Consider the following 48,102-nt stretch of genomic DNA (forward strand, 5'->3'; position numbering starts at 1 on the left):
CCGACGACCAGGCGGTGCGACTGCTCGACCTGGGCGCCGCGCGGGCCGCGGACCGCCGGCTGCGCACGTTCGCGTCGTCGCTCGCGGACGACCGGCGCGCGGAGCTGGCCGAGCTGCGCGGCCTCCTGGACGCGGAGTCGGTCCGGTACCTGAACCTGCACCGGGGCCACGACATGCCGGGCATGCCGACCGACGCCGAGCTGATCGGGCTGGCGGCGGCCGCCGACTTCGACGCGACGTTCGTCGACCTTGTGCGGGCGCACCTGACGGAGTCCGCGACGGTCGCGAGGTCGGCGATGCGTTCGATCGCGCACCCGGCGACGAAGAACCTGGCCACGCGGATGGCGTCGACGCGGGCGGCGGCGCTGGACCGCATCGGAGGCTGAGCTGACCGTCGTCGACCCGGGCCGCGGGTATAAGAGGCCGTGCCCTCGTCCTCGCCGCGCCGCGTCACGCTGGAGGAGGTGGCCAGGATGGCCGGGGTGTCCCGGGCGACGGCGTCGCGGGTGGTGAACGGCGTGGCGAGCGTCGACGAGTCCATCCGGGCGGCCGTGCTGCGTGCCATCGATGACAGCGGCTACGTGCCGAACCTGGCGGCGCGCTCGTTGGTGACCCGCCGCGCGGACGCCGTCGCGCTCGTGCTGCCCGAGGAGCGCCGGATGCTGGGCGACCCGTTCTTCGGGCGCGTGGTGAGCGGCGTGATGACGGTGACCGAGCCGGCCGGGGTGCACCTCGTGCTGGCCGCGGACACCCGTTCGCAGGTGGAGTCGGACGTACGTCGCGGCCGGCTCGACGGCGTGATCCTCATCCACACGGACCCGCTGGATCCCCTCCCCCGGCTGTTGGTCGAGGGTCACTTCCCGGTCGTGCTGTCCAGCCGGCCGATCCAGCCGCTACCGATCACCTACGTGGACGTGAACCAGACGGAGGGGGCCGCCCTGGCCGCCCGCCACCTGCTGTCCCTGGGCTGCCGACACGTGGCGACGATCGCCGGTCCGCAGCACACCTCGGCCGGTCAGGACCGGCTGGCCGGCTTCCGCGACGCCCTCCCCCACGCCGAGCCGATCTGGGTCGAGGGCGACTTCACCCGCGAGAGCGGCACGGCGGGGATGGCCGCGCTGCTGTCACGGCATCCGACACTGGACGGCGTGTTCGCGGCGTCGGACCTCATGGCACAGGGCGCGCTGGCCGTGCTGCGCGCCGCGGGCCGCGTCGTCCCGGACGACGTGGCGATGGTCGGCTTCGACGACAGCTCGGCGGCGCTGGCCTGCGAACCCCCGCTGACGACCGTGCGCCAGCCGGTGGAGGACATGGCCGCGGAGATGGCGCGCCTGCTGCTGCGCCAGATAGACACCCCGGACACCCCGGTGAAGAAGGTCATCTTCGAACCGAAGCTGATCCACCGCCAGTCCGCCTGACTTCGGCCCGACCGGCCGTGGCGGCCACCGTCACCTGCCGGACGTCCACCCGTTCAGAGCACCAGCCGGTTGCGCCGAGTTGCTCGCCGCGCGGCGGGTGGAGCACGGCCTCGGCGTGGTCTCCGAGACCTACCGGACCGGGCGCGCCGGCCTGTGCATCCGCTTCGGTGTCTACGCCGCCGGCGTCGCCTCGACCGAGGACCCCAAGTACGTCGTGCTCCCACAGCGCGCCCGTCGGGGGGTACACGCCACGGGCACGACGCGCTACGCTGGGTAGCGACCATTCACCCGTTGCCGCAGGAGCAACCATGGCCGAGCACGCCATCCGCGACGAGGGGCTCGTCGTGCACCGCAGGCGCGCCGGGCCCGGTATCGCGGTGGTCACCGCCGTCGGCGAGGTCGACCTGCTCACCGCCTCGCGCCTGCGCCAGGCGCTGGCCCGCACGCGCGAGCGGACGACCGTCGTCGACCTCACCGGGGTCACGTTCCTGGCCGCGGCCGGGCTGTCCGTGCTGGTGGACGCCAACGACGCGGCCCGCGCGGACGGGCGCCGGTTCGGGGTGGTCGCCGCGAACGGCACGGCACGCCGGACGCTGGAGGTCAGCGGGGTCGCGGAGGTCGTGCCGGCATACTCGACGCTGGCGGACGCCGTCCCGGATTAGCGCACGCGATCGCGGGTAGACCCGGAGTCCGAAGGACCGAGGGGACGGCGCCGTGACCTTTGTGGACACTCTGCTCGACCGGCTGGTACTGCCCGGCAACTCCCGCATCGGCTACCGCGTGCGCAGCAGGCGCGCGGACTGGCCGGCGGACCCGCCGCCCGACGCGCTGAAGGACGCGGACGCGCTGGTCACCGGCGCCGGTTCGGGCCTCGGCACGGCGACCGCCGCGGGGCTGGCCCGGCTCGGCGCCCGGGTGCACCTGCTCGGCCGGCACCTCGACCGCCTGGAGCAGGCCCGGGCGCAGATCGTCGGAGCGGTGCCCGACGCCGTCACCGAGGTCGAGCAGTGCGACCTGTCGGTGCTCGCGCGCGTGCACGAGTTCGCCGAGGACTTCCGCGCCCGCGTGCCGGCCCTGCGGGTGCTGGTGCACAACGCGGGCACGCTCGCGCACGAGCGCGTCGAGACCGAGGAGGGCAACGAGCTCGACCTCGCCACGCACGTGCTCGGACCGTTCCTGCTGACCGGGCTGCTGCGGGCGAACCTGGCCGCGGCGGCGCCGAGCCGGGTCATCTTCGTGACGTCGAGTGGGATGTACGGGCAGCGGCTGCGCAGCGAGGACCCGCAGTACCTGCGGGGCGACTACCGCGGGATCACCGCGTACGCGCGCACCAAGCGGATGCAGGTCGTGCTCGCCGAGGAGTTGGCGCCGCGCCTCGCGGACGACGGGATCACCGTGCACTCGGTGCACCCGGGCTGGGCCGAGACGCCCGGCCTCGCCCACTGGCTGCCTCGGTTCCGGACGATCACCCGACCGCTGCTGCGGACCGTCGAGGAGGGCGCGGACACGACCGTGTGGGTCGCCGCCGCCCCGGAGCCCGCCGGCCGGCCGGGCCGGCTCTGGCACGACCGCGCGCCGCGGCCGACACACCTGCTGCCGCATACGCGGGAGACGCCGGAGCAGCGGGCCGAGTTGTGGCGCACCTGTGAGCGGCTGACCGGCCTGACCGTGCACGGTTGAGGGCCGGCCGGGGAACCTCTCGCCCGTTCGCGCGTCTCATAGGCATAAATCAGGTGTGGTGGCGGCCATACAGGGGTATATCCCTTGTACACAGAGGAGTTGGCCATGACTGTTCACGCACGACGACTCGCCAGGCTCTGCCGCGAGCGGTTGGCGGCGCATGAGACGCTGCCCGCCCTCAAGCAGCAGCCTCAACAGCAGCAGCAGGCCGTCACGGACTCGCGTCAGCGCAAGGGCGCCGTGCAGCCGGCACGTTGAGCCGGCTCCTCCGAGTACGACCTGAGCACGTTCTAAAGAAGCTGGGACGACTTGCTCACCGCATCGCAAGACGACAAGGTGGGTAACTCGAATGAAGATCACGCTCGTCTCCGAACATGCCAACCCGCTCGCCGCGCTGGGGAGCGTCGAAGCGGGAGGCCAGAACCTACACGTCGCCGAGCTGTCGAAGGCTTTGGCTAGTCAGCGCCACGAGGTCACCGTCTACACCCGGCGGGACGACCGGTCCGTACCCGATGAGCTGAAGACCGAACACGGCTACCGCGTCGTGCACGTGCCCGCCGGGCCCGCGCGTCCCGTGCCGAAGGACGAGCTGACGCGGGACATGGGCGAGTTCACCCGGTTCCTGCGGACGCGCTGGGAGCTCGACCGGCCGGACGTGGTGCACGCGCACTACTGGAGGTCCGGCCTGGCCTCGGTGTCCGCGGCGCGGGTCGTCGGGGTGCCGGTGGTGCAGACGTTCCACGGGCTCGGCACCGTGAAGAAGCGGTACCTGGGTGATGAGGACACGAGCCCGCCGCAGCGGATCGGCACGGAGAAGGTGCTGTGCCGCGAGGTCGGGCGGATCGCCGCGACGTCGTCGGACGAGGTGTCCGAACTGGCGCGCATGGGCGTGCCGCGCGCGCGGATCTCGGTCGTGCCGAGCGGCGTGGACGTGGACGCGTTCGTGCCCGAGGGCGAGGCCATGCCTCGGAGCAAGTACGCGCACCGGCTCGTGGCGGTCGGCAGACTGGTGCCGCGCAAGGGTTTCGCCACGGCCATCGCCGCGCTGCGCGCGTTACCGGACACGGAGCTGGTGATCGCCGGCGGGCCGGACAAGCGCCGGCTGGGCCGCGACGAGCACGCCCGGTTCCTGCGCTCGTTCGCGGAGTCGATGGGTGTCGCGAAGCAGCTCCGACTGGTCGGTTCGGTTTCTCGCGACGAGCTGCCGGCGCTGCTGCGCTCGGCCGACGCGGTCGTGTGCACGCCTTGGTACGAGTCGTTCGGCATCGTGCCGTTGGAGGCCATGGCTTGCGGGGTGCCTGTCGTCGCGTCCGCCGTGGGTGGGCTGACAGACACCGTCGTGGACGGGGTCACCGGGCGGCTGGTGCCGCCTCGCAAGCCTCGGGCCCTTGCCGCGACGTTGCATCACCTCTTGGCGCATCAGACCTTGCTGGAGCAGTTCGGCGCGGCTGGGCGGGATCGGGCCTGGGCGCGGTACTCCTGGCAGCGGGTCGCCGATGAGACCTTGCGGGTCTATTCGCGGGCTGGGGCTCGCGCCGACGGCCTTGTCGCTGGTGCTCGGTGACTTCTGGGCCTGCTTGAAATCGGTTGATGCGTCCTGCTCGGCTTCGGTTGAGGTGTCCTGCCCGGGAGCTTGGTTGAAGAGCTGCGGCTGGGGTGGTTGGCGTGCAGCTTAAGGCCGCTCAGCTCATTGTAAAGTCCCCGCGCCTCATCCAGCGCTGATCTTGTTTCGTCGGCGGGGACTTGACAACGAGCCTCCCTGAGCGGCCTTGGGCACGCCCTTTAGGGGCAGGCCTGGCGGCCTGCCCGAATTGTGCACACCAACCACCCCAGCCGCTGCGGAGAGTCGCATTCTTGCCCGATCGACACGGATCGGGGTTGTGATGGCGCTTTCCTAGTCCAGTAGACGGATTACTGCCTTCTCGATCGCCGCTCTCAGTTCGTCGTCGGCCAGGGTTGTTGTGTCTGTCTCGAGTTTCGAGAGGGCGTTGCCGATCGTGTCGCCTTGTTCCCACGCCGTCAGGACTCTTGGGTCCACATAGGACCGTCTCGCTACCGCCGGGGTGTTGCCAAGCTGCTCGGCCACCTCGGTCATCACCGCCTTCTCCGCTCGCTTGCGTGCCCGCTCGGAGCTCGGGCGGTCCACGCCGGCCAGCGCCACCGCCGCCAGGACCGTCGCGTGCCACGTGCGGAGGTCCTTCGCCGTGAAGTCGGGGCCGACCAGCTCCCGCAGCCGGTCGTTGACGTCCTCGGCGCGCACCTCGCAGCGCTCCGCACCCTCGCGGTAGGTCAGCAGGCGCTCGTCGTCCTTGTGACCGCGGCGTAGTGCGCTCACCAGCGCGGCCAGCGCGCCGTCGCGGATGCGGACCCGGCGCTCGATGCCGCCCTTCGCGGGGTAGTGGAACAGGATCACGCCACCACGAACCGTCACGTCGCCGCGCAGCAGTGTCGCCACTCCCCTGGTTCCGTTGTCCTGCGCGTACTCCTCGCCGCCGGTGCGGAAGACGCCTCGGTCCAGCATCCGCAGCGCGCCGGCCAGCACCCGGCGCCTGCCCAGGCCGGACGTGGCCAGGTCGGCGTCGACCGCCGCGCGCAGGTCCGGCAGGCGGCGCGCCAGGTCGACCACCCGACGATGCTTCTCCTCGTCCCGGCCGCGCCGCCACTCCGCGTGGTACAGGTACTGCCGCCGGCCGGCGCCGTCGGTGCCGACCGCCTGGATGTGGCCGTTGGGATGCGGGCAGATCCACACGTCGCGCCACGCCGGCGGGATCACCAGGCCGCGGATCCGGTCCAGCGTCTCCGCGTCGCGCACCGCCTCGCCCGCCGCGTCCAGGTACCGGAAGCCCCGACCCGAGCGCCGGCGGCCGAGGCCCTTGCCCCAGACGTCGCTGCGTCTCATTCGCACCATCCCCGTGTACCCCGGCACCGGGCGGGGTACCCCGGTGGAATGGCCGTGGAGAAGCAACAGGACCTCATCGACGCGATCGTCGCCGACCACCGGGACGTGGCGGCGCTGCTCGACGAGCTCGAGGCGAGCGGCGACGCGCGCAACCGCAGGAGCCTGGTCGAGCGCGTGATCACGGAGTTGGTGCGGCACGCGGTCGTCGAGGAGCAGTATCTCTACCCGGCGGCCCGTCGGGCCCTGCCCGACGGCGACGAAATGGCCGACCATCAGCTGGCCGGGCACGCGGCCGCCGAGCAGGTGATGAAGAAGCTGTCCCGGACCGACCCGACGACCCCGGCGTTCGACGACCTGGTCGGCTCCCTCGCGGCGAGCGTGCGCCACCACATCCAGGACGCCGAGAGCGACCTGCTCCCGAGACTGCGGTCGGCCTGCGAGGGCGTCGAACTGCGCGAGCTGGGCCTGAAGTACGAGCAGGGCAAGAAGCTCGCCCCGACCCGCCCGCACCCGGCCGTCCCCGACCACCCGCCGGCCAACAAGGTTCTCGGCCCGGGAGTGGCGCTCGTCGACCGCATCCGGGACGCCCTCACCGGCCGCGGTCGCTAGCGCCGTCCAGCAGCGAGCGCAGCGCGTTCTCCAGCGCCAGCAACGCCGCCGCGTGGGCGCTCCAGTCCTTCGGCGGGTCCATGTCCGGCGACGGGGCCAGGCGGGCCAGCGCCGCCCTCCGGTCTCGCGCCCGGGACAGCGCGTCGTACAACGCCTCGCGGTCGATCTCCCGCTCGGCGAGCGGGATCTGGTAGGCCGCGACCCCGCGGGCCAGTTCCGCCAGCAGGTCGGCGAAGGTCTCGTCGAAGACGCGGCCCGTGCGAGGCGCCGTGCTGTCCGGATCGCCCGACGTCACCAGGGTCTCCGCGATCTGCTGGACCTGATCGACGACGTCGGTCAGCTTTCCCAGCGCGGTGTCGTCGTCGGACGGGCTGGGCGAGCGCGACCACCACCGGCGCGGGTTGAACCGGATGCTCTCCCAGCCCTCGCCGGACGCCTCCTCCGCGTGCCGCACCACGGCCCCCAGCGCCCGCGCCCCGCGCCGCCACCGCCGGGCGTCCGCGACCGACCACTCGCCGCGCAGCTCGCCGGCCATCGTGTCCAGCAGCTCCTCGATCTCCCCGCTCACCCCGGCGACCGCGCGGCCGACCTGCCGCAGGTGCACCGGCGGCAGGAGTAGCAGGTTCACCGCCACCCCGACCAGGGCGCCGAACAACGCCTCGCCGGCCCGAAAGAGCAGGAACCCGGCGTCGCCCGCGGTGCCGTAGGTGATCATCAGCAACGCGACCACGCCGACCCAGATCCCGTCGCGACCCAGCCGGTGCCAGCGGCCGACCACCATGCCGACGAACACCGCCACCGCGAGCGCGGCCAACTCCCACGGCACCACGACCGCCACCGCGAACGCCACCAGCACGCCCAGCACGACCGTGGTCACCTGCTTGGCCGCGTCGAAGAACGAGCGGTAGACCGTCCTGGACATCATGAACACCGCCGCATACGGCGCGATGAACGACTGCGGCTCGTGCAGCTGGCGGGCGAAGAACCAGGCCACGACCGCCGCTACGGCCATCTTCGCCGCCTGGACCAGCCCCTCGCGGTCCCGGCCGGAGAAGCGCAGGCCGGGCAGGCGCAGCCGGTCCACGAGGGTGCGCGGAGCCATCACCGCGGCGGCACGACGTTGAGGATCTCGGCGCAGTTGATCAGCTCGGCCCGACCGGGCCGGTCGGGCAGGAACACGCCCACCCACAGGTGCCCGCTGCCCGGGTCCTCGACGACCGGGCCGACCACGTCGGCGAGCCGGAACCGCCGCCGGCCGTCCGGCTGCGTCCGGTCGACGTAGACGACCATCGAACCGCGGGATGGCGGCCGCGTCGTGCGCCTCCGGTCATGCGCCACGGCGATCACCGTTCCTTGCCAGCGGGGAGGGATGGCGAGGGAGTACCCCGCCGAGCAGCGGGTAAGCCTGCGTTGAGCCGAACGGAGCAGATCTCACTCGCCGACGGGCAAGGTCTCCCTTGTCTCCACCCGGTGCAGCGGGGTCACCGCGGTCGACCGGTCACAGTGGACGAACGCGTCGTAGCGGCGGCGCAGCACCGTGGGCACGTAGGTGCCCGGCCGGTCGCCGTCGTAGACCAGGCCTATCGCGCGGTGGTCGCGGACCTCGCCGGTCCAGGCCGGGCCGCCGCCGCGCGGGAAGACGACCAGGCCGTCGGTGTCGGGCAGGATCTCGTGCCACCGTGCCTCGACGCTGCCCGGCGCCGCCGGCGGCACCCGCAGCCGGCGGACCGGCCCGTCCCACCGCTGCGCGGCGAGCACGCTGCCCTCGTAGGTGCCGAAGCCGACGAGCACGGTGTCCTCGCCGTGTCTCTCGCGGACCAGCCGGCCCAGGTTCGTCATGCCCGCCGCGGCCATGTCGGTCGCGGCGGCGTCGCCGACGTGCGCGTTGTGCGCCCACACCACGGCCTTCGCGCCCGGGCCGTACGCTCCCGCCAGCCGGTCGAGCGTGTCCGCCAGGTGCTGCTCGCGAACGTTCCACGAGCGATGGTCGCCGCGCAGCAGCTCCCGGTGGTACCGCTCGGCGTTCGCCGGCACCTCGGTGTTCAGCCAGGCCACGAAGGCCGGGTCGAGGCCGGGCAGCGACGCCAGCTCGGTACGCGGCCGCCGCCGCGCGAGCAGGCGTCCCACCTCGGCCGAGCAGCCATCCGGCAGGGCGGCCGCCTGGTCCTGGCCGTACGGTTCGAAGCAGCGGTACGCGGCGATCGCGTCGGCCACCCGGTCCGGCGAGTGCTCGCGCAGGTGGTCGAGCGCGGCGCGCAGCGAGTCCCACAGGCTGTACACGTCCAGGCCGTGGAAGCCGACCGGCCGGGGCCGGCGGGCGTTGAACTCCCGCAGCCATCCGGCGAAGTCGACGACCTCCTCGTTGGCCCACAGCCAGCGCGGCCAGCGGCGCATCTCCCAGAGCACCGCGGCCGGGTCCTTGGGGATGCCCGGCGCGCCCGCGACACAGCAGTGCAGCCGGTGGCAGTCCGGCCAGTCGCCCTCGACGCCGACGAAGTCGAACCCCCGCTCCGCGACGAGCCGCTTGGTCAGCTCCGCGCGCCAGCGGTAGAACTCCGACGTGCCGTGCGTGGCCTCGCCGACCAGCACGAACCTGGCCCGGCCGATCCGGTCGAGCAGCGGGTCGAGGTTGCCCGGTCCGTACAGCGGCGTCACGTCGCGCGGGTCCATACACCTGGGGGTTCCCCGGACGGCGGCGGGCAATCGTCCAATCGGACCAGGCACACTGGCGGGGTGCGAACCGACGAGTGGACCAGCACGCTGTCCCATCTGGAGTGTGCCCGCCACGGCACCCGGTACGAGGCGGACGAGCCACACAACCTCTGCGAATGCGGCTCCCCGCTGCTCGCCCGCTACGACCTCGACCGTGCCGCCCGCGCTGTGTCCACTTCGGACATCACCGGCCGGCCGGGGGACTTGTGGCGCTACCGGGAGCTGCTGCCCGTGCGGGACCGGGCGAACGCGGTGACCTTCGGCGAAGGCATGACCCCGATCCTGCCGCTGCCCGGCTACGGCGCCGGCGTCGGCGTGCCGAACCTCGCCGCCAAGGACGAGGGCATGCTGCCCACCGGGAGCTTCAAGGCCCGCGGCGCGGCGGTCGGCGTCTCCCGGGCCCGCGAGCTCGGCATCGAGCGGATCGCCATGCCCACCAACGGAAACGCGGGTGCCGCGTGGGCGACGTACGCCGCCCGGGCCGGCATGGGCGCGCTCGTGGTGATGCCGACCGACGCGCCGCCGGTCACCCGCCTGGAGTGCGCGCTTGCCGGCGCCCGGCTGTACCTCGTGGACGGTCTGATCGGCGACGCCGGCGCGCTCGCCGCGCAGGCGGTCGCGGATGGCTGGTTCGACACCGCCACGCTCAAGGAGCCCTACCGCATCGAGGGCAAGAAGACGATGGGCGTGGAGATCGTCGAGCAGCTCGGCTGGCGGGCACCGGACGTGATCGTCTACCCGACCGGCGGCGGCGTCGGGCTGATCGGCATCCGCAAGGCACTCGACGAGCTCTTCGCGCTGGGCTGGCTCACCGGTGCGCCGCCGCGGCTGGTGGCCGTGCAGTCGACCGGCTGCGCGCCGATCGTGCGGGCCTACGAGCAGGGTGCGGACACCGCCGAGCCCTGGGCGGACGCGCGGACCGTGGCGTTCGGCATCAACGTGGCGAGCGCGCTCGGCGACTTCCTCGTGCTCGACGCGGTCCGGGAGACCGGCGGCACCGCGATCGCCGTGGACGACGCGGACATCCTCGCCGCGCAGGCCGCGTGCGCGGCGGCCGAAGGCCTGTTCATGTGCCCCGAGGGCGCGGCGACCCTGGCCGCCGTGGCCCGGCTGCGCGAGAGCGGCTGGCTCGACGGCGACGAGGAGGTGGTCGTGCTCAACACCGGCAGCGGTCTGAAGTACCCACACACCGTGCCCGTCGAGGAACCGCCGGCGCTCGCCCGCGACGCGGTCCTCGACCTGGGTGCAATATGAGCCCATGGACCCATTGCGGGACCCGGACCCGGCCGCACCGCTCGACGCGGTCGCCAAGGCCGCGCCGGGCTACCTGAGCTCGCTGGCCGACCGGCCCGTCGACGACCCGGCCGCACGCGGGCTGCTCGACGAGCTGGGCGGGCCACTGCCGGAGGAGGGGCTCGGCGCGGTCGAGTCCGTCGAGGAGCTGCTGCGCATCGGCACCGCGGCCGCCACCCACTCGTCCGGTCCGAGGTTCTTCCACTTCGTCACCGGCGGCTCGACCCCGGCGGCGCTGGCCGGCGACTGGGCGACCGCGCTGCTGGACCAGAACGCGGTGCTGTGGACGTCCTCGCCGCTCGCGACCACGGCCGAGACCGTGGTGCTCGGCTGGCTGAAGGACTTGTTCGGGCTGCCCGCCGGGTGGGGCGGGGTGCTCACGCCGAGCGCCACGTTCGCGAACCTCACCGGCCTCGCGTGCGCCCGGCACTGGTGGGCCGCCCGGCAGGGCCGGGACGTGGCCGCCGACGGGCTCGCCGGGCTGCCCGCGATGCCGGTACTCGGTGGCGGCTACGTGCACCCCAGCGCGCGCAAGGCGTTGCAGCTGCTCGGTTGCGGGCGGGACACGGTCCGGGTGCACGGCGAGGGCCGTGCCGACGTCGCGGCGATCGAAGCCGCGCTGCGCGAGCTGGCCGCGCCGGCCGTGCTGATCGCCACCGCGGGCGAGGTCAACGCCGGCGACTACGACCCGATCGACGAGCTGGCCGACCTGGCGCAGCGGTACGGCTGCTGGCTGCACGTCGACGGCGCGTTCGGCCTGTTCGCCGCGCTGTCGCCGCGGACGGCGCACCTGCTGCGCGGCGTCGAGCGGGCCCACTCGGTCGCCGCCGACGGGCACAAGTGGCTCAACGTGCCCTACGAGAGCGGGTTCGCGTTCCTGCGCGACCGGGAGACGCTCGGCGAGACGTTCGGCTCGTGGAACGCGCCGTACCTGGTCGGCGGCGAGCTCGACTACAGCCGGCTCGGCCCGGAGTCCTCCCGCCGGGCGCGGGCGCTGCCGATCTGGGCGACGCTGCGCGCGTACGGCCGGTCGGGCTACCGCGCGATGGTGGAGCGCCAGCTCGACCTGGCCGCCCACCTCGGCCGGCTCGTCGACCAGGCCCCCGACCTGGAGCTGCTCGCGCCGGTCCGGCTGTGCGTGGTCTGCTTCCGGTACGCGCCGCCCGGCGTGGCGCCCGAGTCGCTGGACGCGCTGAACTCGGCCATCGGCGAGGCCCTGCTCGCGGACGGCCGGGTGTACGCCGGCACCACGGTCTACCGCGGTCACACCGCGCTGCGGCCGGCGATCGTCAACTGGCGCACCACGGAGTCCGACGTCGAGCTGGTCGCCACGGTGGTGCGCGAGCTGGGTGTCCGATTCGTTCAAGACGCCGGGTGAGCGCCGGTCCTACCGTGACCGCATGACACCGAAATTCGACCTCATCGGCCTCGTGGTGGCGGACATGGCCGCCTCGCTGGCCTTCTACCGCCGGCTCGGCTTCGACATCCCGGCCGAGGCGGACGGCGAGCCGCACGTGGAGGCGCCGCTGCCCGGCGGCCTGCGGTTCGCGTGGGACACCGTCGAGACCGTCCGCTCCTTCGACCCGGAGTGGACCAAGCCCGCCGGCGGACCCGCGGTGGGCCTGGCCTTCGCCTGCGCCTCACCGTCCGATGTGGACAAGACGCACGCCGGGCTGGTCGCGGCCGGCTACCACAGCCACAAGGACCCGTGGGACGCCTTCTGGGGCCAGCGGTACGCGACGGTCGAGGACCCGGACGGCAACGCGGTCGACCTGTTCGCCGCGCTCGGCTGAGGCACTCACGCCGTGACAGCCGCCGCGGCCGGATGCGATGATCCCCGGAGAGGTCCGACGACTACCTCCAGGGGGTCCGGGTGGGCGACGAGCTGCGCGTCGGCATCATGGGCATCGGCAACATCAGCGGCCAGTACCTCGCCACGCTCCCCGCGCTCGACGGCGTGCGAGTGACCGCGGTCGCCGACCTCGACGCGAGCCGGGCGGCCGCGGTGGCGGGCGACGGCATCCGCGCCAGCACGCCGGCCGAGCTGTACCGCGCCGACGACGTCGACCTGGTGCTCAACCTGACCGTCCCGCAGGCGCACGCGGGCGTGGCCATCGAGGCGATCGCGGCCGGCAAGCACGTGTACAACGAGAAGCCGCTCGCCCTGACCACCGCCGAGGGGCGCGCGATCCTCGACGCGGCGGCGGGCGCGGGCGTGCGGGTCGGCTGCGCGCCGGACACCGTCCTCGGCACCGGCACCCAGACCGCGCGCCACCACCTCGACGCCGGCGCCGTCGGCACCCCGGTGGCGGCGACGGCGTTCATGGTCTCGCCCGGGCCCGAGCGCTGGCACCCCACGCCGGAGTTCTTCTACCGCGCGGGCGGCGGGCCACTGCTGGACATGGGTCCCTACTACCTGACCGCGCTGGTCACCCTGCTCGGGCCGGTGCGCCGGGTCGCCGGCATGGCCGCCACGCCCCGCGCGAACCGCACGGTCGGCAGCGGTCCGTCGCGGGGCACGGAGTTCCCCGTCGAGGTGCCCACGCACGTCACCGGCACGCTGGAGCACGCGAGCGGCGCCGTGTCCACGCTGCTGATGAGCTTCGACGTGTGGGCGGCCGAGCTGCCGCGCATCGAGGTCTACGGCACCGACGGTTCGCTGTCCGTGCCGGACCCCAACGGTTTCGGCGGCGCGGTCCGGCTGTTCCATCGGGACAGTCCTGAGTGGACAGAACAGCCGGCCGCGGCGGGGTACGTCGCCACCGGCCGCGGCTGCGGCATCGCCGATCTCGCGGACGCGATTACGACCGGCACCGAGCACCGAGCCGGCGGCGAGCTGGCCCTGCACGTGCTGGACGTGCTGGAGTCGCTGCTGCGCGCCGCCCGAACCGGCCGCACCGAGCCGGTGGCGACCGACTGCGCCCGCCCGTCGCCGGTGCGGCTTATCGAGGAGTGACCTCGGCCATCTCCGACCAGCCCTCGCCCTCGGTGGAGACGCTGACGATCGACGGCTTCGTCGCGACGGCGTCCGGCATCCAGCCCATGGCCTTCTTGAAGTGGTCGGATGTCACGTGCGCCTCGCCCGTGCCGTCGCGGAACGCCTCCACGAGCACGAAGACGTTCGAGTCGTCGACGCTGCGCGACCACTCGAAGAAGATGTTGCCCGGCTCGGCGCGGGTGGCCTGGGTGAACTCGTCGACGAGCGACAGCCACTCGTCCGCCCGCTCCGGCCGGATCGTCCACTTGACACAGATGAAGATCATGTCGCCGCCCTCCTCGAACTCCGGGATACGGCACTCACCCTGGCGAAACCGGCGGCGTCGCGCCAGTCCCCGGGCCTCGTTTTGGCCCGGAGCAGCAAACCTCGGCGGCGCCGATCACCGGTCCGGCCTGACCCACGCCTCCAGCTCGCGCTCGATGATGATCCGCCAGCAGCGCGCCGCCGCGTCACTGTCGTACCGCTCCAGCAGCAGGACGCCGACACTCGGCATCCGCTCGCACACCGTCTCCACCACCGCTCCCCCGCCCAACGTGTCGCACAACGGGTCGTCGTTACGGAGAGTCGTTGCCGGCGGGTCGAAGGTTGCCGTTCCGTGAAATCCGTGACCTGCTCGCGACAATCACTACACCTGTCGCGTCGGCCGGCCTGACCAGCCAGATCTTGCCCAGATGACATGTCCAGGAGAAATTCCCGACCGACGGACTCCTGGCGATGACTTTGGACACGGATCGTGGTCGAAGCTCAGGAAGTCCTACCGGCGACACCCACAGTAACGGTCGGTGATCATCCGGCCGCCGCGCGCGACTCGACCGGGTCGACCGCGCATCGGCACCCGCGGCGCCGGGCCCCGACAAGTTCGACAAGACTCTCGCCACCCTCGCGGCCTGCCCGTCGCGGGCTGGACCCTCGCGACGACGTGGCTTGTCATCGCCGGGAACCATCGAGCCTTCCAGGACAACTCCGTTCTGACGATCGTCTCCTGGCTGGGCGGACTCGTCTCGCGCTGAGCCGGCGCCGGGCTAGTCGCGGGCGGTGATCTGCTGGACGGCCCAGCTGTTGCCGTCCGGGTCGGCGAAGAACGCGAAGCCCTGGTTGTTCAGGTCGTCGCCCTCCTCGGCGGGGCGGAAGCCGCCCGGGCCGGCGACCTGCACCTCGCCGATCTCGACGCCACGGCCGACCAGCTCCGCACGCGCCGCGCGGAGGTCACGCACCACCAGCTGCAGGCCCTTCAGCGAGCCCGGCTCCATCTCCGCCACGCCCTTGCCGATCACGATCGAGCAGCCCGAGCCCGGCGGGGTCAGCTGCACGATCCGCATCTGCGGGCCGAAGTCGCTGTCGTGGTCCACCGCGAAGCCCATCCGCTCCGTGTAGAACTCCTTGGCACGGTCGACATCCGTCACCGGAACGACCACCACCTCGAGCGTCCACTTCATGTCCACCCCTCCATAACCAATGAGTTCTATAACTGTCCGGTTGTCTACATGTTGACCCGAGCCGGTGTCAAGGAGCTAGAATTCAAGGCACATTGAATTAGGAGGTGCGCGGTGCGAGCACTCGTGGGCAGCATCATCTTCTTGGTCGTCGCGCCGGGCACCGTGGTCGGCGCGATCCCCTGGCTGCTGACCGGCTGGGACCGCGCCGACCCGATGCCCGCGTGGGCGCCGGTGCCGGTGGAGGTGCTCGGCTCGGTCCTGCTGGCCGCGGGTGTCGCCGTGCTGCTGCACGCCTTCGGCCAGTTCGTCGCCGAGGGACTCGGCACGCCGTTCCCCGCCGCTCCCCCGCGCCATCTGGTCGTCGGCGGGCTCTACCGGTTCGTGCGCAACCCGATGTACGTCGCGGTCGTGGCCGCGGCGCTCGGCGAGGCGCTGCTGCTCGGCCGGGCGGACCTGCTGGTCTATGCCGTGATCGTGTGGGCGGTGACCGCGGCGTTCGTGCGTTTCCGGGAGGAGCCGGTGCTCAGCCGCCGGTTCGGCGCGGAGTACACGACCTACCGCCGCGCGGTCCGCGCGTGGTGGCCCCGGCTGCGCCCGTGGCGCGGCGCGGAGCCCGGCGCAGAGCCCGGCGAGCGCCTGGTCGGGCGGCCGGGTGAGTTCGGCTGAGCACCGGAAAAACTGAGTAGCCTCGACGGTATGAACCAGCTGACCACCGAGCGGCTCGTCGTGCGCGAGTGGGAGCTCGCCGACGCCGACGCCGCGCTGGCGATCTACGGCGCGGAGTCGGTCACCCGGTGGCTCACACCGGCGATGGGCCAGGTCGACGACGAGGCCGCGATGCGGTCCGTGCTGCAGGCGTGGATCGAGGACCAGCCGAACATGTTGCCGCCGCGCGGGCGGTGGGCGATCCAGCGCAAGGACGACGGCGCGGTCATCGGCGGGCTGGGCATCCGCCTGCTGCCGCCGTACGAAGAAGACCTCGAGCTGAGCTGGCAGCTGCGACCGGAGGCGTGGGGCCACGGCTTCGCCGCCGAGGCCGGCCACGCGCTGATCGAGTGGGCGTTCACGCAGGAGATCGACGAGCTGTTCGCGGTCGCCCGCCCGACCAACACCCGCGCGATCGGCACCGCGAAGCGGCTCGGCATGGCCTGGGTCGGCGAGACGGACAAGTACTACAACCTGCGCCTGCAGGTGTTCCGCATCCGCCCGAGCGACCTCGTCGACCCAGATGACTAGCTGACCCGCCTCCCCGGAATTCAAAGTGTTGGTTGCGTTCCAGCCAACGACACCGACGTGCGGCTGGTAGTGGCCAAGTGCCGTCACGTTCCCCTGAGGCTACGTTCATCGGCGCCAGACCTCGCAAAGATCCACGAGCCTAGCCACCCGGCGTGACTACCTCTACGCCGCCGGGCAGCAGCGTGAAGCGGGCCGGCTCGAGGCGGCGCAGGTCACCGTCCACGTTGAACTCCGTGGCGGCCGGCACGTCGACGTCGATCTCGCGTCCGCGGTGGTGCGGCACGTCCTCCTGCTGGGTGAGCATGGCGCGCCGCATGTGGTAGCCGTGCCGGACGAGCGCGAGCCGCGACCCGGCCGGCACGACGGCCACGTCGAGGCGGTCGTCGTCGTGGCGGGTGCCGCCGATGTTCGAGCCGCCGCCGAACGCCCCGCTCACGGCGACGACCAGCTGCCACGCGTCGCCGTCGAACACCGTCTCGCCGTCGCAGCGGACGCGGCACGGCGTGTGCGGCGCGGTGAGCCCGGCCCGCAGCGCGCCGAACACGTAGGCGAACCGGCCGAGGCGTGCCTTGTGCGGCTTGGCGAGCCGGCTCGCGACCGCCGACAGCCCGGCCGCGGCGGCGTTGACGTACGGGCGCCCGGCGACCAGTCCGATCTCCCGATGCTGGGTCGGAGCGTCGGGGTCGACGGCGAGCGCGCACGCGTCGGCGAGGTCCTTGGGCAGCCCGAGCGCGGTGGCGAAGTCGTTCGCGGTGCCGGTGGCGAGCACGGCGAGCGGCACGCCCGCCCGGTGCGCCGCCTGGGCGGCGACCCCGAGCGAGCCGTCTCCGCCGGCGACCACGAGTCGCTCGACGTCGGGCAGTGGCTGGTCGAGGTCGTCGAGGCCGAGCACCTGGGCGTCGGCACCACGATCGGTGAGCAGGGTCAGGATCCGGTCGCCGTCGGTGCGGCCGCTGCCGGAGAGCCGGTTGGTGACGAGCGCGATGCGCATTCGGGCATTCTGCCCGCACCGGTTTTGTCGGTGCCCGGTGCCATGGTGAAGACATGGATCTCCCCGACTCGACCGCGGTGGTGACGGGTTCCGGGGTCGGCAGCGGCCTGGCGATCGCCGAACGCCTCCTCGCCGCGGGCGCACGCGTCGCGCTGACCGACCTGGCCGAGACGCCCGGCACCACCGAACTGCTGCGCGCCGCGGCCGGCCGGGCGGTGTTCGTCCCCGCCGACCTCACCCGCGACGCCGACGTCGCACGGGTGGTCGACGTCGCGGTCGGCACGTTCGGCGGGCTCTCGGTGCTCGTCAACAACGCCGGCGGGGGCGGCCACCTCCCGCCGCACTTCCCGGACGCCTCGGCCGACTTGTGGACGCGCACGCTCGACCTGAACCTGCGCGCTCCCCTGCTCGCGATCCAGTTGGCGCTGCAGCACTTACGCGCGGCGGGCGGCGTGGTGGTCAACATCGGCTCGACGGCCGGGGCCGGCATCAGGCCGTACGCCAGTCCCGAGTACGGCGCGGCGAAGGCCGGGCTGATCCGCGCGACCACCTGCCTCGCCGGGCTGGCCGGCGTGCGGGTCACCTGCGTGGCGCCCGACTGGCTCGGCACCGAGCGCGCGCTCGCCGAGCTCGCCGCCCTGCCGGCGACCGAGCGGGCGGCCGTGGCGCAGCCGATCCCGCTGGCCCGCCTCTGCGACGAGGTCGTGGCGCTGATCGAGGACGACACCTCCGCGGGCCGGGTCGTGGTCCTGTCCCGTTGAGGCATGCTGGTCCGACGACTTTCCTGGAGGCTCATGGCGGTGCGACCCAACGACTGGGCCGGCGGCGACGGCGCGCACTGGGCCGCGCACGACCTCCGGTACGACGCCGTGCTCGGACGGCTCACCCGGCATCTGCTCGCCGCCGCGTCGCCGCGGGACGGGGAGCGCGTGCTCGACGTGGGCTGCGGGTGCGGCAACACGACCCGGCTCGCCGGGCTAGCCGCGGCCGAGGTGCTCGGTGTGGACCTGTCCGAGGCCATGCTCGCGCGGGCGCGGCAGCGCACCGAGGAGGCCGGCCTCACCAACGTCCGCTACGTCCGGACAGACGCGCAGCGCACGCGGTTCGAGCCCGCCGACCTCGTCATGAGCCAGCTCGGCGTCATGTTCTTCGACGACCCGCCCGCAGCGTTCGCGAACCTGCGACGGGCCGGGCGGCGGCTCGCGTTCCTGTGCTGGCAGCGGCTCGAGCTCAACGAGAACCGGCACGTCCTGCGCACCGCGCTGAGCCCGCACGTCGACGTCCCACCCCCGCGCACCAGCGGCGGTGCCCTGTCGCTGGCCGACCCGGCGCACGTCCGCGAACTCCTGGGCGGCGCGGGCTTCCGGGACGTCGAGCTGACCGACCTACGCGAGCCTCTCCTGCTCGGCCGGGACGCCGACGACGCCGTCGAGTTCGAGCTCGGCGACCCGACGGTCGGCGAGTGGCTGGCCGCCGCCGGCCCGGACGCCGCGCGGCGGGCGACCGAGGCGCTGCGCGAGGCCTACGCCGCCCGGCAGACTCCCGAGGGCGTCCTGCTCGGCTCGGCCGCGTGGCTCGTCACGGCGCGCTGAGCAGCCGGCCGTTAGGAACTCGCGAAGGTGGGTACTCGTTAGAGGACATGACGGAAGGACGGGCCCATGCCTATGCTGAAGAAGCTCACCGCGCTGGCCGGGACCGCCGCGGCGGCGCGTGCGTACGTGCGCAAGAACCCGGACAAGGTGAACCGGGCGGCCACGAAGGCCGGCGAGTTCATCGACAAGCGCACCAAGGGCAAGTACCACGGCAAGATCGACACTGCCGTGCACAAGGTGCGCAACGCCACCAAGCCCGGGCACCGCTGAGTCGGCTCGAGGGACCCCGCTCGGAACGTCCGGGCGGGGTCCTCGCTGTGCCCCTACTAGGAGTTCGGGCTGACGTTCACGCGCACGTCGATGGCGGCGTCCGGGTCGAGGATCGAGTGCTCGAGCACCGTCGCCCGGTACAGCCGCAACCGCGCGTCGCCGCTGACCCGGTCGGCGTCCCACGGGTCCATGCCGGCCCGCACCGACGCGCGCGAGAACACGGCCAACCCGCGGTCGATCGCGGCCGGGTCGCGCACCTGCGACGCGGTCGCGGTCATGTAGACGGCCTGCCCGGTGTTCGGCGCGACGGTCGAGTCGAAGACGACCAGGCTGATCCGCGGCCGCGCGTCGATGTTCTGCGAGTGCCGCGCGTCGGGCGCGGAAACCCAGTAGAGCTCGCGGTACTCGTCGTGCGCGAACCACACCGGAGACGCCCACGGCACCCCGTCCGCGTCGGCTGTGGCGAGCACGACGTAGGAGACGGCGTCGAGGACGCCGCGCGCGATGTCGTCGTTCGTCATGGCCGGTCAGCCTAGGACAACGTCTGGTGTCTGGGCCACGAACAGCCCTAGACTGCCTCGCCCCCAACCGGGAGAGTCCCGCCGGGAGAGGAGATCCCTGTGATCCGGAAGGTCGCCACCGCCGCGTTAGTCGCGGCGCTCGCGTCGGCCGTGCTGTCCGCGAGCGCCACGAGCGCCGCCGCGGACCGGCCCGACGACACCACCGACGGCCCCTGCAGCTACACCGAGACGCCCGACGAGCCGGCCGCGCGGCCGGTGCCCCTGCCGCGCGATCCACAGCACACGCCCGACCGTGGCAAGGTGCGCGTCGACATCAAGTCCAGTCAGGGCCAGCTGCCCCTGAAGCTCGACCGCGCGCTCGCGCCCTGCACGGTGCAGAGCTTCGTCCACCTCGCGCGGCACGACTTCTACGACCGCACGACGTGCCACCGGCTGACCACGTACCCGACGCTCGAGGTGCTGCAGTGCGGCGACCCGAGCGGCACCGGCGAGGGTGGGCCGGGCTACCGGTACAAGGACGAACTGCCGGTCGGCCTTGAGCCGGCGCCGAACGACCCCAGCGGAGAGCGCAAGGTCTACCCGCGCGGCACGGTCGCCATGGCCAACGCGGGCCCGGACACCAACGGCAGCCAGTTCTTCCTCGTCTACGGCGCCGCCTACCTGCGGCCGAACTACACGATCTTCGGCACCATCGGCGACCGCGGGCTGCGCACCCTGGACCGGGTGGCGGCGGGCGGTGTCGCGCCGACCCCGGAGGACCCGGCCCCGGTCGACGGCGCCCCGGCCATCCCCGCCGACCTGATCAAGGTGAAGGTCAAGCACCATTAGCGGAACGCGTCCGCGTGCTCGTTGGCCCACTGGGCGAACGAGCGCGCGGGCGCACCGGTGAGCTTCTCGACGGTGTCGGTCACCGGCTCGGGCTCGTCGACGATCCGCGCCCAGTGTGCGAGCCCACCCTCGATGAACTCCGGCGTCCAGCCCTGGTCCCGCAGCCGGACCCGGGCGTCCTGTTCGGACAGCTCCACCCACCGCACGTCCCGGCCGACCGCCTCGCCGATCAGCCGCACCTGCTCGACCTGCGTCACCACCGACGGGCCGGTGAGCTCGTAGCTCGCGCCGGCGTGACCGTCCTCGGTGAGCGCCCGCGCGGCGACCGCGGCGATGTCCGCCTCGTGGATCAGCGACCGCGATGCCCCGCCGTACACCCAGTGCACGGTCCCGCTGGCCCGGATCTCCTCGGCCCAGCCCAGCGTGTTGGTCGCGAAGCCGCCCGCGCGCAGGAATGTCCACTCCGGACCAGTCCGGCGGATCAGCCACTCCAGCGTCGCGTGGAACAGGCCGGCCGGCGGCTCGCCGTCGGGGTCGGACTCCGGCACGCCCAGCGCGGAGAGGAACACGACCCGGCGCGCGTGCCGGGCGATCGCGTCGACCACGAGTTCGGCACCCTCCGGCGAGGCGGTCGGCCAGACCAGGAACACCGCGTCGGCGCCGGCGAACGCGGCGTCGTGCGCGGACGCGTCGCGCGGGTCGAGCAGGTCGGCCCGGACGGCCGCGACGCCGTCCGGCAGGTCCGCCCCGGCGGGGTCTCGGGTCACCGCCCGCACGTCGAGATCGGCCCGGCCGGCCAGCAGCCGTACCAGCTCACTACCCACGTTGCCGGTCGCCCCGGTCACCACGACAGTCCGCGAAGTCATGCCAGCAACGCTAGAACCTCCAGCTAACCCGAGGTCAACGCAGCAGATCCCCAGGTCAGCAGCCTGCGTCCACATTGTGGGAAGTCGACCGGATTCACTCGCTCGGCGGAAGATATTCACGCAGCATCCGGTTGGATGGCGGTTGGGGGCCTGATCGGGCCGCCCCGTCACTGAAGCGCCGGGGAGTTTGCCATGTCCACCACCGAAACGCGGCGGCCACGATCCCGCCGCAACACCGTCTTCGGCCTCGCCGTGCTCGCCGGGCTGGTGCTCGGCGCGTTACTAGGCTTCATCGCCAAGCAGGCCGAGGTCTCCTGGCTCGCCACCACGCTGGCCCGGATCGGCGAGATCTTCGTCAGCCTCGTGCAGTTCACCGTCATCCCGCTGGTGTTCACCGCGATCGTCGTCGGCATCACCAGCCTGCGCCGGCTCGGCGGCCCGCGTACGGCCGCGCAGCTCGGCGGCAGGACGCTCATGTGGTTCGGGATCACTTCGCTGATCGCGGTGCTCATCGGCCTCGCCATCGGCGGGCTCGGCAACCTCGGCGCCGGCGTCTCGGTGCAGCCGTCCGAAGACGCGGTGGCCGACATCGCCGGGCGCACGGAGGGCGACTGGTGGGCGTTCATCCAGTCGATCGTGCCCACCAACGTGTTCACCGCGTTCGCCGAGGCACAGGTGCTCCAGGTCGTGTTCATCGCGCTGCTCGTCGGCGGCGCCGCCTACGTGCTCGGCGAGCGCGCCGAACCGTTCGTGAACTTCAACCGGGCCGCGTTCGACATCATCCAGAAGGTGCTCGGCTGGATCATCTGGCTCGCCCCGCTCGGCGTGCTCGGCCTGCTGGGCAACGCGTTCGCCACCTACGGCAACGAGTTCTTCACGCCGCTGCTCTCGCTGATCATCGCGGTCTACCTGGGTTGCGCGCTGGTGCTGTTCGGCGTCTACCCGCTCCTGCTGCGCTTCGTCGGCAAGATCAACCCACTGGCGTTCTACCGCAAGTCCTGGACCGCGCTGCAGTTCGCGTTCGTGTCGCAGTCCTCGGGCGCGACGCTGCCGCTGTCCCGCCAGGCCGCGGTGAACCTCGGCGTGCCGCGCGGCTACGCGAGCTTCGCCGTGCCGCTGGGCACGACGACCAAGATGGACGGTTGCGCCGCGCTGTTCCCGAGCATCACGACCATCTTCATCGCCAACATGTTCGGCCTCTCGCTGGGCTTCGGCGACTACCTGCTGATCGTGCTGGTGGCCGTGTTCGGCTCGCTCGCGACCGCGGGCACCACCGGCTGGTTCACGATGCTGACGCTGACGCTGGCCGCGGTGAACCTGCCGGCCGAGGTCATCGCCACGGGTGTCGCGATCGTGTTCGCCATCAACCCGATCCTGGACATGATGCGCACCGCCACCAACGTCGCCGGCCAGATCGCCGTGCCGATCCTGGTCGCCCGCGGCGCCGGCATCCTCGACGACGAGGCGCTGCGGTCCTCGGCCGACGTGCCGCTGCTCGACGACGACCGGGCCGACGACGAGCCCGTGCGGGAGGACAAGGAGGACAAGGTCCCGGCGAACGCGTGAGCATGGTTCCAGCGCGGCGGGGTACCCCCTGGTTAGAGCCTACGAAGGGAGTGTGCGATGCCGCAGGCGTGGAGCAACAAGCGCGAACGTCAGTACGAACACATCAAGGACAGTGCCGAGGACCGTGGCGCGAGCACCCGTCGGGCCAAGGAGATCGCGTCGCGGACCGTGAACAAGAACCGGGCCCAGTCCGGTGAGTCGCGGACGGCGAGCAAGACGTCGACCAACGACGTGTCGCCGCAGCACCGGGGTGGGAAGCGGTCCGGGAACCGGATGGGGCCGAACGGCCCGACCCGCGACCAGCTCTACAACGAGGCCCGCAAGAAGAACATTCGCGGCCGGTCGCAGATGACGAAGAAGGAGCTGCAGAAGGCCTTGGGCCACTGAGTCCACTCAGGACACACGAACGCCGGTGCCGCTGGTCGGCACCGGCGTTCGCGTGTTCGGCATCAGGACGCTCGTTCGAGCACCGCGAAGTTCAGTTGTCCCTCGTCGTCCTGCTGCACGTCGAGCACCTTGTCGGCCAGATAGTCGGCCGCCTGCTCCTCCAGGAACACGTTCGCCCCGGTCTCCGCCTTGACCACCTGGTCGCCCTCGGACGGCGCGGCCGCCACGGTGAGCGCCAGTGCTGCCTCCGAGTCCGACTCGGTTCGCATCGCGAACCGCAGCCCTCCCTGGTCTTCGACTCCACCCTGTGCGGCCAGCGCCGTGATCGCCTCGGCTGCCGCTTCCGTAACCGCCAACATGTTGGCTCCTTCCTTCGACGGCGTGCGGCTTCCACGGTAGGGGCCGCGCCGGGCGCTTGCCGGGCAACCCCGGACGCCGGTGGCGCGCGTCACGGTAATGTCGCCGGTCACGGGGACGTTTTCGAAGTCGAGATCCTGGGTAGAGGAGCAGCATGAGCGTGGGAGATGGGGACGGAAACCCCGACGAGATCGAGCTGCGCCTGGGCGCCGAGCTCACCAACCTGCCCATCATCCGGTCGCTGACGTCGAGCATCGCCATGCGCGCTGACTTCGACCTGGACGCGATCGCCGACCTGAAGCTGGCCGTCGACGAGGCCTGCTCGACCCTCATCACCCGCGCCGCGCCGGACGCCACGTTGCGCTGCGCGTTCGCGGTGAGCAAGGACGAGATCCGCTTCGTGGTGAGCGTCCGCTCCACCAGCGACGCGAAGCCCAGCAGCGACTCGTTCGGCTGGCGGGTGCTGACCACGCTCGCCGACAACACGAACTGCTGGGTGGAGCGGAACGGCGGGCAGCACCTGGTCCACATCGAACTGGCGAAGCGCCGAGCGGACGGTACGGCGTGACGAAGACACAGAGTTCGCAGGCGAAGGGCCGGGAGAACCCGGACACCGGCTACGAACATCTGGCGCCGCTCTTCGAGGAGATGGCGGCGCTCGACGAGGCCGCCCCGGCTCGGGCGGACCTGCGCAACAAGCTGGTGACGGGTCACCTGCCGCTGGCCGAGCACATCGCGGCGCGCTTCTCCAACCGCGGGGTGCCGCGCGAGGACCTGGTGCAGGTCGCGACGCTGGGTCTGATCAACGCCGTCGACCGCTTCCAGCCGGATCGCGGCACGGACTTCCTGTCGTTCGCGGTGCCGACCGTGATGGGCGAGGTGCGCCGGCATTTCCGCGACGCCAGCTGGTCGATGCACGTGCCGCGGCGGCTCAAGGAGCTGAACCTGGCGATCAACGCGGCCAGCGCGGAGCTGTCGCAACGGCTCGGCCGCGCCCCGACGCCGTCCGAGCTCGCCAAGCACCTGGACCTGAGCCAGGAGCAGGTGTACGAGGGCCTCGAGGCGGGCAACGCCTACCACTCGATGTCCCTCGACGAGGCCCTCTCCCCGGACTCGGACTCGGACTCCCTGGGCGAAACCCTTGGCGAGACGGACACGGCGCTGACCGGCGTGGAGGACTACGAGTCACTGCGGCCGTTGATCGAGCGCCTGCCGGAGCGGGAGCGGACCATTTTGACGTTGCGGTTCTTCCGGCACATGACGCAGACGCAGATCGCGGACCGAATCGGCATCTCGCAGATGCACGTGTCGCGCCTCCTGGCACGAACGCTGGAACAACTGAGAGAGGGCATGCTGGGCGAGGACGAGGACTAGCACGGCCTCCCTGACCAGGTGTCGAGGTAGCGGCTCAGCCGGGTCGCCGCGGTGAGCATCGCCAGTCCTTGCGCGGTGAGCTTGTGCTGCCAGTCGTCCAGGGCGTGGTTCAGTGCGTCGGTGCCGCCCGCCGTCCGGATCTGCTCGACGACGGTGGCGATGTGCTCGAGCGGATATCCGCCGCGCCGGAGCAGGTGGGCCAGTTCGGCGTCGCGGATGTCGCTCGCGCGGTAGACGCGGTACCCGGTGGCCGGATCCCGGGTGGGGACGACGATGCCGGCGCTCTCCCAGTTGCGCAACGTCGCCGCGGTGACGCCGAGGTGGCGCGCGAGCTCGCCGATGGTCCGGAGGTCGCTCGCGCGGTCCGCGGGTGCCTCGGCGGTCAGGTGGTTCACCGCTTTCCGCACCAGGTCAAGCGTTACGCGGTCGCGGAGCACCTGGCCGTGGCCGCGATCGATGGCCGTCAGCGCGTCGGCGAGCGCGTCCCGGTGCAGAGCCGTCATGATCCGGCCGGCGGCCGAGTACCCGTAGGCCGCGACGAGCGCGAGGTAGGCACGCAACGCCGCCGCGTGCGTCTCGGTGTAGATCCGGTAGCCGCTGCGCGTGCGCTCGGCGGGCGGGAGAAAGCCGTCCCGCTCGTAGTTGCGCACCGCCTGAGGCGAGATACCGTGCTCGCGTGCGAGGTCGGCCGACCGGAGGGTTGTCACCGGTTTGAGACTTTACCCATCATTTCCCGGTCAACGCTGACAAAAGTCTCAATCGAGTTTTCAACGATACGCTTGAGGCTCATGGACATCCGAGACTTCCTCACCCCGTCATGCGCGCTGCTGGGACTCGGCGAGCCGACACACCGCGAGCCGGTGTTCTCGCGACTCCGCAACGAGCTGTTCGCCCAGCTGGTCGACCACGGGTTCCGGTCGATCGCCCTGGAGACCGACCGCGTGGCAGCGCTCGTCGTGAACGACTTCGTCCAGCAGGGCACCGGAAACCTCGACGCGGCGATGAACGAAGGCTTCACCCACGACCTCAGCGCGCTGGAACCCAACCGGCAGCTCGTCAGCTGGATGCGTGAGTACAACGAGACCCGTCCGCCGTCGGAGAGGCTGGCGTTCCACGGCTGCGACGCGCCGACCGAGAACACCAACGCGCCCAGCCCGCGCGGCTACCTCGAACACGTCCGCGACTACCTACAGCTGGACGGCGACATCGAAATCGACATCGCGAGCATCACCGGCGACGACGAACGATGGAGCCGCACGGAAGCGATCCTGGACCCGGCCCAGTCCCCCGGCGCCACGCCCGAGGCCGAGCGGCTGCGCGTGATCGCCGACGACCTGGTCGCCGCGCTCTACGCCCGGGCGCCGGAGCTGATCGCGGCGACGTCACGTGCCCGGTGGCTCAGGGCCCGGACGCACCTCACCGCCGGAATCGGGCTACTCCGCTACCACAACCAGGCGGCGGAACCCCTCGATCGGAGCGCACGGATCAGCCGCCTGCTCGCCTCCCGGGACGTGCTCATGGCCCAGAACCTGTTCGAGATCCGCGAAATCGAAGCACGACGAGGCCCGACTCTGGTGTTCGCACACAACGTCCACCTGCGACACAAGTCGACCGGCCCTCAGGACTGGTACGGCGCGGGCGCCATCGTCGGCTCTCTCGCGGACGACTACGTCTTCGTCGCCGGCAGCCTCGGCCGAAGCGAGATCCACCAGATCCCGGAGCCAGAACCGGACTCCTACGAAGGCGTCCTGCAAGGCCGGTTCCCCAACTGGGGCCTGACGAGGGCTGTCGAGGTCACCGCCACACGAACACGCACCAACCCGTTCCACGGCTACTTCCCACTAGACCAAGAACTTCTCGACGCAGCGGAGGGAGTCCTCCACGCCAACGGCTAGCCACGGAGGCTGTGGACAGAACCCCGTGACTGCCCGGAACCGTCAGCCCCTCTGTCTGGACTGGAAAGCGGGGCCGGAGGCGCGCGGACGGCGCGCCTCCGCCCGCCGCGTCACGGAGTCGTCGGCGTGTGGGCGCGTTCCGCCGCTTCCCGAGCCGCCGCGCTCTCCTCCGCCGCGCGTTCCTCCGCGGCGAGGGCCGATGCGACCGGGCCACCCGAGTCGCGGCTCTGCTTGTCCACCAGGTTGGCGCGCAGGGCGGTCAGCAGGTCCGCCGCACCGAGCTGTTGCGCCACGGTCGCCGGCTGGACCAGCTCGTTGCCCTCGATCTTGGCCTGCACCAACGCCTGCAGCGCCTCGCGGTAGTGGTCCTTGTAGCGGCTCGGCGTGAACTTCTCGCTCAGGGCGTCGATCAGCTGCGTCGCCTCGCGCAGCTCCGACGGCGAGATCGTCACGTCCTGGTGCTGGAACGGGAAGTCCGGCGTGCGGATCTCGTCCGGCCACAGCATCGTCTCGAGAACGATCACCTGCTGCCGGATCCGCAGCACGCCCAGCGACTCCCGCCCGCGCAACGCGACCTTCACGACCGCCACGCGGCCGGACCGCTGCAGCGCCTCGGTGAACAGCACGTACGACTTCGTCCCCGCCGGCTCCGGCTCCAGGTGGTAGCTGCGCGCGAAGTAGATCGGGTCGATCTCCTCCAGCGGCGCGAACGCCTGCACGTCGATCGCCCGCGAGGTCGGCAGCGGCAGCTTCGCGAAGTCCTCGTCGGTGAGCACGACGGTCTCGCCGCCCGGCATGACGTAGCCGCGCGCCATCTCGTCGCCGTCCACGGTCTTGCCGTCGACCTCGCAGACCTTTCGATGTCGCACCCGGCCCCCGTCGATCACGTGCACCTGGTGCAGACCCGTGGCGTGTTCCTCGGTGGCGCCGTAGGCCCGCACCGGGATCGCGGCCGCGCCGATCCTGATCGTGCCGTTCCAGACGCTGCGCATGCGGTCCTCCCCCGCTCGACGACACATGCAGGCTATCGCCGACGGAGGCCAGGTCACAGCGCCAAACGGGTGCATTATTCGAACATACGTTCACCCTCGGCGAGGGCGTCCGCGGCGTGCCCGGAAGCCCGCGCGGCGGCCCGCAGAATCTCGGCCAGCGCGGCCCGGTCGGCCACCGGCGCGGCGTCGAGCTGGCCGGCGAGCCGGTCGAGGGCGGCGGCGATGTGCCGCTGGCCGGACACGAGCCGACCGACGACCTCGGCCAGGTCATCCGGCGGCGAGGAGTCGGCGGCGAGCTCGGCGGCACAGGACTCGAGGTGCGAGGTCAGCACCGTGGCCGGGAGTACCAGCTCGCGATCCGCCACCTCGGCACCGCCCTCCGGCTCGGGGACGGGATCATGCTGCCACCCGCCGAACCCGAACCATAGGGCGACACACCGGCTCATTCGGCCTTGCGCTTGTACACACCGACCATCGACGGCAGCCGGACGTAGTTGGCGCGGTCTGCCTCGGCCTTGGTGACCTCGGCGAGGAAGCGGTCGGCCTTGCGCTTGGTGGTGATGCCGAGCCGGAGCGCGGCGGGCAGTGCGCTGGAGTACGACCGCTGGCAGAAGCCGCCGGTGTCCGCGATGGGCGCGAGCATGCCGCCGACGTCGGTACCGTCCGGCGAGCCGATGCCGGCGTCGACGAAGTGCTGCGGCAGGTGCAGCCCGCAGCGCGGGTCGCCGCCGGACTGCTCGAAGACACCGTCCATGACCCGGCCGAACTCGTCCCAGAGGGGCAGCCGGGGCCAGGTGTCCATGCCGGCGGTGTCGTAGTCCTGCACGACGAGCACGCCGCCGGGCGCGACCCACTCCCACAGCCGGCGCAGCAGCGACACGGGGTCAGCCAGGTGCATGAGCACGAGCCGCACGTAGACGACATCGAACTCGGGCAGGTCGAGCTCGTGCACGTTCCCCTCGACGAACTCGACCGGCGTGTCGACCGTGGCGCGCAGGACCTCGAGCGCCTCCCGCCCGATCGCCCCGTCGATGTCGACCCCGGTGATCGCCCCGGTGGGGCCGACCCGCTCGGCGAGCAGGCGCATCACCTCACCGGGCCCGCAGCCGACGTCGAGGCAGCGCTGACCAGCGCCGACGTCGACCTGGTCGAGCAGTCGCAGGGTGGCCGCCTCCCAGATACCGGCCTGCAGCCGCAGCCGCCGGTACTCCTCGGAGGTGCGAGACAGGACGTAGGCAGGGCTCCCAGTCACGACCTTCGAACATAGCCCGACGGTCGCCGGTGCGGTACCACCGTCAGCGCACAGCCTCGCGGTGTAGTTGGAAGTCCTCGATGCCGAGGTCCTTCCGCGCCGTGTTCACCAGCTCCTGGTACAGGGCCCGCATCCGCTCCTCGTCCGCGTCGGTGGCCGTTCCGTTGGTACCTCAGGCGCCGCAGGTCCCCATGCCATGGGCTCGAGTGTTCGATGCGGGGGTCGGTCAGGGAACCTCTGCGGGGTCGGCATACGCGTGCATGCGAACGACGACGCCGTCGACCACGCTGAAGACGTCCACCACCGTCGCCGAGTGCGGGGTGCCGTCGGTCAGCTCGCCCGCCACGTGGTGCAGCACGACGATGTCCGCGCCGCTGCGATACGCCGTCGGGGACGACTCCAGGCGCGACCACGCCGCGCGGGAGGCGCGCAGGTACTCCGCCACGGCCGCCGGGCCGCGGTGCAGGCCGCCCCGCGGGAACTCCGCCGGCTCGAGCCACTCGACGTCCGGGTGCAGCGGGGCGACGGCCGCCTCGATGTCGCCGCGGGCGAACGCCGCGTAGGAGTCCAGCACCAGCCGCACGTCCGGGTCCTCGGAAATTCGGTCCACAGCACTCTCCCCGCACTGCCAAGATCCGGGCATGGACATCTTCATGGAGACCGACCGCCTCGTGCTACGCCGGTTCACCAGAAGCGATCCCGAGCTCCTCGTCGAGCTCGACAGCGACCCCGAGGTCATGCGCCACCTCACCGGCGGCAGGACCACCCCGCGCATCCGCGTCGAGACCGCCGTGCTGCCCGCCATGATCCGCGACTACACCCGCTACCCGGGCTTCGGGGCGTTCGCCACGCACACCAAGGCCGACGGCGAGTTCATCGGCTGGTGCATGCTGCTGCCCGAGTTCGACGGCTCGAAGGACGAGGCCGAGCTCGGCTACCGGCTGCGGAAACCGGCCTGGGGCAAGGGATACGCCGTCGAGGGCTCGCGCGCACTGATCGACTACGGGTTCACCGACCGCGGCCTGCGGCGGATCTTCGCCGAGACCATGGCGGTCAACGGCCAGTCGCGGCGGGTCATGGAGAAGGTCGGCATGCGCTACGAATACACCTACTTCCCGCCGTTCGCGCCGATCGAGGGCTCCGAGCACGGCGAGGTGCGGTACGTGCTCGACCACGCGGAGTGGTTGACCGCAAGTCAGCGCAAGAACTTGCACGAACAGTCGTAGAGTTGCGGCCATGGCGCAACGAAGGCTGTCCGAGGTAGCTCAGAAGGTCGGGGTCAGCGAGGCGACCGTGAGCCGGGTGCTCAACGGCAAGCCCGGCGTCTCCGAGGCGACCCGCCAGGCCGTGCTCACCGCCCTGGACGTGCTCGGCTACGAACGCCCGACACAGCTGCGCGGCGAGCGCGCCCGGCTCGTCGGCCTGGTGCTGCCCGAGCTGCAGAACCCGATCTTCCCCGCGCTCGCCGACGTGGTCGGCAGCGCGCTGGCCCAGCAGGGCTTCACCCCGGTGCTCTGCACGTGCACCGGCGGCGTCTCCGAGCCGGACTACGTCGAGCTGCTGCTCGCCCAGCAGGTCTCCGGCGTCGTGTTCGCCGGCGGCAGCCACGCGGAGGCCGACGCGCCACACGAGCACCACTACGAGCTCGTCCGGCGCAAGCTCCCGGTCGTGCTGGTCAACGCCTCGATCGACCTCGAGTACCCGGTGGTGTCCTGCGACGACGCGGTCGCCGTCGAGCAGGCGTTCGGCCACCTCGTCGCGCTCGGCCACACGCGGATCGGCATCGTGCTCGGGCCGCGCGACCACATTCCGTCCCAGCGCAAGCTGACGGCGTTCCGCGCGTGCGCCGAGCGCATCGAGCTGCCCGTCGACGAGCACAACGTCGGCCACACGATGTTCTCCGTCGAGGGCGGCCAGGCCGTCGGCACGCGGCTCGTGCAGAACGGCGTGACCGGCCTGATCTGCGCGAGCGACCCGCTCGCGCTCGGCGTGGTGCGCGCGGTCCGCCGCATGGGCCTGCGCACGCCCGAGGACGTCTCGGTCATCGGCTACGACGACTCGGCGCTCATGACCTGCACCGATCCGCCGCTGACCACGGTGCGCCAGCCGATCGAGGCGATGGGCCGGGCGGCGGTGGAGCTGCTCGTCCACCAGATCGCCGGCAACGAGGTCTCGATGGAGGAGCTGCTCTTCGAGCCGGAGCTGGTGGTCCGCGCCTCCGCCGCCCCGGCCCCGACTCGGCGGCACAGCCTGACCTGACGGCCCGACCGCGAGAACGCCCCGGCGGCTGCCGCCGGGGCGTTCTCGCGTGTCCGAAACGCCCGTTGACAACCCGGCCGCAGCTCCATGCCAGTCCGGAGTCGTCATTTTTCAGAACTCTGTCGGCGTATTGCTGCTGATCGTCGAAAGTCTTATGGTGTGGGTCACAGATTTTCATCCGGTCCCCCACGCAAGGGTTAATCGACGATGAGCACACCCATCCAGCGCAGAACCCTGGCCCTGGTGCTGGCGGCCGGCCTCGGCCTGGCCGTCACGGCCTGCGGCGACTCCGACGACGCGGGCGGGGAGGGCGGCAAGGTGGCCATCACGGTCAACGGCCAGCCCCCGAAGACCCAGCCCTTCGAACGCAAGATCTTCGACGAGGACGTCGCCGCCTTCGAGAAGGCCCACCCCGACATCGACATCCAGCCCCGCGAGGGCTTCATGGACCCGAAGACGTTCGCCTCCAAGCTCGCCGGCGGCCAGCTCGAGGACGTCTTCTACGTCTACCTGACCGACCCCGCGAACCTCATCGCCCGCCGGCAGGCCGCGGACCTCACCGACCACCTCGAGGACGTCCCGTTCGTCGAGGACCTCCAGCCGCAGCTCAAGGAGATCTTCACCGGCGACGACGGCCGCGTCTACGGCCTGCCGACCGCCAACTACTCGATGGGCCTGCTCTACAACCGCGAGCTGTTCACCAAGGCCGGCCTCGACCCCGACCAGCCACCGACCACCTGGGAAGAGGTGCGCGAGGCCGCCAGGAAGATCACCGCGCTCGGCAAGAACACCGTCGGCTTCGCCGAGTACAGCAAGAACAACCAGGGCGGCTGGCACTTCACCACCTGGATGTACTCGATGGGCGGGGACATCGCGAAGAAGGACGGCGACTCCTGGGTCGCCGACTTCAACAACGACAAGGGCCGCGCGATCGCCGAGGCGCTGCACGCGATGCGCTGGGCGGACAACACCATGGGGCAGAAGCAGCTGCTGGTGATCGAGGACGTGCAGCGGATGATGGGCGCCGGCCAGCTGGGCATGTACCTCGCCGCGCCGGACAACATCCCCGTGCTGGTCAACCAGTTCAAGGGCGACTACGCCGACTACGGCCTCGCCCCGCTGCCGGAAGGCAACGGCACGCTGATCGGCGGCGAGGGCTACATGGTCAACCCGCGCGCCACGCCCGAGAAGATCGAGGCCGGCCTGCGGTGGATCCAGTGGAAGTACCTCAACCCGGACCGGATGGACTCGAACCTCGAGCGCTACGCCGACAACGACCAGCCGATCGGCCTGCCCGCCTCTCCCGCGGCCGACATCTGGACCGGCGCGGTGCGCGACCAGCAGGAGTCGCTGAAGGAGAAGTACGCGACAGTCCCGGTCGAGAACTACCAGTCCTTCGTGGACGGTCTGGCCGACCTCGACCAGAAGATCGAGCCACCCAACGCCCAGCAGGTCTACGCCGCGCTGGACAACGTGATGCAGGGCGTGCTGACGGACCGGGACGCCGACATCGACAAGCTGCTCGCCGACGCCGAGGACAAGGTCAACTCGGCCCTCGCACAGGTCGAGTAGCGAATGTCGACCACCACGATCCGCGTGCGTGCGCCGTCCGAAGTGGACGACGCACGCACCGGGCCGGCCACCGGCCGGCTCCGCCGCCGGATCGCCGACAACCTCACCGCGTACGGGTTCCTCTGCGCGGCACTGGTGTGTTTCGCACTGTTCTCCTGGTACCCGATCATCCGCGGCATCCTGCTGAGCTTCCAGCAGGTCAACTTCGTCACCGCCCCGGAATGGGTCGGCTGGCAGAACTTCGCCACCCTGTTCGCGGACCCGCTGTTCGGCGTGGCCTGGCGCAACACGTTGCTGTTCACCGGGCTCGCGCTGGTCGTCGGCTTCGCGATCCCGTTCGCCGTGGCGATCGTGCTCAACGAGCTGCGGCACGCCAAGGCGTACTTCCGGATGGTCGTCTACCTGCCGGTCATGCTGCCGCCGGTGGTCGTCGCGATCCTCTGGAAGTGGTTCTACGACCCGGGTCCGGGCCTGTTCAACAGCATGCTGCGGGCGGTCGGCCTGCCTGACCTCGCCTGGCTCGACTCCACCGACACCTCGATGCTGTCGCTGGTGCTCGTCGCCACCTGGGCGGCCATGGGCTCGGCCACGCTGATCTACCTGGCCGCGCTGGCGACGATCCCCGGCGAGCTGTACGAGGCGGCCGAGCTGGACGGCGCGAACCTCTGGCAGCGGCTGCGGCACGTGACGATCCCGCAGACCCGATTCGTCCTACTCGTCATGCTGCTGATGCAGATCGTCGCCACCATGCAGGTGTTCACCGAGCCGTACGTGATGACCGGCGGCGGGCCGGAGGACTCGACGGTCACCGTGCTCCTGCTGCTGTACCGCTACGCGTTCACCTACAACGACTTCGGCACGGCCAGCGCGATGAGCCTGCTGCTGTTCGTCTTCCTCGGCGGCTTCTCGGCGCTCTACCTGAAGCTCACCAAGAGCGGGGGCTGACCCACGTGCCCGAGGCGACGGTTCACGAGAACGCGACCAATCGTAAGAAGCGCGGGGAGGCGGAAAGGACGCTGCTTTCGCCGTGGACTCTCGAGCGGCCGCACGGCAAGCTCGGCTACTGGCTGGTGTTCGCGGGAGTGTTCGCCCTGTTCACGCTCGCGTTCGTGGTGCCGCTGGTGTGGATGCTGCTCGGCGCCATGAAGACCGCGCCCGAGCTCGCCCGCACCCCGCCGACGATCCTGCCCGAGCGGTTCAACGTGGACTCCTACGTCGAGGCGTGGACCTTCATGGACCTCGCCGGTTACTTCACCAACACGGTCGTCGTGGCCGCGGGCGCCTGGCTGCTGCAGCTCGCGGTCATCGTGCCGGCCGCCTACGCGTTGTCGAAGCTGCGGCCGGTGCTCGGCAACTGGGTCCTCGGACTGATGTTGGCCACGCTCATGCTGCCGGCCTCCGCGCTGCTCGTGCCCACGTACCTGACGATCACCGACGTGCCGCTCGTCGGGGTCAACCTGATCAACGAGCCCGCCGCGATCTGGCTGCCGGCCGCGGCGAACGCGTTCAACCTCTACCTGCTGAAGCGGTTCTTCGACCAGATCCCCACCGAGCTGCTGGACGCCGCACGCATCGACGGCGCGGGCAGTGTCACGACGCTCGTGCGGATCGTGCTGCCGCTGTCCCGGCCGATCCTCGCGGTGGTGTCGATCTTCGCGATCGTGGCCGCCTGGAAGGACTTCATCTGGCCGCTGCTGGTCCTGCAGGACCCCGGCGTCCAGACGCTTTCCGTGGCGCTGCAGCGGTTCGAGCCGGACACCCCGATCAACCTGATGCTCGCCGGGCTCGTGCTCGCGAGCGTCCCGATGGTGGTGGCCTTCCTGATCTTCCAACGTCAGATCCTCGCCGGCCTGACCGCCGGCAGTCTCAAGGGGTGATTCGGTGACCGACTCGACGACCGACTCGACGACTCGGCAGAGCTGGTGGCGCGGCGCGGCGATCTACCAGGTGTACGTCCGCAGCTTCGCGGACGGCGACGGCGACGGCACCGGCGACCTCGCCGGCGTGCGCTCGCGGCTGCCCTACCTGGCCGACCTGGGCATCGACGCGATCTGGTTCAACCCCTGGTATCCGTCCCCGATGGACGACGGCGGCTACGACGTGGCCGACTACCGCGACATCGAGCCGGTGTTCGGGTCGCTCGCCGAGGCGGAGAAGCTGATCGAGGAGGCGCACACGCTCGGCATCAAGATCATCATCGACATCGTCCCGAACCACTGCTCGGACTCGCATCCGTGGTTCGCCGCCGCGCTCGCCGCCGGCCCGGGTTCACCCGAGCGGGAACGGTTCTGGTTCCGCCGCGGTCGGGGCGACGGCGGCGAGCTGCCACCGAACAACTGGCAGTCCCGCTTCGGCGGTCCGGCCTGGACACGGGTCACCGAGCCGGACGGCTCGCCCGGAGAGTGGTTCCTGCACCTGTACTCGTCCCGGCAGCCGGATCTGAACTGGACCAACCCCGAGGTGGCCGAGGAGTTCGAGGACATCCTGCGGTTCTGGTTCAACCGCGGCGTCGACGGGTTCCGCATCGACGTCGCCGACGGGCTGGTGAAGGCCGACGACCTGCCCGACGCCGGGGACGGCCCGCTGCCCTACTCCGACCTCGACGGCGTGCACGAGATCTACCGGACCTGGCGGCGGATCGCGGACGGCTACCCGGATCAGCGGGTGTTCGTCGGCGAGATGTGGTTGCCCGACCCCGAGCGGTTCGCGATGTACCTGCGCCCGGACGAGCTGCACTCGGCGTTCAACTTCGACTTCCTGTCCTGCCCGTGGGACGCGTCGCGGCTGCGCGCGGTCGTGGACGCCACGCTGGCCGCGCACGCGCCGGTCGACGCGCCGGCGACCTGGGTGCTGTCCAACCACGACGTCACCCGGCACGTGACCCGCTACGGCCGCGCGGACACGTCGTTCTCCTTCGCCGACCGCCAGCATCTGGCGCCGACCGACCGCGAGCTCGGCCTGCGGCGCGCCCGTGCGGCGGCGCTGCTCACCCTGGCGCTGCCCGGCGCCGTCTACATCTACCAGGGCGAGGAGCTCGGTCTGTCCGAAGTGGAGGATCTGCCGGACTCGCTGCGGCAGGACCCGGTGTTCGAGCGGACCGCCGGCGCGGACATCGGTCGGGACGGCTGCCGGGTGCCGCTGCCGTGGTCGGGGGACGCGCCGCCGTTCGGGTTCAACGCCGCGGGCACCGCGCCGTGGCTGCCACAGCCGCCGTCGTGGTCGTCGGTCACGGTGGCGGCCCAGACCGACGACCCCGACTCGATGCTCGAGCTGTACCGACGTGCGCTGCGGCTGCGCGCCGACGATCCCGCGCTGGGTGACGGCACACTCGGCTGGCTGTCCGGTCAGTCCGCCGGGGTGCTCGCGTTCACCCGCTCGGAGACGTTCGCCTGCGTGGTGAACCTCTCCGCGGCGCCGGTCGAGCTGCCCGCGCACCGGGAGGTTCTGCTGGCGAGCCGGCCGGTCGAGCAGACCCTGCCGCCGGACACGACGGTCTGGCTGAGGATCTGATCGCCCGCCGACGGCTACCAGGCGACCCGGCCGGCGTCGTCGAAGAAGCCTGCTGTCGGGCCGTCTTCGGGCAACAGGGCCATCTCGATCGCGATGGCGGCGCCCTGTTCGGGAGTTCGGTCGCCCGCGAAGCCGTTCAGGTCCGTGGCCGTGTAGCCCGGGCACACGGCGTTCACCAGGATGCCGTCCTTGCGCACGTGCTTCGCGTACTGCGCGGTCACCGCGCCCAGCGCGGTCTTCGACACCGGATAGCCCAGCATCGCCGGCATCTCAGCCAGGTACCCGCCGTCCGGCGCGGTCATGTCCGAAAGCGATCCCACGCTGCTCGACACGTTCACGATCCGCGCCCCGGCCGACCGCAGCAACAGCGGCAGCATCGCCTCCGTCACGGCCATCACCCCGAACACGTTGACGTCGAAGACCCGCCGCACCTCCGCGAGCCCGCCCGCGCCGGCCGTCTGCGTCTCGTCACCGGTGATGCCGGCGTTGTTCACCAGGATGTCCAGCCGGCCGTGCCGATCGCCGACGAAGGCCGCCACCTCGGCGATCGTCGACGGGTCGGTGACGTCCAGCCCCACCCCGTGCACGGCGACGCCCTCGGCCGCCAGCCGGTCCACGGCCGCCGACCGCCGGGCGGCGTCCCGCGCGCCCAGCAGAACCTCGACCCCGCGCGCCGCCAGCCCACGCGCGATCGCATACCCGATTCCCTTGTTAGCCCCGGTCACCAACGCGACCTTCGTTCCATCTGCCATGCCCCAACGACACCAGCGACCGGCGAGAAGAGCCAAGACCGTTTGGGTGGCCACCGATACCTTGGCGGTATCGCGGTCACAACGCCTCGAGGCAGACCGTGCTGGGCGGCGGCTCCGGGTAGACCTGCGGGACGACGGTGTCCTCGACCGGGCAGGCCGACTCGCTCGCCTCACCCTCGACCACCTTGATCACCTTGAACTCACCCTGGGCGCAGTCCCCGCGGGTCACGTTGGCGTTGATGTCGTCGAGGTTGATGAAGCAGTCGCCCTCCTTGGCGTTGAGCATCAGGCACATCGTGAAGCCGCCCGCGCCTTCCTCGTAGTACAGGGTGTAGTCGGAGCCCGGGCAGTCGGCGTCGACCTCCGGCAAGGTCGTGGCCACCTTGTAGACCGCCTCCGGCGCGTCGCAGGGCACGGACCGGATCTCCGCGTCGTTCGCCGACCGGGATCTGTCCTCCACACAGACGCCCGGCTCCGGTGCCGCGGCCGGCTCGGTCGACCCGGTCGTCTCGGCCGTCTCGGGCGCGGTGCTGGTGGTGCTCTCGTCCGCGGCGGCCGGCGCGGACCCACGGTCCTTGGTCAACAGGTAGATCCCGATCCCGGCGCCGGCGAGCACCAGCAGCGTGATCACGACGATCGCCACCGCCCGCCCGATGTTGCGCCTCGGCGGCGGGTGCCAGGGCGGCGGGACCGGCGGTTGTTGCCAGGACGGTGGTGGCCACGGCTGCGAGCCCGGTGGTGTCGTCACCGGGGCAGGATGAGCGACCGGATTGCAGCGTGGTTGCAAAGGCTGGTCACGCGGGGCCGGGTGCCGGCAGCGGCGCGAAAATCGCCGAGCCCGATGGGTTCGCCGGCCGATACCCTGGCGGTATGGAATCCCGCGAGCTGGCCTACTTCGTCGCGGTCGCCGAGGAACTCCACTTCGGCCGCGCGGCCGAGCGGCTCGGCATCGCGCAGCCGCCGCTGTCCCGGGCGATCCAGCGGCTCGAGCGCCGGCTCGGCGTCACGCTGCTCGACCGTGCCAACCGGCGAATCGTGCTCACCGCCGCCGGCGAGGTGCTGCTGTCGGAGGGCCGCAAGGCGCTCACCGCGCTGCGGTCGGCCGAGCTGCGGGCCCGCCGCGCCGGGCGCGCCGACCCGCGGCTCGTCGTGGTCATGAAGCCCGGCGGGGACGCCGGCCTGCTCGAACGGGTCCTGGCCCGCTACGCCGAGCACCCGGACGCCATGGAGGTCGAGGTGATGATCTGCGGCATCGGCGAGCAGGAGGGCCTGCTTCGCGACGGCCACGCCGACCTCGCCATGCTGCGCATCCCCCACGACGACCCGACGGGCTTCGCCACCGAGGAGCTGCTCACCGAGCGCGAGGTCGTCGTCCTGCGCCGCGACCATCCGCTGGCCGGCCGGACCTCCGTGCGGATGGCCGACCTCGCCGGCGAGAACTTCCCGCGCTGGTCCGAGGAATGCCCGGCGAGCGGTCAAGTGGTCCGCGACACCGGCCAGGTCGCCCAGATGATTGCGCTGGGCCAGGCGATCGCCGTGCTCCCCGAGTCGGTGACGCTGACCCTGCGCCGCGACCTCGCCGTCGTCCCGGTCATCGACGGCAACCTCACGACGCTGCTCCTCGCCTGGTCGGAGGAGAGCCGCTCCCGCCCGCTGGCCGCGTTCGTCCGCACCGCCGCGGAGGTCGCCGCCCAGGCCCGGCCGGCGGAGATCGGCGCGTAGCGCCTCGACCTCACCCGTCCGGTAGGGACTAGGCGGCCAGGGCGGCCGAAGCGGGCGTCGTGACGTGGAAGTCCACGCCCGGGCGCAGGCCGCTCGACGCCGCGAGCCGAGCCGCGACGTAACCGGTCGGCACCGGTGAGCGCACTTCGACCACCGCGCCGCGGCGCAGCAGCGGGCCGAGAGCGTCCACCACGAGCTCGACCTGGCGGCCCGGCACGCAGAGCACGTAGGAGTCCAGGCCCGCGAGCAGGCCGGGGTCGGTCGTCGGCTCGAACCAGTCGGCCGTCGCGACCAGCGCGTCGGGCGACACCTGCGCCACGTGCGACTCGCCGGCCCGCAGCGCGGCGACCCTGGCGCGGTCCGTGTCGAGGCCCGTCGTGAGCACGCCGGAGTCGGCCAGCGCCACAGCCAGCGGCAGCCCGGTGTCCCCCAGGCCGACCACCCCGACGGTTCCCACCTCGCTGAACGTCATCGCGCCTCCTCGGGTCGTCTACCCAGGATCGGCGCGCGCGGTCGAGGAACGCTCAAGTCCCGGTCGACAGGATGAGCAGCGTGCTCGACGCGGTCGCGACGACCTTGCCGTCCGCCGAGCGCACGTCCGCCTCAGCGAAGGCCAGCCGCCGGCCGGGCCGCACCACCCAGCCGTGCGCGAGCAGCTTGCCGGAGTCCCGGTGCACCGGGCGCACGTAGGACACCTTGATCTCCGCGGACGTGTAGCCGACCCCCGCCGGCAGCGTGGTGTGCACCGCGCAGCCGGCGACCGAGTCCAGCAGCGTGCACACCAAGCCGCCGTGCACGACGCCGATCGGGTTGTAGACCGACTCGTCCGGCTCGCAGCTGAACACCACGTCGCCCGCCTCGACCGACTCCGGCTGGAAGGACATCAGCCCGCCGATCGGGGCCGGCGGCAGCTCCTCACGCAGCATGGCGCGGAGATAGTCCAGTCCGGACATCTCCGCGCCCGCTCGCGCGCCGACCATCGGGTCGTACCAGGTGACGGTCTTGCTGCGCGGCTCGCCCCATGATGCGTTCATGGAGCTCACCCTAACAGTCTGAGTTCTGAAACCAGACTCAGAAGCCGGCCGTGATCCGGGTGAACTCCCAGTCCGGCTGGTCGATGCCGCTGCAGTTGGACACCACGCCGCCGCCCGGGCAGCCGCGGTCGCGGTTCACCGCCCAGAAGGCCAGCCGTGCGAGGCCGTTGTTCCGCGCGTAGTCCCGGATCTGCGCCCAGGTGTCCAGCGAGGTCATCTCCTGCTGGTCGGACAGGCCGTTCATGCCCGAGATGCCCATGTGCCCGTACGCCTCGGCGTCGGACCAGCCGAACGCCGACTTCAGCTTGTTCTTCAGCCCCTCGGACGCGTTCACCGTGTCCTGACCGATGTTCCCGCTGCCGAAGTCGAACGGCATGATCGTGAACACGTCGATGCCGGCCTGGATGGCCGCCGCACGGTCGATCAGCTGGTTGCCGAAGAAGTTCGGGCCGGTCGTGGTGGTGCCGAACGTGACGATCGTCTTGACGCCCGGGTTGTTCTGCTTGACGATCTTCAGCGCGTCGAGGATCCGGTTGCGGACCGTGTCGTTCTCGAACTCGTCGGAGTTCTCGATGTCGATGTCGATCGCGGAGAGCCCGTAGGCGTCGATCACCTGCTGGTACGCGCCGGCGAGCGACTGGGCGTCCGGGCAGTTCGGGCCTAGCTTGTTGCCGCTCCAGCCGCCGAACGACGGCACGATGTCACCGCCGGCCGCGCGGATCTCGTTGATCGCCTGCTCGTCGACGCCGCCCTTGAGTGGCCTGTTCGAGTCCCACGCCGGCGTGCAGCCGCCGCCGGAGAGGACGAAAGCCATGGTGAAGGACCGGATGCCGGTCGCGTTCATCACCGTCGAGGGCGACGGCGGGTTGCCCCAGCCGAGGAACAGGTAGGGCGCCGCCGGCGACACCGCGCGTGGTTCGGCCGCGCGCTCCTCGGCGAACGAGGCGCCGCCGGGCAGCAGCAGCGCGGCCGAGGCGGCCGCCACCGTGAGGACAGCGAAAATGGAACGTTTGCGCATGTGCGTACTCCCTCGTCATTGAGCGTGGGCCCCGACCTACGCCATACAGGCACTGAGCGCCGGCATCGCAGGGAGGATGCCGGCGCTCAGTGTGGTCTAGACCACGGTGCGTGGTCAAGGGTCTAGACCAGCTTCGCTGCTCAAGACACGGTCTGCACCAGGCTCTGCCGGGCGAGCTCGGCGGTCTCCGAGGGGGTTTTGCCGACGCGGACGCCGGCTGCTTCGAGGGCCTCTTTCTTGGCCTGCGCGGTGCCCGAGGAGCCGGACACGATGGCGCCCGCGTGGCCCATCGTCTTGCCCTCCGGAGCGGTGAACCCGGCGACGTAGCCGACCACCGGCTTGCGCACGTGCTCCTTGATATAGGCGGCCGCACGCTCCTCGGCGTCACCGCCGATCTCACCGATCATCACGATGACCTCGGTCTGCGGATCGGCCTCGAACGCGGCCAGCGCGTCGATGTGCGTCGTGCCGATCACCGGGTCCCCACCGATACCCACCGCCGAGGAGAACCCGATGTCACGCAGCTCGTACATCAGCTGGTAGGTCAACGTCCCCGACTTCGACACCAACCCGATCGAACCGGCCTCGGTGATGTCCGCGGGAATGATGCCCGCGTTCGACTTACCCGGGCTGATCACCCCGGGACAGTTCGGGCCGACGATGCGGGTCCTCGGGGTGCGGGGTGTCCCCGACGACACTGTGCCCGTCGCGCACGCGTGCGCCCAAAAACCCGCCGTGTCATGCACCGGGATGCCCTCGGTGATCACCACCGCCAACGGAATACCGGCATCGATCGCCTCGATCACCGCCGACTTCGCGAACCTCGGCGGCACGAACACCACCGTGACGTCCGCACCGGTCTCCGACATCGCCACCGCCACGCTGTCGAACACGGGCAGCTCGGCCTCGCCGATCGTCGCGACCTGGCCGCCCTTGCCGGGCGTCACGCCGCCGACCACCGTCGAGCCCGCGGCGAGCATGCGCGCTGTGTGCTTGCGACCTTCGGCACCGGTCATGCCCTGGACGATGATCCTGCTGTTCTCGTCGAGAAAGATGGCCACGACTCCTCCTATGCGCCGACTATGTGACGGCTAGCTCGACGGCGCGGCGCGCGGCCGCGTCCATGGTGTCCACCTGGGACAGTCCAGGCAGGCCGGCGTCGGTCAGGATCCCCCTGCCCTCGGCGGCGTTGTTCCCGTCCAGGCGAACCACGATCGGCTTGCTCACCGTGTCGCCGCGGCTGTCCAGGAGCTGGAAGGCCTGGACGATGCCGTTGGCGACCGCGTCACAGGCGGTGATGCCACCGAAGACGTTGACGAACACACTGCGCACGTCCGGGTCGGACAGGATGATCTCCAACCCGTTCGCCATCACCTCAGCCGACGCGCCACCACCGATATCCAGGAAGTTCGCCGGCCTCATCCCACCGAACTCCTCACCCGCATACGCCACAACATCCAAAGTGGACATCACCAGACCGGCACCGTTACCGATGATCCCGACCTGACCGTCCAACTTGACGTAGTTCAGATCCTTCGCCTTCGCCGCCGCCTCCAACGGATCCTCCGCGGCGATGTCCACCAACTCCGCATGCCCCGGGTGACGAAACGAGGCGTTCTCGTCCAGCGTGACCTTGCCGTCCAACGCCACGATCGCATCCCGCGGATCACGAACCAGCGGGTTCACCTCGACCAACGTGGCATCCTCGGAGACGAAGGTCTCCCACAGCTTCACCACAACCTCGGCCGCCTTCTCGGCGACGGCCTCCGGGAACCTCGCGGCAGCCACGATCTCCCTGGCCTTGACCAGATCCACCCCAGCCAACGCATCCACCGCCACCCTGGCCAACGCGTCCGGACGCTCCACGGCCAACTGCTCGATGTCCATACCGCCCTCGGCCGAAGCCATCGCCAAAAACGTGCGGTTCGCGCGGTCCAGCAGGAAGGAGAAGTAGTACTCCTCGGCGATGTCCGACGCCGGCGTCACCAACACCCGACGCACGATGTGCCCCTTGATGTCCAACCCGAGAATGGCCTCAGCCTTGGTACGCGCGTCGGCGGGGTCATCAGCCAACTTCACACCGCCGGCCTTGCCACGACCACCGGTCTTCACCTGCGCCTTGACCACGACCGGCACGCCGAACTCGGCGGCCGCCGCGGCCGCGGCGTCGGCGTCGTCCGCGATCCGCTGACCTGGGCCGACGGGCACGCCGTGCCGCGCGAAGAGGTCCTTTGCCTGGTACTCGTACAAGTCCACGCGGGCGATCCTCCGATTCTGGGCTGTGACGAGGGCCATATCTTGCTGTAGACTGTATGCAGTATGGAACCACATGTCCAGGGAACACCGACCCCGGAGGCAGTGATGGGCACCTCAACGCTCGACTTTCTCGGCCGCCGATACGTCGTCGGCCCGACCGCCGAGGAGCTGCTCGGCCGGCGCAGGGAGTGGATGCTGTGGCTGTCCTGGGCGGCCATGGCGGCGATCGGCATCCTGCAGTACGGGTTCGGCTCGCTGGTCCCGGCGCTGACCGAGCGCGGCTGGGTGCCGGTGGACGTGTTCTGGCTGTTGGCGCTGTGGACGGTGTTCCAGGCAGGAGCCGGCTTCCCGGTGGCGTTCCTACGCGAGCGCGGCCGGATCGGACCGCGCAGCGCGATGGTCGCCGGGGCGGTGCTGCTCCTGCTCGGCCCGTTGGCGCTCGCGCAGGGTTCGTTCCTCGTGGCGCTCCTCGGCTACTCGGTGCTGAGCGGCACGGGCGCCGGCCTGGTCTACGCGACCTGCTCGTCGACCGTGGCCAAGTGGTACCCGGAGCGCACGGCGGCGAAGGTGAGCGTGGTGACCGGCGCGTTCGCGTACGGCTCGGTGCCGTTCGCGGTCGCCTTCCTGTTCACTGTGGACGGTGGACCGCTGGTGCCCTTCCTCCTCGTGAGCGCGGCCTTGATCTTCCTGGCGGTGCTGGCGGCCGGCGTCGTGTTGCGTGACCCGCCGGCGAACTGGTGGCCCCCGGACGTCGACCCGCGCGAGTGGGCGCTCGACGGCCGCCGGGTGAGCGCGGTGAAGCAGTACTCCCCGCGCGAGGCGATGCGGACCGGCGTGGCGCCGCTGATGTACCTGATCCTCTTCTGCGCCAGCGCGGTCTCGCTGTTCGACATCACGTTCCTGGCCACGCTGGGCGCCGAGGTCGACGTGACCCTCGTGGTCGTCGCCGCCGGCACCGGCCTGCTGCTGGGCACCAACGGGGCCGGCCGGGCGCTGGCGATCCGGGTGTCCGAGCGGCTCGGCCGGACGCGGACGCTGGGCTGGGTGCTCGCCGTGCTCGGCATCGGCCAGCTGTGCCTGGCGACCGCCGCGACGACCGGCTCGGTGGCCATCCTGCTGCTGGCGTCGCTGCTGGCGGGCATCGGCGGCGGCGCGTTCTACCCGCTGTTCGCGAGCCTGGTGCGCGAGTACTTCGGCGACCAGAGCGCGGGTGCGCGCCAGACCCACGCGGCGGTCTACTCGGCGAAGGCGTTCGGCGGCGTGCTCGGCGTCGGCGTCGCGGCCGTGGCGGTCCCCGGGTGGGGCTTCCCGGCGGTGTTCCTGCTGGCCAGTGTCCTGGCGGTCGCCTCGGGTGCGCTGTGCCTGAAGCTGCGCCAGCCGGGCCGCTTCCTGCCGGGGCTGCCGCCGCAGCAGGTCGCGGGTGGCTGACACGCAAGGGACTCCGAGCCGTCAGTGGTGTTGATCACGCCGGTCACGCGCTGTGAACGTGCTCACGAGGGGCATAAACGGACATCGCCTGCGTTGTATGCTGTAGACAACGAAGCACAGTCCGTGCCCAGAACGCCTTGGAGTCCACCATGCAGCCGACCGAGTTGCCGAAAGAACTGGCGGCTCGCCGGATCGATCGGCCGGTCCCCCTGCGGGAGCACGTCTACCAGGCGATGCAGGAGCTCATCATCTCCAGGCGACTCGCTCCCGGTCAACACCTGGTCGAGAGCGAGCTGGCCCAGATGCTCGGCGTCTCCCGCCAGCCGGTGCGCGAGGCGTTGCAGTGGCTCAACAACGAGGGCTGGGTGGACCTGCGCCCCGGTTACGGCGCGTTCGTCCACGCCCCCACCCAGGACGAGGCCGACCAGCTGCTCGCGGTCCGCACGCTCCTGGAGAGCGAGGCCGCACGGTTGGCCGCCCTGCACGCGGACGCCGACGGGATCGCCCGCCTGCGCGACCTCAACCGGCAGGGCGAGGAAGCCCTGGCCGGCGACGACATCGACGAGGCGGTCGCGATGAACGCGGCCGTGCACCGCTGCGTCACCGAGCTCTCCGGCAACAAGGTGCTGCTGGACTTCGCCACCCAGGTGGACCGCAGGGTCCGCTGGTACTACACCCCGATCGCCCGCCAGCGCGGGAAGCAGTCGTGGCAGGAGCACCACGCGCTGATCGACGCGATCGAGAACCGTGACGCGGACAACGCCGCCCGCATCATGCGCGAGCACACCGAGCGGACGCGGAAGTCCTACTCCGAGCAACGCGTTACAGAGGTAGCGGACGACCAGCAGCTGATCGAGCTGCCGACAAGGCGCCGCCGCCGGTCCTCGACACGAGGCTGAGCGGCACCACCCACCACTGAGGCGACGCCCTCGCCTCGTTCGACCGACCCTGCCCGTCGCGCCGTAGCGACGGAAGGGGCTGACAGTGCTGCCCGCACGAACCCGCACGAAGGAGGTGAACGCAACCATGCGCAAGCTCTTCCGGCTCCCCCGCGGCTTCAACGCCGACGGCCGCACCCTCGGCCTCGGCCTGGCCCTCGCGATGGAGAAGCAACGCCAGGAGGCGACTCGCGGCGTCGAGGACTACCTGCGCCGCAACACCGCTACCGAGCGTGTGACGACCACCTCGGTCTAGCCCTATCCCACTCCGGGTAACCAGAACGCTGGAATGCCCACACAGGAGGTGACTAGCAATGCGTAACTGGCGAGAGCTCATCAAGGCCCTCACCAGCTCTCCTCGCGGCTGGAGCGCCGACGGTCGAAGCCTCGGCCTCGGTCTGGCCACCGCCATGGAGAAGCAGCGCGCACAGGCCACCCACGAGGTGGAGGACTACCTGCGCCGCAACACCGACCACACCGACGACCAGCCGGTGAAGACCTCGGTCTGACCGAGTCAGACCGCAGGACCGAAGGGCCGGGCCAGGAATGGCCCGGCCCTTCGACTTTGCCGCGCTGCGTCGCCAACGAGACCTCAGGGGACCGTGACGGCACTCAACCACCAACAACCGCCGGTCCGCACCGTTCGCTGGAACGCAACCAACACTTTGAATTCCGGGGAGGCGGACTAGCCCGGCCCTTCCGTGTCAGTCCAACTCGGCGGCGACGGGCCGCTCTTCGGCGACCTGGTCGAACTCCTTGTTCCGGTCGTGCCGAACCTTGATGAGGCTGGCGACCGTGGTGAGCGCGAGCGTGCCGATGATGACCGCCAGCGACACCAGGATCGGGATCTCCGGCGCCCACGCCACGCCGTCGTGGTGCAGCGCCTCGAGCACGAGCTTGACCCCGATGAACCCGAGGACCGCGGCGAGCCCGATGGACAGGTAGACCAGCCGGTCCAGCAGCCCGCCGATCAGGAAGAACAGCTGGCGAAGTCCCATCAGCGCGAACGCGTTGGCGGTGAACACCAGGTAGGGCTCCTTCGTGAGCCCGAAGATCGCCGGGATGGAGTCGAGCGCGAACAGCAGGTCGGTGGTGCCGATCGCGACCATGACGATCAGCATCGGCGTCACCATCCGCCGGCCGTCCACCCTGGTCGTGATCGCCGCTCCGGCGTACTTCTCGGTGGCCGGCAGGAAACGCTTGGCCAACCGGAGCATCGCGTTCTCCTTGAACTCCTCCTCGTCGTCGTCGCGCTGGGCCACGAGTTTCCAGGCCGTGTACACGAGGAACGCCCCGAACACGTAGAACAGCCAGTCGAACCGGCTGATCGCCTGGTAGCCGACGAGGATGAAGGCACCGCGCATGAGCAGCGCGATCACGATGCCGATCGAGAGCACCTTCTGCCGGTACTCCCGCGGCACCGCGAAGCTCGCCATGATGACGACGAACACGAACAGGTTGTCCACCGACAGCGAGTACTCGGTGATCCAGCCGGCGAAGAACTCGCCGCCGTACTGGCTGCCCGAGAGGACGAGCACGCCGAGCCCGAAGAGGATCGCGAGTGTGACGTAGCACGCGATCCAGAGCGTGCACTCCTTGAGCGACGGGTTACGCGGGTTGCGCGAGATGAGATAGAAGTCGGCACAGATGATGGCGGTCAGGCCGACCACCGTGACCAGCCACAACCAGAGAGGGACGTTCATCGGCTACCTTTCACCCGCGCGCCTGCGGGCTCGTCGATGCACCACTGATTATCCGTGGTGCACCGACGGGCTCTCAACGGGTCGTTGGTCTCGTTCCTAGCGGGTCGTCGGTCGGGTCGACGCTGCCTTGCGCGCCGCGCGATGGCTGTCGACCACCGCCTTGCGCCGCTCCTTGGCCTCGAACACCGCCCGCGCGTGCTCGAGGTAGCGCATGAACACCCGCTCGGCCACCTCGTCACGCTCGGCCAACCGCTGCCACCAGCGCGGCGCGAGCCGCTCGTGCAGCCACAGGAACCCGATCGCGAAGCCGGCGCTCACCAGGGCCTGGTAGAGCAGGAACCCCAGCGGGTCCGGCGGCAGCGCCGGGCTCCCAGTGAGGAACAGCGCGGTCAGGACCTCGTGCAGCATCCGGCACAGCGGGAAGGCCACCAGCCAGTACAGCGCCGCGGGCGCGAACCCGCCGAGCCGCACCTTCTCGTTGATCAGCAGCATCGTGTAGCCGCCGCCGGCCAGGGCGAGCGGCACGCCGAGGGTCAGCGCGGACACCAGCGCCCACCCGGTGGGCTGGCCGACGATCGCGGCCAACCCACCGGCGATGGCACCGGCGACGAATCCCACGGCCAACCCCGGCAGGGTCAGCAGCATCAGACGGGAAAGACGCATCGCGAGCATCTCCTAACCAAGATCCACGACGCCGAACTTGATCATGCAGAAGAACAGCATGCCGAGGTAGAACAC

59 protein-coding genes are annotated in these 48,102 nt (G+C 71.1%); 34 read left to right on the top strand and 25 right to left on the bottom strand.

Going from position 1 to position 48,102, the window contains the following annotated elements; genetic code table 11:
- The 7 genes from ACRDSK_RS06655 to ACRDSK_RS06685 form a co-directional block, all read left to right on the top strand.
- On the top strand, positions 1-386 hold a 386-nt coding region (locus tag ACRDSK_RS06655; RefSeq protein WP_431439055.1), incomplete at its 5' end, for a DUF305 domain-containing protein.
- A 39-nt stretch (positions 387-425) separates the two neighbouring features.
- Positions 426-1,418 carry a LacI family DNA-binding transcriptional regulator gene (locus ACRDSK_RS06660; protein ID WP_431439056.1) on the top strand — a complete coding sequence of 331 codons (993 nt, stop codon included), beginning with the start codon at positions 426-428 and terminating at the stop codon, positions 1,416-1,418.
- 115 nt (positions 1,419-1,533) lie between these two features.
- Positions 1,534-1,695: a hypothetical protein gene (locus ACRDSK_RS06665; RefSeq protein WP_431439057.1), complete on the top strand. Its 162-nt coding sequence runs from the start codon at positions 1,534-1,536 to the stop codon at positions 1,693-1,695.
- A 31-nt stretch (positions 1,696-1,726) separates the two neighbouring features.
- Positions 1,727-2,080 (top strand): STAS domain-containing protein, encoded by a 354-nt coding sequence (locus tag ACRDSK_RS06670; RefSeq protein ID WP_431439058.1) that lies wholly within the window; start codon positions 1,727-1,729, stop codon positions 2,078-2,080.
- A 52-nt stretch (positions 2,081-2,132) separates the two neighbouring features.
- A complete protein-coding gene (locus tag ACRDSK_RS06675; protein ID WP_431439059.1) occupies positions 2,133-3,098 on the top strand; it encodes an SDR family NAD(P)-dependent oxidoreductase in 966 nt (321 codons plus the stop codon).
- A gap of 105 nt (positions 3,099-3,203) precedes the next feature.
- A complete protein-coding gene (locus ACRDSK_RS06680) occupies positions 3,204-3,356 on the top strand; it encodes a hypothetical protein (RefSeq protein ID WP_431439060.1) in 153 nt (50 codons plus the stop codon).
- Positions 3,357-3,447: 91 nt separating this feature from the next.
- Positions 3,448-4,662: a glycosyltransferase gene (locus ACRDSK_RS06685; protein WP_431439061.1), complete on the top strand. Its 1,215-nt coding sequence runs from the start codon at positions 3,448-3,450 to the stop codon at positions 4,660-4,662.
- A gap of 330 nt (positions 4,663-4,992) precedes the next feature.
- Here the strand turns inward: ACRDSK_RS06685 and ACRDSK_RS06690 are convergent, their stop codons facing one another.
- Positions 4,993-6,006 (bottom strand): DNA topoisomerase IB, encoded by a 1,014-nt coding sequence (locus ACRDSK_RS06690; protein ID WP_431439062.1) that lies wholly within the window; start codon positions 6,004-6,006, stop codon positions 4,993-4,995.
- Between the two features lie 39 nt (positions 6,007-6,045).
- Here ACRDSK_RS06690 and ACRDSK_RS06695 point away from each other — a divergent pair, with 39 nt between their 5' ends.
- On the top strand, positions 6,046-6,606 hold the full coding sequence (locus ACRDSK_RS06695) for a hemerythrin domain-containing protein (RefSeq protein WP_431439063.1): 561 nt from the start codon (positions 6,046-6,048) through the stop codon (positions 6,604-6,606).
- On the opposite strand, the gene ACRDSK_RS06700 is transcribed toward ACRDSK_RS06695, so the two are convergent.
- The 3 genes from ACRDSK_RS06700 to ACRDSK_RS06710 all read right to left on the bottom strand — a co-directional run bounded on the left by ACRDSK_RS06700 (position 6,587) and on the right by ACRDSK_RS06710 (position 9,276).
- Entirely contained in the window at positions 6,587-7,708 is a 1,122-nt protein-coding gene (locus ACRDSK_RS06700; protein ID WP_431439064.1) for an FUSC family protein, read from the bottom strand. The genes ACRDSK_RS06695 and ACRDSK_RS06700 overlap by 20 nt on opposite strands.
- Positions 7,708-7,944 (bottom strand): hypothetical protein, encoded by a 237-nt coding sequence (locus ACRDSK_RS06705; RefSeq protein ID WP_431439065.1) that lies wholly within the window; start codon positions 7,942-7,944, stop codon positions 7,708-7,710. Before ACRDSK_RS06705 ends, ACRDSK_RS06700 begins: the two co-directional genes overlap by 1 nt.
- A gap of 93 nt (positions 7,945-8,037) precedes the next feature.
- Complete coding sequence (locus ACRDSK_RS06710) at positions 8,038-9,276, bottom strand: erythromycin esterase family protein (RefSeq protein WP_431439066.1); 1,239 nt, start codon at positions 9,274-9,276, stop codon at positions 8,038-8,040.
- A gap of 63 nt (positions 9,277-9,339) precedes the next feature.
- On the opposite strand from ACRDSK_RS06710, the gene ACRDSK_RS06715 reads away from it, so the two are divergent.
- From ACRDSK_RS06715 to ACRDSK_RS06730, 4 genes are all read left to right on the top strand, one after another.
- Positions 9,340-10,572, top strand: a complete 1,233-nt coding sequence (locus ACRDSK_RS06715) for a threonine synthase (protein ID WP_431439067.1) — start codon at positions 9,340-9,342, stop codon at positions 10,570-10,572.
- A gap of 4 nt (positions 10,573-10,576) precedes the next feature.
- Entirely contained in the window at positions 10,577-11,989 is a 1,413-nt protein-coding gene (locus ACRDSK_RS06720; RefSeq protein WP_431439068.1) for a pyridoxal phosphate-dependent decarboxylase family protein, read from the top strand.
- A 22-nt stretch (positions 11,990-12,011) separates the two neighbouring features.
- Positions 12,012-12,404, top strand: a complete 393-nt coding sequence (locus ACRDSK_RS06725) for a VOC family protein (RefSeq protein ID WP_431439069.1) — start codon at positions 12,012-12,014, stop codon at positions 12,402-12,404.
- An 80-nt stretch (positions 12,405-12,484) separates the two neighbouring features.
- Entirely contained in the window at positions 12,485-13,567 is a 1,083-nt protein-coding gene (locus tag ACRDSK_RS06730) for a Gfo/Idh/MocA family protein (protein WP_431439070.1), read from the top strand.
- Here the strand turns inward: ACRDSK_RS06730 and ACRDSK_RS06735 are convergent.
- From ACRDSK_RS06735 to ACRDSK_RS06745, 3 genes are all read right to left on the bottom strand, one after another.
- Positions 13,554-13,874, bottom strand: a complete 321-nt coding sequence (locus tag ACRDSK_RS06735) for a putative quinol monooxygenase (RefSeq protein WP_431439071.1) — start codon at positions 13,872-13,874, stop codon at positions 13,554-13,556. The two genes, ACRDSK_RS06730 and ACRDSK_RS06735, sit on opposite strands and share 14 nt — an antisense overlap.
- A gap of 114 nt (positions 13,875-13,988) precedes the next feature.
- Positions 13,989-14,153, bottom strand: a complete 165-nt coding sequence (locus ACRDSK_RS06740) for a hypothetical protein (protein ID WP_431439072.1) — start codon at positions 14,151-14,153, stop codon at positions 13,989-13,991.
- A 478-nt stretch (positions 14,154-14,631) separates the two neighbouring features.
- Positions 14,632-15,045: a VOC family protein gene (locus ACRDSK_RS06745; RefSeq protein WP_431439073.1), complete on the bottom strand. Its 414-nt coding sequence runs from the start codon at positions 15,043-15,045 to the stop codon at positions 14,632-14,634.
- A gap of 111 nt (positions 15,046-15,156) precedes the next feature.
- On the opposite strand from ACRDSK_RS06745, the gene ACRDSK_RS06750 reads away from it, so the two are divergent.
- Both ACRDSK_RS06750 and ACRDSK_RS06755 read left to right on the top strand, forming a co-directional pair.
- Positions 15,157-15,711 carry a methyltransferase family protein gene (locus ACRDSK_RS06750; protein WP_431439074.1) on the top strand — a complete coding sequence of 185 codons (555 nt, stop codon included), beginning with the start codon at positions 15,157-15,159 and terminating at the stop codon, positions 15,709-15,711.
- A 30-nt stretch (positions 15,712-15,741) separates the two neighbouring features.
- Positions 15,742-16,281: a GNAT family N-acetyltransferase gene (locus ACRDSK_RS06755; RefSeq protein WP_431439075.1), complete on the top strand. Its 540-nt coding sequence runs from the start codon at positions 15,742-15,744 to the stop codon at positions 16,279-16,281.
- Positions 16,282-16,420: 139 nt separating this feature from the next.
- Here the strand turns inward: ACRDSK_RS06755 and ACRDSK_RS06760 are convergent, their stop codons facing one another.
- Entirely contained in the window at positions 16,421-17,272 is an 852-nt protein-coding gene (locus tag ACRDSK_RS06760) for a diacylglycerol/lipid kinase family protein (protein ID WP_431439076.1), read from the bottom strand.
- A gap of 53 nt (positions 17,273-17,325) precedes the next feature.
- Between ACRDSK_RS06760 and ACRDSK_RS06765 the strand changes: the two genes are divergently transcribed.
- The 3 genes from ACRDSK_RS06765 (at position 17,326) to ACRDSK_RS06775 (ending at position 19,134) form a co-directional block, all read left to right on the top strand.
- Entirely contained in the window at positions 17,326-18,033 is a 708-nt protein-coding gene (locus ACRDSK_RS06765; protein ID WP_431439077.1) for an SDR family NAD(P)-dependent oxidoreductase, read from the top strand.
- Positions 18,034-18,066: 33 nt separating this feature from the next.
- On the top strand, positions 18,067-18,864 hold the full coding sequence (locus ACRDSK_RS06770; RefSeq protein WP_431439078.1) for a class I SAM-dependent methyltransferase: 798 nt from the start codon (positions 18,067-18,069) through the stop codon (positions 18,862-18,864).
- Positions 18,865-18,930: 66 nt separating this feature from the next.
- On the top strand, positions 18,931-19,134 hold the full coding sequence (locus tag ACRDSK_RS06775) for an antitoxin (protein ID WP_431439079.1): 204 nt from the start codon (positions 18,931-18,933) through the stop codon (positions 19,132-19,134).
- A gap of 56 nt (positions 19,135-19,190) precedes the next feature.
- On the opposite strand, the gene ACRDSK_RS06780 is transcribed toward ACRDSK_RS06775, so the two are convergent.
- The gene (locus ACRDSK_RS06780; RefSeq protein ID WP_431439080.1) at positions 19,191-19,655 is read right to left on the bottom strand and encodes a pyridoxamine 5'-phosphate oxidase family protein; all 465 of its coding nucleotides are present in this window, start codon (positions 19,653-19,655) and stop codon (positions 19,191-19,193) included.
- 93 nt (positions 19,656-19,748) lie between these two features.
- On the opposite strand from ACRDSK_RS06780, the gene ACRDSK_RS06785 reads away from it, so the two are divergent.
- Positions 19,749-20,483, top strand: a complete 735-nt coding sequence (locus ACRDSK_RS06785) for a peptidylprolyl isomerase (RefSeq protein ID WP_431439113.1) — start codon at positions 19,749-19,751, stop codon at positions 20,481-20,483.
- On the opposite strand, the gene ACRDSK_RS06790 is transcribed toward ACRDSK_RS06785, so the two are convergent.
- Positions 20,480-21,349 carry an NAD(P)H-binding protein gene (locus ACRDSK_RS06790; protein ID WP_431439081.1) on the bottom strand — a complete coding sequence of 290 codons (870 nt, stop codon included), beginning with the start codon at positions 21,347-21,349 and terminating at the stop codon, positions 20,480-20,482. The genes ACRDSK_RS06785 and ACRDSK_RS06790 overlap by 4 nt on opposite strands.
- Positions 21,350-21,541: 192 nt before the next feature.
- Here ACRDSK_RS06790 and ACRDSK_RS06795 point away from each other — a divergent pair, with 192 nt between their 5' ends.
- Positions 21,542-22,915, top strand: coding sequence for a dicarboxylate/amino acid:cation symporter (locus ACRDSK_RS06795; RefSeq protein ID WP_431439082.1), 1,374 nt, complete (start codon positions 21,542-21,544; stop codon positions 22,913-22,915).
- A gap of 57 nt (positions 22,916-22,972) precedes the next feature.
- On the top strand, positions 22,973-23,302 hold the full coding sequence (locus ACRDSK_RS06800) for a plasmid stabilization protein (protein WP_431439083.1): 330 nt from the start codon (positions 22,973-22,975) through the stop codon (positions 23,300-23,302).
- A gap of 62 nt (positions 23,303-23,364) precedes the next feature.
- On the opposite strand, the gene ACRDSK_RS06805 is transcribed toward ACRDSK_RS06800, so the two are convergent.
- Positions 23,365-23,772 (bottom strand): iron-sulfur cluster biosynthesis protein, encoded by a 408-nt coding sequence (locus tag ACRDSK_RS06805; RefSeq protein ID WP_431439084.1) that lies wholly within the window; start codon positions 23,770-23,772, stop codon positions 23,365-23,367.
- A gap of 41 nt (positions 23,773-23,813) precedes the next feature.
- Between ACRDSK_RS06805 and ACRDSK_RS06810 the strand changes: the two genes are divergently transcribed.
- Together ACRDSK_RS06810 and ACRDSK_RS06815 are read left to right on the top strand one after the other, a co-directional pair.
- Positions 23,814-24,227, top strand: a complete 414-nt coding sequence (locus ACRDSK_RS06810; protein ID WP_431439085.1) for an ATP-binding protein — start codon at positions 23,814-23,816, stop codon at positions 24,225-24,227.
- Positions 24,224-25,033 carry a SigB/SigF/SigG family RNA polymerase sigma factor gene (locus ACRDSK_RS06815; RefSeq protein ID WP_431439086.1) on the top strand — a complete coding sequence of 270 codons (810 nt, stop codon included), beginning with the start codon at positions 24,224-24,226 and terminating at the stop codon, positions 25,031-25,033. Before ACRDSK_RS06810 ends, ACRDSK_RS06815 begins: the two co-directional genes overlap by 4 nt.
- Here ACRDSK_RS06815 and ACRDSK_RS06820 read toward each other — a convergent pair.
- Positions 25,030-25,740: a TioE family transcriptional regulator gene (locus ACRDSK_RS06820; RefSeq protein ID WP_431439087.1), complete on the bottom strand. Its 711-nt coding sequence runs from the start codon at positions 25,738-25,740 to the stop codon at positions 25,030-25,032. The two genes, ACRDSK_RS06815 and ACRDSK_RS06820, sit on opposite strands and share 4 nt — an antisense overlap.
- Before the next feature lie 81 nt (positions 25,741-25,821).
- Here ACRDSK_RS06820 and ACRDSK_RS06825 point away from each other — a divergent pair, with 81 nt between their 5' ends.
- Complete coding sequence (locus ACRDSK_RS06825) at positions 25,822-26,928, top strand: erythromycin esterase family protein (RefSeq protein ID WP_431439088.1); 1,107 nt, start codon at positions 25,822-25,824, stop codon at positions 26,926-26,928.
- A gap of 110 nt (positions 26,929-27,038) precedes the next feature.
- Here ACRDSK_RS06825 and ACRDSK_RS06830 read toward each other — a convergent pair whose 3' ends face one another.
- The 4 genes from ACRDSK_RS06830 to ACRDSK_RS06845 form a co-directional block, all read right to left on the bottom strand.
- Positions 27,039-27,920, bottom strand: coding sequence for a Ku protein (locus tag ACRDSK_RS06830; RefSeq protein ID WP_431439089.1), 882 nt, complete (start codon positions 27,918-27,920; stop codon positions 27,039-27,041).
- A gap of 74 nt (positions 27,921-27,994) precedes the next feature.
- Positions 27,995-28,285: a hypothetical protein gene (locus tag ACRDSK_RS06835; protein ID WP_431439090.1), complete on the bottom strand. Its 291-nt coding sequence runs from the start codon at positions 28,283-28,285 to the stop codon at positions 27,995-27,997.
- A gap of 77 nt (positions 28,286-28,362) precedes the next feature.
- Positions 28,363-29,172: a class I SAM-dependent methyltransferase gene (locus ACRDSK_RS06840; protein ID WP_431439091.1), complete on the bottom strand. Its 810-nt coding sequence runs from the start codon at positions 29,170-29,172 to the stop codon at positions 28,363-28,365.
- A gap of 226 nt (positions 29,173-29,398) precedes the next feature.
- Positions 29,399-29,782 carry a nuclear transport factor 2 family protein gene (locus ACRDSK_RS06845; RefSeq protein ID WP_431439092.1) on the bottom strand — a complete coding sequence of 128 codons (384 nt, stop codon included), beginning with the start codon at positions 29,780-29,782 and terminating at the stop codon, positions 29,399-29,401.
- A gap of 31 nt (positions 29,783-29,813) precedes the next feature.
- Between ACRDSK_RS06845 and ACRDSK_RS06850 the strand changes: the two genes are divergently transcribed.
- The 6 genes from ACRDSK_RS06850 (at position 29,814) to ACRDSK_RS06875 (ending at position 36,513) form a co-directional block, all read left to right on the top strand.
- Positions 29,814-30,398, top strand: coding sequence for a GNAT family N-acetyltransferase (locus ACRDSK_RS06850; RefSeq protein WP_431439093.1), 585 nt, complete (start codon positions 29,814-29,816; stop codon positions 30,396-30,398).
- 10 nt (positions 30,399-30,408) lie between these two features.
- Positions 30,409-31,431 (top strand): LacI family DNA-binding transcriptional regulator, encoded by a 1,023-nt coding sequence (locus ACRDSK_RS06855; RefSeq protein ID WP_431439094.1) that lies wholly within the window; start codon positions 30,409-30,411, stop codon positions 31,429-31,431.
- Between the two features lie 207 nt (positions 31,432-31,638).
- Positions 31,639-33,003, top strand: a complete 1,365-nt coding sequence (locus ACRDSK_RS06860; RefSeq protein ID WP_431439095.1) for an ABC transporter substrate-binding protein — start codon at positions 31,639-31,641, stop codon at positions 33,001-33,003.
- 3 nt (positions 33,004-33,006) lie between these two features.
- Positions 33,007-33,948: a carbohydrate ABC transporter permease gene (locus ACRDSK_RS06865; RefSeq protein WP_431439096.1), complete on the top strand. Its 942-nt coding sequence runs from the start codon at positions 33,007-33,009 to the stop codon at positions 33,946-33,948.
- 5 nt (positions 33,949-33,953) lie between these two features.
- Positions 33,954-34,880, top strand: a complete 927-nt coding sequence (locus ACRDSK_RS06870) for a carbohydrate ABC transporter permease (protein ID WP_431439097.1) — start codon at positions 33,954-33,956, stop codon at positions 34,878-34,880.
- Positions 34,881-34,884: 4 nt separating this feature from the next.
- A complete protein-coding gene (locus ACRDSK_RS06875) occupies positions 34,885-36,513 on the top strand; it encodes a glycoside hydrolase family 13 protein (protein ID WP_431439098.1) in 1,629 nt (542 codons plus the stop codon).
- 14 nt (positions 36,514-36,527) lie between these two features.
- Here ACRDSK_RS06875 and ACRDSK_RS06880 read toward each other — a convergent pair whose 3' ends face one another.
- Both ACRDSK_RS06880 and ACRDSK_RS06885 read right to left on the bottom strand, forming a co-directional pair.
- Complete coding sequence (locus tag ACRDSK_RS06880) at positions 36,528-37,265, bottom strand: SDR family NAD(P)-dependent oxidoreductase (RefSeq protein WP_431439099.1); 738 nt, start codon at positions 37,263-37,265, stop codon at positions 36,528-36,530.
- Positions 37,266-37,341: 76 nt separating this feature from the next.
- Complete coding sequence (locus ACRDSK_RS06885) at positions 37,342-38,013, bottom strand: LppU/SCO3897 family protein (RefSeq protein WP_431439100.1); 672 nt, start codon at positions 38,011-38,013, stop codon at positions 37,342-37,344.
- Between the two features lie 122 nt (positions 38,014-38,135).
- Here ACRDSK_RS06885 and ACRDSK_RS06890 point away from each other — a divergent pair, with 122 nt between their 5' ends.
- The gene (locus ACRDSK_RS06890) at positions 38,136-38,987 is read left to right on the top strand and encodes a LysR family transcriptional regulator (protein WP_431439101.1); all 852 of its coding nucleotides are present in this window, start codon (positions 38,136-38,138) and stop codon (positions 38,985-38,987) included.
- Between the two features lie 28 nt (positions 38,988-39,015).
- Here the strand turns inward: ACRDSK_RS06890 and ACRDSK_RS06895 are convergent, their stop codons facing one another.
- From ACRDSK_RS06895 to sucC, 5 genes are all read right to left on the bottom strand, one after another.
- The gene (locus tag ACRDSK_RS06895; RefSeq protein WP_431439102.1) at positions 39,016-39,459 is read right to left on the bottom strand and encodes a hypothetical protein; all 444 of its coding nucleotides are present in this window, start codon (positions 39,457-39,459) and stop codon (positions 39,016-39,018) included.
- Between the two features lie 52 nt (positions 39,460-39,511).
- Positions 39,512-40,021: a PaaI family thioesterase gene (locus ACRDSK_RS06900; RefSeq protein ID WP_431439103.1), complete on the bottom strand. Its 510-nt coding sequence runs from the start codon at positions 40,019-40,021 to the stop codon at positions 39,512-39,514.
- 37 nt (positions 40,022-40,058) lie between these two features.
- Positions 40,059-41,039, bottom strand: a complete 981-nt coding sequence (locus ACRDSK_RS06905; RefSeq protein WP_431439104.1) for a chitinase — start codon at positions 41,037-41,039, stop codon at positions 40,059-40,061.
- A 140-nt stretch (positions 41,040-41,179) separates the two neighbouring features.
- The gene (gene sucD / locus ACRDSK_RS06910) at positions 41,180-42,100 is read right to left on the bottom strand and encodes a succinate--CoA ligase subunit alpha (RefSeq protein WP_431439105.1); all 921 of its coding nucleotides are present in this window, start codon (positions 42,098-42,100) and stop codon (positions 41,180-41,182) included.
- A gap of 19 nt (positions 42,101-42,119) precedes the next feature.
- Entirely contained in the window at positions 42,120-43,295 is a 1,176-nt protein-coding gene (gene sucC / locus ACRDSK_RS06915; protein WP_431439106.1) for an ADP-forming succinate--CoA ligase subunit beta, read from the bottom strand.
- A gap of 105 nt (positions 43,296-43,400) precedes the next feature.
- Here sucC and ACRDSK_RS06920 point away from each other — a divergent pair, with 105 nt between their 5' ends.
- The 4 genes from ACRDSK_RS06920 (at position 43,401) to ACRDSK_RS06935 (ending at position 46,170) form a co-directional block, all read left to right on the top strand.
- Positions 43,401-44,723, top strand: a complete 1,323-nt coding sequence (locus ACRDSK_RS06920) for an MFS transporter (RefSeq protein WP_431439107.1) — start codon at positions 43,401-43,403, stop codon at positions 44,721-44,723.
- Between the two features lie 149 nt (positions 44,724-44,872).
- The gene (locus tag ACRDSK_RS06925; protein ID WP_431439108.1) at positions 44,873-45,622 is read left to right on the top strand and encodes a GntR family transcriptional regulator; all 750 of its coding nucleotides are present in this window, start codon (positions 44,873-44,875) and stop codon (positions 45,620-45,622) included.
- Between the two features lie 127 nt (positions 45,623-45,749).
- Positions 45,750-45,917, top strand: coding sequence for a hypothetical protein (locus tag ACRDSK_RS06930; RefSeq protein WP_431439109.1), 168 nt, complete (start codon positions 45,750-45,752; stop codon positions 45,915-45,917).
- 58 nt (positions 45,918-45,975) lie between these two features.
- Positions 45,976-46,170 (top strand): hypothetical protein, encoded by a 195-nt coding sequence (locus ACRDSK_RS06935; RefSeq protein WP_431439110.1) that lies wholly within the window; start codon positions 45,976-45,978, stop codon positions 46,168-46,170.
- 195 nt (positions 46,171-46,365) lie between these two features.
- On the opposite strand, the gene ACRDSK_RS06940 is transcribed toward ACRDSK_RS06935, so the two are convergent.
- Entirely contained in the window at positions 46,366-47,364 is a 999-nt protein-coding gene (locus ACRDSK_RS06940; RefSeq protein ID WP_431439111.1) for a TerC family protein, read from the bottom strand.
- A gap of 96 nt (positions 47,365-47,460) precedes the next feature.
- Positions 47,461-48,027 carry a hypothetical protein gene (locus tag ACRDSK_RS06945; protein WP_431439112.1) on the bottom strand — a complete coding sequence of 189 codons (567 nt, stop codon included), beginning with the start codon at positions 48,025-48,027 and terminating at the stop codon, positions 47,461-47,463.
- Between the last annotated feature and the right edge of the window lie 75 nt (positions 48,028-48,102).

The organism is Actinophytocola sp., from assembly GCF_050699915.1.
Lineage (GTDB): Bacteria > Actinomycetota > Actinomycetes > Mycobacteriales > Pseudonocardiaceae > Actinophytocola.

Excerpts from the sequence above, each read along its gene's own strand:
- ACRDSK_RS06745 (WP_431439073.1), bottom strand. The coding sequence starts at position 15,045 with ATGAAGTGGACGCTCGAGGTGGTGGTCGTTCCGGTGACGGATGTCGAC.
- ACRDSK_RS06800 (WP_431439083.1), top strand. The coding sequence starts at position 22,973 with ATGCCGCAGGCGTGGAGCAACAAGCGCGAACGTCAGTACGAACACATC.
- ACRDSK_RS06945 (WP_431439112.1), bottom strand. The coding sequence starts at position 48,027 with ATGCGTCTTTCCCGTCTGATGCTGCTGACCCTGCCGGGGTTGGCCGTG.
- ACRDSK_RS06755 (WP_431439075.1), top strand. The coding sequence starts at position 15,742 with ATGAACCAGCTGACCACCGAGCGGCTCGTCGTGCGCGAGTGGGAGCTC.
- ACRDSK_RS06680 (WP_431439060.1), top strand. The coding sequence starts at position 3,204 with ATGACTGTTCACGCACGACGACTCGCCAGGCTCTGCCGCGAGCGGTTG.
- ACRDSK_RS06795 (WP_431439082.1), top strand. The coding sequence starts at position 21,542 with ATGTCCACCACCGAAACGCGGCGGCCACGATCCCGCCGCAACACCGTC.
- ACRDSK_RS06855 (WP_431439094.1), top strand. The coding sequence starts at position 30,409 with ATGGCGCAACGAAGGCTGTCCGAGGTAGCTCAGAAGGTCGGGGTCAGC.
- ACRDSK_RS06700 (WP_431439064.1), bottom strand. The coding sequence starts at position 7,708 with ATGGCTCCGCGCACCCTCGTGGACCGGCTGCGCCTGCCCGGCCTGCGC.
- ACRDSK_RS06770 (WP_431439078.1), top strand. The coding sequence starts at position 18,067 with ATGGCGGTGCGACCCAACGACTGGGCCGGCGGCGACGGCGCGCACTGG.
- ACRDSK_RS06810 (WP_431439085.1), top strand. The coding sequence starts at position 23,814 with ATGAGCGTGGGAGATGGGGACGGAAACCCCGACGAGATCGAGCTGCGC.
- ACRDSK_RS06895 (WP_431439102.1), bottom strand. The coding sequence starts at position 39,459 with ATGACGTTCAGCGAGGTGGGAACCGTCGGGGTGGTCGGCCTGGGGGAC.
- ACRDSK_RS06775 (WP_431439079.1), top strand. The coding sequence starts at position 18,931 with ATGCCTATGCTGAAGAAGCTCACCGCGCTGGCCGGGACCGCCGCGGCG.
- ACRDSK_RS06690 (WP_431439062.1), bottom strand. The coding sequence starts at position 6,006 with ATGGTGCGAATGAGACGCAGCGACGTCTGGGGCAAGGGCCTCGGCCGC.
- ACRDSK_RS06930 (WP_431439109.1), top strand. The coding sequence starts at position 45,750 with ATGCGCAAGCTCTTCCGGCTCCCCCGCGGCTTCAACGCCGACGGCCGC.
- ACRDSK_RS06865 (WP_431439096.1), top strand. The coding sequence starts at position 33,007 with ATGTCGACCACCACGATCCGCGTGCGTGCGCCGTCCGAAGTGGACGAC.
- ACRDSK_RS06825 (WP_431439088.1), top strand. The coding sequence starts at position 25,822 with ATGGACATCCGAGACTTCCTCACCCCGTCATGCGCGCTGCTGGGACTC.
- ACRDSK_RS06920 (WP_431439107.1), top strand. The coding sequence starts at position 43,401 with ATGGGCACCTCAACGCTCGACTTTCTCGGCCGCCGATACGTCGTCGGC.
- ACRDSK_RS06890 (WP_431439101.1), top strand. The coding sequence starts at position 38,136 with ATGGAATCCCGCGAGCTGGCCTACTTCGTCGCGGTCGCCGAGGAACTC.
- ACRDSK_RS06710 (WP_431439066.1), bottom strand. The coding sequence starts at position 9,276 with ATGGACCCGCGCGACGTGACGCCGCTGTACGGACCGGGCAACCTCGAC.
- ACRDSK_RS06850 (WP_431439093.1), top strand. The coding sequence starts at position 29,814 with ATGGACATCTTCATGGAGACCGACCGCCTCGTGCTACGCCGGTTCACC.
- ACRDSK_RS06935 (WP_431439110.1), top strand. The coding sequence starts at position 45,976 with ATGCGTAACTGGCGAGAGCTCATCAAGGCCCTCACCAGCTCTCCTCGC.
- ACRDSK_RS06720 (WP_431439068.1), top strand. The coding sequence starts at position 10,577 with ATGGACCCATTGCGGGACCCGGACCCGGCCGCACCGCTCGACGCGGTC.
- ACRDSK_RS06925 (WP_431439108.1), top strand. The coding sequence starts at position 44,873 with ATGCAGCCGACCGAGTTGCCGAAAGAACTGGCGGCTCGCCGGATCGAT.
- ACRDSK_RS06830 (WP_431439089.1), bottom strand. The coding sequence starts at position 27,920 with ATGCGCAGCGTCTGGAACGGCACGATCAGGATCGGCGCGGCCGCGATC.
- ACRDSK_RS06780 (WP_431439080.1), bottom strand. The coding sequence starts at position 19,655 with ATGACGAACGACGACATCGCGCGCGGCGTCCTCGACGCCGTCTCCTAC.
- ACRDSK_RS06940 (WP_431439111.1), bottom strand. The coding sequence starts at position 47,364 with ATGAACGTCCCTCTCTGGTTGTGGCTGGTCACGGTGGTCGGCCTGACC.
- ACRDSK_RS06725 (WP_431439069.1), top strand. The coding sequence starts at position 12,012 with ATGACACCGAAATTCGACCTCATCGGCCTCGTGGTGGCGGACATGGCC.
- ACRDSK_RS06905 (WP_431439104.1), bottom strand. The coding sequence starts at position 41,039 with ATGCGCAAACGTTCCATTTTCGCTGTCCTCACGGTGGCGGCCGCCTCG.
- ACRDSK_RS06900 (WP_431439103.1), bottom strand. The coding sequence starts at position 40,021 with ATGAACGCATCATGGGGCGAGCCGCGCAGCAAGACCGTCACCTGGTAC.
- ACRDSK_RS06790 (WP_431439081.1), bottom strand. The coding sequence starts at position 21,349 with ATGACTTCGCGGACTGTCGTGGTGACCGGGGCGACCGGCAACGTGGGT.
- ACRDSK_RS06670 (WP_431439058.1), top strand. The coding sequence starts at position 1,727 with ATGGCCGAGCACGCCATCCGCGACGAGGGGCTCGTCGTGCACCGCAGG.
- ACRDSK_RS06860 (WP_431439095.1), top strand. The coding sequence starts at position 31,639 with ATGAGCACACCCATCCAGCGCAGAACCCTGGCCCTGGTGCTGGCGGCC.
- ACRDSK_RS06880 (WP_431439099.1), bottom strand. The coding sequence starts at position 37,265 with ATGGCAGATGGAACGAAGGTCGCGTTGGTGACCGGGGCTAACAAGGGA.
- ACRDSK_RS06695 (WP_431439063.1), top strand. The coding sequence starts at position 6,046 with ATGGCCGTGGAGAAGCAACAGGACCTCATCGACGCGATCGTCGCCGAC.
- ACRDSK_RS06685 (WP_431439061.1), top strand. The coding sequence starts at position 3,448 with ATGAAGATCACGCTCGTCTCCGAACATGCCAACCCGCTCGCCGCGCTG.
- ACRDSK_RS06735 (WP_431439071.1), bottom strand. The coding sequence starts at position 13,874 with ATGATCTTCATCTGTGTCAAGTGGACGATCCGGCCGGAGCGGGCGGAC.
- ACRDSK_RS06765 (WP_431439077.1), top strand. The coding sequence starts at position 17,326 with ATGGATCTCCCCGACTCGACCGCGGTGGTGACGGGTTCCGGGGTCGGC.
- ACRDSK_RS06760 (WP_431439076.1), bottom strand. The coding sequence starts at position 17,272 with ATGCGCATCGCGCTCGTCACCAACCGGCTCTCCGGCAGCGGCCGCACC.